This is a genomic window from Sphingobium sp., from assembly GCF_041987595.1.
Taxonomy (GTDB): Bacteria; Pseudomonadota; Alphaproteobacteria; order Sphingomonadales; family Sphingomonadaceae; genus Sphingobium.
Genome location: NZ_JBHIWJ010000013.1, coordinates 1 through 57671 on the forward strand (window position 1 = coordinate 1; position 57671 = coordinate 57671).

Genomic DNA, 57671 nt, shown 5'->3' on the forward strand with positions numbered 1-57671 from the left:
GTGGACGCGGCGGATAGCGGCGCAGCCATTCGCGGCATCGACTTTGTCGGCGTGGACGCGCCCGAGCGGGTCGCGCAGGCCGCGCGCCGGTTTCTGGGCCGCCCCGCATCGCGCCAGACGCTCGCCGAACTCGCCAGGGCGATCTCCGACGCCTATGCCGAGAGCGACATCGCCCTCTACACCGTCGCCGTCCCCCAGCAGGATCTGTCCACGGGACAGGTCAAGGTGATGCTGGCCGAGGGCTTTGTGGAGGACATCGTCTATCCCAAGGGCGCGAGTCCGCTGATCCGTGCCTATGCCGAGCGGATGCGGGCGGAAAAGCCGCTCAGCCGCCGCGCGCTGGAGCGCTATCTTTCGCTGATCCGCGACATTCCCGGAGCGAAGGTGGATGTCGCGCTGGAACGCGGCACGAAGCCCGGTGGCGTCAGGCTGGCGATCACGCCGACGCGCAAGCGCTTCGACGCCAGCGTCGGCGTCGACAACCGCACCCAGAGCGGCCTCGGCAGCGGGCAGCTGCGCGCCACGGCCCAGGCCAACAGCCTGCTGCGCGATGGCGACCGGACCGATCTGGTGCTGCTCGGCGCGACGGACCTCCGACGCTACCAATATGTCGGGCTCAGCCACCAGACGCCGCTGGGATCCGACGGCCTCACGCTGGGCCTGTCGGGATCATGGCTGCGCACCCGGCTCAGGAACTTCCCGGTCAAGGGCGAGGCGAAGACCGTCGGGGTTTTGCTCAGCTACCCCGTCATTCGCGGCTATAAGCGCAATCTGACGGTCAGCGCAGGACTCGACGGCCTGGACAGCGATGCGGCGCTGCTCGGCGCGGTACTCTCTTCCGACCATATCCGCGCAGCGCGGGCAGCGGTCGGCTATTCCATGATCCGCGACAGAGATGTGCTGTCGGCTGGCCTCACCCTCAGCCGGGGCCTCGACATGTTGAATGCGCGCGGGACGCCGGGCTTTACCGATACGGTCTTTACCAAGATCACGGGCCGCGCAGGCTATGACCGGATGCTGGGCAAGCGCTTCGTGGGCCGCCTGCGCATGACGGGGCAATATAGCGCGGATCGGCTCTCGGGCAATGAGCGGCTGGCGGTTGGCGGGCCGGACTATGGCCGCGCCTTCGACACTGCACTGCTCAGCGGCGACCGGGGCGTCGCCGGCTCCTTCGAACTCGCCTTTCGTCCGGAACTGACGCCACGGCTCAAGGGTACGGAAATCTATGGCTTCATCGACGGGGCCAAGGTCCGGATCAACAGCCGCGCCGGTTTCGCGGCCAGCGACTATGGACTCGCTTCGGCCGGCGGCGGAGTGAGGCTCGCCTATGCATCGAAGGCGTCGCTGGGTCTCGAGGGCGCGCGGGTCATCGATTCCCCCTTCGCCCGCGTGGGCGACTGGCGCTTCAACATCAGCTGGCATTGGAAGCTGAACCGGTAGGGCGAAGGGGAAAGCCTTCGCCAAACCAATTTGACAGATGCGCCAGAGGGAGTGGCGACATTCCCCCGACCGTGGTCGTCCGCCTTGCAGCGACCGCTCAGCGCACCACCGGGTCGGGAAGGAGTCTTCAGGAAAGAAGGGCAGGCAATCCCGGCGGGAAAGCGCCCCACATTCGCTCAGGCCTCCAGGGCTTTGTCCAGCACCTCAACAAACAGATCCACATTCTCCCTGCTGAAGATCAATGGCGGCCGGATTTTGAGGATATTGTGATCGACCCCGCAGGCGCTGATGAGAACGCCGTCGTCCCGCATCGCATTCACGATGCGTGTGGTGCGCGCACGGTCCCCCGTCTGACTTTCCCGGTCGCGCAGAATGTCCGCGGCGACGAACAGGCCCGCACCCCGAACATGCCCAAGGCACTGGTGGCGGGAGCGAAGCGCACCGACTTTTTCCAGCAGATAGGCGCCGACTTCGCGGGCATTGTCCATGATGCGATCCCGCTGGATGACCTTGAGGACCGCGACTGCCGCCGCGCATGATACGGTATTGCCGGCAAAGGTGTTGAAATAGCGCGCGCTGTTGCCGAATTTCTCGACCACATCATGCCGCGTCAGCAGGCCTGCGATCGGCTGTCCGTTACCCATCGGCTTCCCCAGCGTGACAATGTCCGGGACGACGCCATGCCGCTGGAAGCCCCACATATGGCTGCCCGTACGGCCGAAGCCGGGTTGCACTTCGTCAGCGACAAAAATGCCGCCCGCGTTGCGGATCGCTTCCACCGCGCCCTTCAGGAAGCCCGGCTCCTCCGGCAGGATGCCGTCGCTGGTGAAAATCGAATCCACGATCAGCATGGCGGGGCGGATGCCGTGGCGCTGAAGATCGGCAATCGCCGCTTCGACGTCGCGCGCGAAACGGTCGGCGACATTGGGACCGCTGCGATAGGCCGCTGGAGCTCGAACGGTGCGCACATGGCTGCCGAGGGGGACTGCCTCACCCAAAGTCGGCGAAAATTGCGATACGCTGTCGGTGATGCCATGATAGGCTGTCTCGGTGATGATGATGCCGGTCCCGCCGGTCCGCACCTTGGCAATGCGATAGGCAAGGTCATTGGCTTCGCTGCCGGAGCAGGTCAGCATCATGTGCGACAACTCACTGCTGACGGTCGATAGCAGACCGTCCGCCAGTTCGAGGATGGTCTCGTGCAGATAACGGGTGTTGGTGCACAGCATCGCGACCTGCTTCGTGATCGCCTCCACCACATCGGGATGGCAATGGCCGAGCGACACGACATTATTGTATGTATCGAGATATTTCCGGCCTTCCGCATCATACAGCCACACCCCCTCGCCTCGCACGAAATGGAGCGGCTTCTGGTACATCAGCCGATAGGCCGGGCCGAGCAGGCGGTCCCGCCGCGCAATCATGCCCGCTTCCTGCGCCCCCAGTTCGACTTTGCCGGGGATGAAGGCATTTACCGATGACAGGTCCACCATGGTCACTTCTCGCTTCCTGAAACACAATATTGCAGCAATTTGCGGGTCGCCTGTTCGCGGGAAAGCTGGCCGATATGCTCCAGTCCTGCCCAAGCGAGGCCGTTGTTCCGCATGATATAGGCGCTGTTTTCGGGGTAGCGCGCAGCGCGCCATTCAGTGATCAGAACAGTGATGACAAGCCGCGCAGAGAGCAGATCGAGCAGCACTGCCCGCTCCTCTTCCCGCAAGGGCAGCACCGCATCATAGGCTCCGATCATTTCGGCCGCGCTTAGCAGCGGATCGTCGCCGTTCGCCATCTGATAGGCGGCGGCAGTCGCGATCTCCCCGACCAGCGGCGCATGGATCACATCGCCAAAGTCGATGATGGCAGCGACCTCGTCGGCACGCTCCGGATCGACCAGCACATTGCCGAGGTTGAAATCGTTGTGAATGACCTGCGCCCGCAACGAGGAAAGACGCGGCAGCACCCTGTCTTCATAATCGAGCATGAACCGCTGCACCAGCGCGCGACGCGGTTCATCGGCGATGCTGTCGATCATGCCGTTCAAGCGATGGGCGGCGGCAACGTTCCAGAGCAGATTGTGCCGCGCGGCCGGATGGGTGAAGCCATCGAGCGCCAGGTCGAGCCGAGCCAGGCATCGCCCCAACGCCCGGCGCTGGGGCGTCGACCGCCTGGACTGAATGAGAGGCATTCCCGGCAGAAAGGTCAACATGCGCAGGATCGATGCCCGCCCGTCATCGAGCATGATCGGTGTTTCATGCGCGCCATCCAAAGCCGGCACAACATGCGGGACGGGCAGGGCGGGATCATTCCCGCGGATATGATTGAGGGCGCAGGTCTGCAGATTGACTATGTCGCGCGCTTCAGCGGGATTGGAGATCTTCAGAAGATATTGGGCGCCGTCCGGCGCCTCCATCCTGAAATTGCGGTCGCGCTCGCCGGAAAGCTCCTGCGCCCGCATATCCCGTCCATAATGGCGCCGGACAAGCGCTTCTGCATCCTGCGCCGCAAGCTGCGGCGGCTGTGTGGTGAGCGTGGGATCGAGTAGCATTGTCCTGCCTGTGATTTCGGTCCGGCGAACGATCCATGCCGCTCCCCAATCTCCCCTGGTTTTTCGCTCGCACAGTGCCGCAAAATGTACCGAATAGGGGGCGATTGCCGATGGGATCGGCTGATAAGCGATGGGTTTTGGAGAATTTTCCTGCTCTATCCACCGCGCGCGCGATCAAGGTGGTCGATATAGGCCCGCTCACCAAGATCGAAGCTGCGCACCACGAAATAGCTGAAATAGCGATCGACGAGCGCGCTTTCGTCAACGATCTTCATGATCGTCTCGCTGTAATGGGCAACCGACCGCGTGACGAATTTGAGGATATAGTCACAATCTCCACTCACCCGCGCGCATTCGCATAGTTCCTCTACGGTCTTGAGCTTCTGCTCGAAGCGCGAGATCGTCGCCATGCGCCGGTCGTGTAGAGTGATTTCGGTGAACACGGTCACCAGCTCGCCGATTGCGGAGATATTGAGCCGCGCCCTGTAGCCGGTAATATAGCCCGCCTGTTCCAGCCGCCCGACGCGAACGAGGCAAGGACTTGGCGACAGGCCGACCCTTTCCGCCAGGAAGGAATTGGTCATGCGGCCGTTCTTTTCCAGCTCGGCCATGATTCTCAGGTCGATCTCGTCCAGCTTCATCGCATTCTCCACCGCTGCAGCATGTGCGGCTCGCCCGGTAAAGGCAAGGCGGGCGCAGTTGCCGCCCGCCTTTCCGGTCAAAGGCCCAGCAAGGCAGGCAATTCACTGAAATCCTTGATCCGGGTCACGCCATAATGGTCTGTGGGCGGCTCATGCCCGCGATCGACAAAGACCTTCGCGCCAAAGCCCAGATCATGTGCGGTCATCAGGTCATAGCGCGGGCTGGACGAGACGTGCATCATGTCTTCCGGGGCGCAACCGAGCCGGTCCAGCATATATTCGAACGGTCGCATCAGCGGCTTGTAGGCGCCCGCCTCCTCCGCCGTCAGGACAGAATGGAACGGCACGCCGATGTTGCGCGCACTGTGCGGGATCAGATCGACCATGCTGTTCGACAGGATAACGAGCGGATAACTTTCGGCTATCCGTGCCAGTGGGCCGGGCACGTCGGCATGGGGCCGCCAGGTGGGCACCGCATCATAAAGCGCCTGAACGTCGCCCGCCTCATAAGTCACGCCATGTCGACGGCAGGCCCGGTCGACCGAATTCGCGATGACATCGTAAAATGGCTTCCAGGCACCCAGCACTTCATCCAGACGATAGGCGCGAAAGGAGTCGATGAACGCCTCCATTTTCGATGGTTCGATGCGGCCCGCGAAGATTTCGCGCGCGGTCGGCCCCATGATGAAGTTGATCATCGTGCCGTAGCAGTCGAAGCTGATATATTTGGGTCTGAACATGGTTGCTCGCACCTTGGTTGCTATTGCTGACGGGGCCAAGGCTAGGCAGTGGATCGCAAGGAATGCTGCTGCGGTCACAATGATCTGAAGAATCTTCTCCTGTCACCGAACCTCAGCACCGAAGATCATCCGTCGATGGGCAGCGGTCGGTTGCGGATCGGCGTGCCGGAGACGATGAAAACCGAATAGCTCTGAATTCCCAGATCCGCCTGCCACATCTCTTCCATGATCCTTGCGGGTCCTTCATACCCTGGGGCCACGATCTTCATCAGATAATCGAACTTGCCGTTGACCATGTGGAATTCGACGACTTCGCCGATGCGCGTGACCGCCTTCTCGAATCTTTGCGCTTCAGCGCGCCGGTGGTTCTTCAGGATGATCTGGACATAGGCGGTGACGAAATTGCCGAGCTTCGCCAGGTCGAACTGCGCTTCATAGCCGACGATGATCCCTGCCGCCTCCAGCCGCTTCACCCGCGTAAGGCAGGGGCTGGCCGACAAACCGACCGCATCAGCAAGTTGCACGTTGCTGATGCGACCGTCCGCCTGAAGCTGGCGAAGGATTTTGAGGTCGATCCGGTCGAGTTTCATGGCTGCTCGCGTCCGACCCTCAAAAATATTTCAGCCAGCCAATGTCACGCCGCCTTTTCTTGAGGTCGGAGAACCAGCGGGTGGGGAAGTAGAGAGCGACGAGCAGAACGACATACCATGCCCATATCCATCCGAGACTGTCGACACCGAAAAACCGGCCATGATTGGCGCCCCAGATCGCCACACCGATCTGGTACATGATCTGCAGGACGTAAAGATGCAGCAGATAGAAGAACATGGGCGCTCCGCCCAAAATGGATAGCCATGCCGATACCCTGCCGCTGCCCATCCGTTCAAACTGCGCCAGCAGGATCGCGCCAAGGCCCAGGGTCGGCAACAGGAACAACAGCGAGGGTGGATATTTGGTGAGCGCGAAATAGGACATGGCTGTGCGCACGGCGCTGCCCGGCACCACGTACCAGGGCGCGTCGCCATAGAGGTTGAGCGTCCGCAGGACAACGAAGGCGGCGAGCAGAGCCAGGCCAAGCCGGATCAGCCTTTGCCGGCGCACCTGCGCATCGACCGATCCGCCGAACCATGGCCCGACAGCATAGCCGAGCGAGATCACCCCGATCCATGGCAGCAGCGGATAGGTCGTCTTGACCGTGATTCCGGCCACGTCGAAGGCTGCGCGCTGGTGCAGCATCGCCCAGGGGATGTAGAAGGCATCGCCGGGCGCGAGCCTGATCGGGTCGAGCAGGTTATGGCCGCAGACGATGGCGGCGCCGACCGCGACAAGGGCGGCGCGCGGCAGGTGAAGCAGCCCCGCAAGGCAGATCATGCACAGGCCCAATATCCATATCACCTGAAGCCAGATGGTATCCGGCGGAATCTTGCCCGACCAGGCGAAGCCGACGAGAGTCAGCTCCAGAAACAACAGGAACAACCCTCTTTTCAGGAGAAAGATCGACGTATCGCCCGCGCTGTGCTTCTGCCCATAGAGCCATGCAGACAGCCCGGTCAGCGCCACGAAGACCGGCGCGCAGATGTTGCTGACCAGCCGGGTGAGAAACAGCGCCGGCATGACCATGCGGGCGTCCATCGGATCGCTCATCTGCATGTGCTGGAAGAAGGTCTCGCGCACATGGTCCAGCACCATGATCACCATCACAAATCCGCGCAACATGTCGATGCTGGCGAGCCTCGCGGCCGCGCCTCTGCCAGCGGTCGGCAAGGGCCCGGCTGTCGCGCGTGGAAAGAGACTGAATTCGGAACGGCTGGCCATGACAATCCACCTTCATCTTTGCATGGCGCTATTGAGGCCCCGGATCGACCCAAGAATCTGCGCTTCATGGATCGGGCGCAAGGTTTTTCTGACATTTTCGCGATCACAGGCGGTAGAAACTGCGGCGGGGCATGGATAGACTGAAGCACCATTGCTCAGGGCAGACGGCGCAAGGGTATAGAAAGTGGAAAAGCTTGATCGGCTGGATTTCCGGATCTTATCCTATCTTCAGGAGCACGGCCGGGTCACCAACGTTGGTCTGGCTACCGCCATCGGCCTTTCGGCAAGCCCCTGCCTCAGTCGCCTCAAGCGGCTGGAGGATTGCGGCTATATCAGATCCTATGGCGCGCGCGTGGCGCTCGAAAAGCTGGGCGACTATCTGATGGTATTTACGGAAGTGACGCTTGAGGATCACCGAATGGCCGATTTCGAACGCTTCCTGACCCGTGCTCGCGAGGTTCGCGAGATCATCGAATGTCATCATGTCAGCGGCGGATATGATTATTTTCTTAAAATCGTGGCGCGCAGCGTAAGCCATTACCAGCAGATCATAGAAGCTTTGCTGGAAAGCGACGCAGGCATAGAGAAATATTTCAGCTACATCGTCCTCGGTTCGCCGATCATGAGAGACGGCTACCCCATCGACCAGCTATTCCAGTCTTGAATGGTCATTCCCCGGGGGCGGTAATGCATGGCACCACGCCATCAAGCCTCGTGACGCATGGATTGCCGCCAGGGAACCGGACACAAACTATCTCTCAGCAATTGCAGGAAGACGTTCGTCCTGCCGCTGCGCCCTTGCCGGGCATGAAGAAGCGCGACGACATCAGCGGAGGGCAGCGACCAGTCAGGCAGGATTTCCGTTAACCGGCCAGCGGCAAGATGTTCGGCGACGTCCCACTCGCTCCGCACGATCACGCCGAGTCCCGCGAGCGCCCAATCACGAATGATTTCCCCGTCATTGCTGGCAAGTCCGGGCTTGATCCGGACGGTCGCCTTGCCTTGTCTGGCGTGACTGAAACGCCAAAGCGTGACATCCTCATTATTCTCCCGCAACGCGAGGCACTTGTGCGCAGCGAGATCTGACGGATTTACGATCGGACCGGCGCTTGCCAGATAAGCCGGAGCCGCGCAAAGGATGCGCCTGTTGGTCGCAAGCGTCGTGACGAGCCGGTCACTTTCCGGCAGGGCGCCGATGTGAACGATGATGTCCCAGCTTTCCGCCATCTGCCGGGCCGGGTTGTCGGACAGTTCCAATGTTGCGGAAACAGCAGGATGGTCCACGGCAAATTGTTGCACGACCGGCGCGACATGGCGCCGGCCAAAGCCATAGGGCGCGGCAACGCGCAAATGGCCGCCTACCTGGCTGGTTCGACTGGCCAGCCGCTCGGAGAGATTATCGATTGCCCCGATGATCGTAGCTCCTTCCGAAGCGACGAGTTCGCCTTCATCCGTGAGGCTGAGGCCGCGCGAGGTGCGGTCGATGAGCTTGACGCCGACCTTTGACTCAAGCGCGCGCAGACGCTGGGTGACGGCTGGTGGCGTCACATTGAGCCTGCGTGCAGCCTCGGCCAGCGACGGCGAGCCTGCGACCATGTGGAAGAAAGCCAGATCGTCGGTCGAGATCATTAGGCCTTGCCTTAATTCAACATGCGGATCAGATTAATTGCGACGTTCATGATTTGGCATATCCTGCGCGTCGGAACAACGGCCATGACGGCAAGCTGTGCATCGTCCGCAAGTCCAGTGAGTTTCGCCCTTCAGCGTCCAATCGATCCGGCCTATTTTAGTTTCACGATGATTGATTTGATCGTGCCGTCGAATTCGGAACCTTTGGGATAGGCAGCAACCTCTTCCCCGGTGTCGCGGCCTGTGTCGAATGTCTCGCTCAGGCCCGCCGAAAAGGTAGCATTCCGCTTGATCTCACCCTGCGCCACCTGTTGGCCGTTGACCGAGATCGTCACCTTGCCCCCGCGTCCAAATCCGGAGCTGGCATAGTCATAGCGGATACGGGCAGGCCCGGCTGCAAGCGGCTGTGTGGCGGCGACTACCCACTGGTCGCCCGCCTGGTGCGATGCCGCGTGGATTATCGCCGGTTTCCCGTCATCAAGGTAGAAGCTCCACCCGCCCAGCAGGCTGCCCGTAGCCGCCAGCACGCCATGGCTGGTGTTTCGCGGCAAGACCACATCCGCCTCGAGCGAGAAAGATCCCCAGCCAAAGCGCGGTGCGACCGCCTGCGGCACGCTGATCCCCCCGCTCCAATATTCATACAGCTTCCGCCCTGCCCCCTCGGGCAAGACGCCGTTCGACCTGTCGCCCTGCCGGTCGTCGAGCGGATAGACCTGGTTGCGGCGCGCCTGCTCGTCCCAGAGCGCCTTCATCTCCTCAAGGCGCTGTGGCTCCTTGGCGGCAAGGTCGCGGGACTGGCTGAAATCGGTGCGAAGGTCGTAAAGCTCCCATTTATAGTCGAGCGGCGACATCCCTGATCCGCCCATCTTCCATGGCAGTCGGCCGGGCGTGGTGTTCGCCAGCCAGCCATCCTTGTAGAGGGCCCGGTTACCGATCAGTTCGAAATATTGGGTGCGCGGCTTTTCGGGAATGCCCTTGTCGAAGCTATAGGCGATGCTCACACCGTCGACCGGCTGTTGCGCGACCCCATCAACACTGGTCGGCTGGGGCAGGCCAACCGCTTCCAGCACCGTCGGCATGATGTCGGTGACATGGGAGAATGCCGTTCGGATGCCGCCCTTGTCTGCGATCCGCGCTGGCCAGGCGACGACCATGCCGTTACGCATGCCGCCCAAGTGAGAGCCGACCTGCTTCATCCACTGAAACGGGCTGTTCGTGGCCCATGACCACCCGACCGGATAGAGCAGCGATTGGCCTGGGCCACCCATCTTGTCCATCGCGGCCGCCTTGGTGGCGGGCGTATCGACCATATTGTTCGCCAGCCGCCCGATTTCGTTCAGCGTGCCCTCGATGCCGCCTTCCGCGCTGCCGCCATTGTCGCCTTCAATGAAGATGATGAGCGTATTGTCGCTCTGCCCCATGCGGTCGAGTTCATCGAGCAGCCGGCCGAATTGCGCATCCTGATAGGCCAGCATGCCCGCGAACACTTCCATCATGCGCGCGTCCGCCGCTCGATCTTCAGGCGTCAGCGACGACCAAGCGGGGATGGAATCCGGGCGCGGTGTCAGCTGCGTCCCCTTGGGCGCAATGCCCGACTTCACCTGACGGTGCAGCGTCTCAGTGCGCAAAGCGTCCCAGCCTGAGTCGAACTTGCCCCGGAATTTGGCGATCCATTCGGCCGGCGCCTGATGTGGCGCATGCGCACTGCCGGGAGCAATGTAGAGGAAAAACGGCTTGTCGGGCGCAGCCGCCTTTTGCGTATGGACCCAGCTTATCGCATCATCGAACAGGATATGATCGAGCGTTTCGCCTGCCGGTGGCCGTTCGTCCGTCAGTTCCACCCCACGATACAGTCGCGGCCGCCACTGATCGGCGTCACCACCAATGAAGCCGAAGAAATGGTCAAAACCAAGGCCGGTGGGCCAGTGCGTAAAAGGACCAGCGGGGGACTGCTCGCTGGTCGGCACATTATGGTGCTTGCCGATCATCGCAGTACTGTAACCGTTGTAACGCAGTATCTGGGCGATGCTGGCTGCGGAACGGGGGATCGCGCCATCATAGCCGGGATAGCCGCTCGCCGTATCGGTCACGATGCCCGCGCCGACCGCATGATGGTTGCGCCCGGTCAGAAGCGAAGCCCGCGTCGGAGAGCACATCGCCGTGGTGTGGAAGCGGGTATAGCGCAGACCTCTTGCCGCAAGCCTGTCCAGGTTAGGCGTGGGGACCGGACCACCAAAGGTACTCGCCGCGCCAAAGCCGACATCGTCAGTCAACACCACGACGACATTGGGAGCGCCCGCCGGAGCTTTGACCTGAGGCGCGTAATATGGGCGCGAATCCTTGTAAGTCTGGCCGATCGTACCACGGAATGCAGGCGGCGGAGGCGGCAGGATCGCTCGATTGAGGGTGGCGCCATCCGCGTTCAAAGGCTGTATCTGGGACACGCCCGGCGCCGTCCACAACAGGCTGAGTAGCGGTAGTCCTGTTAGAAAGCTCCTACGCAGCGACCGCATACACCCCCCATTTCAAAGACCCGCCCACAGTACGATGCTGTATCGTAGTGTCAACGGCTTTTATTTGTATCACTGGGTGGGTAACAAATGTCATGATGCAATCTGCGGCAGTTCCAGTCGAAAATGATGACCTGCTGTCATCCATCCTTTCCGCCGCGACGGAAGAATTTGTCGCGCAGGGATATCGTGACGCCAGCATAGATCGGATCGTGGCTGCCGCTCATGTGAGCAAGACCACCTTTTACAGTCATTTCCGCAATAAGCGGGAGGTGCTGGGGGCGGCGCTCGACCGCGTGGAGGAGCGACTGAACGATCGGTTCCCGTCCCCGCGGGAGTCCAGCGACATTGAGGACACGCTGATCCGCTATGCGCAATGGATCAGGCGCGTAGCATCAAGCCCGGAATATATTGCACTTTACAGGGTCAGCGTTGAACTGGCTCGGGAAGAACCCGAATTTGCCCAGTCTATTCACGAACGCGTTCGCGATCGCCGCGGCGTTTTCTGGAGATATCTTGAGACACTCAGACACTCGGGCATACGGATCGCTTACGACAGCGCTGCGCTGCAGGCGCAGTTCGGGTTTCTTTCCATCGGCGGGCTGACCACCATCATTCAGGGCGCGGATCTTGGCGCCATGGATGAAAGGCGCTGGACAAAGAGCGTGGCGACACTCTTCATGAACGGCTATCGGCGGGAGCAGGCCGATGCCGACGCACCCGCGATCCTGCCCCCTGCCAGGCGCCCGGTGCCGTCGCCTGAGAGCAGCGAAGAGCTTTACGCGCGCCTGCGCAGTTCAGGAATGCGGCTATCTCGCGATCAGTTCGACGCCCTCCTCGACATCAGCGCCGAGCGCTTCCTGGAAAAGGGATATCGCGACACGGCCCTTCCCGATATCTCCGCACGCACCGGCGTATCTCGCATGACGTTGCGCCGGCAGTTCAATGGCAAGGCGGAGCTGTTCGTCGCCGCCATCAGGCACTATGCTTACAATCTCTATTCGCGAACGGAGCCGCTGCCAACCGCCGACAGCATCGATGCAGCCCTGCCACTGATCGCCGCGCACCTGCGCCGCCGGTTTCGCCGTCCCGACAATAGCCGGCTTCTGCGCCTCATGGTGTCTCAATCGGTCGCTTTCCCGCAACTGGCCGCAGCGGTTTATGCAGGGAGCCGGGAGGATGATCTCACAAAGCTGCGCGCGCAATTTGCCGAGTGGATGGCCCGCGGCGAACTGGGCACGGCCTATGCCGAGATGGCCGCTCATCACTTCCATACCCTTGCGATCAATGGCAACGCAGCATTGTTCCGGGGCGAAGCGGCGCAGACCGATGCCTCGCCGGAGCAAGTCAGCGTCCTGTTCCTCGATGGCTGCATGCCCGGCTTTCGGAGCGAGCCTTGATCCCCTGATCCGGACGGTCAGCCATTTTGAGAGGTTAAATAGGGTCGGAGATTCATTTGGCGGGCCGACCGGATGACCTGCGCGGGATCAGTGTTGGCGCCACGAGCATCCTGCCCGGATTGCCACCTTCCGGCGGTGCATCCAGCAGTTCAAGCGCCGCTGAAGCAATCTGATCGAATGGCACCCGCATCGTGGTGAGCGGCGTCGGCAGATGACTGACGATCGGAATATCATTGTAACCAACGAGCGAGATGTCGTCAGGCACCGCGATCCCCATATTGGTGAGCTTCGAAAGCGCACCGATTGCGGTATTGTCATTCACAGCAAAAATCGCGGTTGGCCGATGCTCCAGAGCCATGATCGCCTCGGCCGCCTCGGCGCCCGCTTCGATACTGAAGCTGGATTCCATGATGAGTGACGGATCGACCGCAATCGACGCCTCTTCCAGCGCGTGCTTGTAGCCGGCCAATCGATCGCGGCTGCTCGATGCAAAGGAAGGGCCGGCAATGATCGCGATCCGCCGATGGCCAAGATCGATGAGGTGCCGGGTCGCGAGATAGCCGCCTAGCCGGTCATCTCCGATGGCGGAGAGGCTGTGGCCGTCGGTCCGCAGCGCCAGCACATAGGGCACGCCCCGCTTTTCGAGCTTGTCGGGCAGGTCGTCGCCCGTCCGCGCCGTGGCCAGGATCAGACCATCCACCCCCCGCTGGATCAATGTCTCGGCAGCGCGCTCCTCGGCATCGATATTGTCGTCGGTCGTCGCGACCAGAGCGATCCGTCCGCTCTTGGCGCAAGCCTTCGCAATCGCCTCATACAGCATCGCCATGACCGTGTCGGTCAGGCGCGGCACGATCACGCCGATCGCCATCGTCTTGCCCCGCCGCAGGCTCGACGCGGAAATGTCGCGAATATAGCCCAGCTCTGCGGCCACCTGCCGTACCCTCCGAGCGGTTTCATTATCCGACTGGGGCAGGCGTTCGTCGAGAATGCGCGACACTGTAGATTTCGACACCCCCGCCGCCGCCGCGACGCTGTGCAGCGTGACCCGGCCGCCCCGACCTTCCATATCCCTGCTCATCTGCGCCATTCCCCTGAAAATCCCTCGTCTCTTCGTCGCGCTGATAGCCCGCTTCATACCTTGCCGCAAAATCCGTCTTGACACCAGCGCCGATTCGCAACGATAACGGGAACGTTCCCAGCAACGTTTTCAACCAGGAGAGATTCATGAGCCTTTATGACCCCGCGCCCAACAAGCGCCCTGCCCCCGCCAACGTCATGGACCTGCGCGGCCTGAATCCCGCGCCCGTCACCGTTTTCGATACCGAAGGCAAGGTCGACTGGGCCGCCAACGCCGAACTCGCCAAATGGCTGGCGGGCAAGGAAGGCGTAAAGAGCCTCGTCATCCTGGGCCATGCCGGCGAAGGCACCTTCCTCACCACCGAGGAGCAGGTCCGCCTGATCGAAGTCTATGTCGAGGCGCTCGACGGCAAGATCCCGGTCATTGCCGGCATCACCGGCGAAGGCACCGAAGTCGCCGCCAAGGAAGCCAAGAGGGCCGCGGACGCCGGCGCGATCGGCGCACTGGTCTACCCCTCGCATGGCTGGCTGCGCTTTGGTTATCAGGACGGCGCCCCGCAGGACCGCTACAAGGCAATCTATGAGGAATCGGGTCTTCAGTGCATCCTGTTCCAGTATCCGGACGCGACCAAGGCGACCTACAACCTTAAGACCCAGCTGGAAATCGCGGCGCAGCCGGGCGTCGTCGCCACCAAGAACGGCGTGCGCAACATGAAGCGCTGGGACACGGAAATCCCGGTCCTGCGCAAGGAATTCCCGGACCTTCAGATCCTGACCTGCCATGACGAGTATCTGCTGCACACCATGTTCGACGTCGATGGCGCCCTGGTCGGCTACGGCAATATCGCACCGGAGCTGCTGTTCCAGTTGATCCAGGCCGGCAAGGCCAAGGATTATGCCAAGGCGCGCGCCATCCATGACCAGCTGTTGCCGGTGACGAAGAATGTCTATCATCGTGGTTCGCACATGGAAGGCACCGTGGCGCTCAAGATTGCGCTGCGCGCCCGCGGCGTTCTGAAGAACGCCACCGTCCGCTCGCCGCTGATCGACCTGTCGGCCCAGGCCGAACAGGAAATCGAGGCGGCGATGAAGGAAGCCGGCATCGTCTGAGCCTGTCGCTGGTCCGTTCTTTCGGCCTGGGTCGGGTCTGCTGAAATGGAAGGAAGTTGATTCGCCCCTGGCCGAAAGGCCTCGACCCGGCATATGCGCACCTGGCCGACGCCAGGGCGCATATCGCCATCCACCACCAGAACAGACGCGCGGGCTTTTCAAGACCCGAATAAGCGCGCAGATGGGAGAGGCTCAGATGAATGCTTCTATTGCGTCTCATATGACGGCCGACCGCCCCGGCGCCGCGGCCATAACCAGCGACAGCGGTGCGGCGCTGATCGCCCGGCTGGAACGCCTGCCCGTAACCCGGCCCGTGCTGTGGGCACGCGGCTGCGTCGGCATGGCGACCTTTTTCGACGGATACACCACCATCGCGCTCGCCTATGCGATGCCGATCCTTGCCAAGGAATGGAATCTCGCGCCGTCGATGACCGCTGCGATCATCTCCTCAGGTTATCTTGGGCAATTGATTGGCGCGATCTTCTTCGGCTGGCTGGCTGAACGGATCGGTCGCCTGCCCGTGCTGGCCATAGCCATCGGCATCTTCGCGGCGATGAGCGCGGCGTGCATCTTCGCCTGGGGGCCCCATTCCCTTATCCTGTTCCGCTTTCTGCAGGGGATAGGCACGGGCGGCGAAGTGCCGGTCGCCAGCGCCTATGTCAACGAGCTATCGGGTGCCAAGAAGCGCGGGCGTTTCTTCCTGCTTTACGAATTGCTGTTTCTTGTCGGCCTGACCGCCGCAGGGGCCATCGGCTACACCATGGTACCAAGCCTTGGCTGGCAGTCCATGTTCATCGTCGGCATGGTGCCCGTGGCGCTGGTGATCCCGCTGCGCTTCTTCCTGTCGGAAAGTCCGCGCTGGCTGATCAATCGCGGAAGGTTTACCGAAGCCGACAAGGTGATCCGTCGGCTGGAGGATAGCGCCATCCGCCACGACCAGCCGCTACCCGAACCACGCCCGGTCCCTGCGGTTGTGGTGCAAACCAAGCCGGCCGGTTCGATCCGCGAAATGTTCGGCCCGCTTTATGGCCCGCGCACGCTGCTGCTGTGGGGCATGTGGTTCGGCGCCTATATGATCAACAACGGCCTGCTGACATGGCTGCCGACCCTCTATCGGACGGTCTTCGACCTGCCGATCGATCAAGCCATCGGCTATGGCTTTGCAATGACCGGGATCGCGCTCGTGGCATCGTTCATCTGTGCCATGACGATCGACCGGATCGGTCGCCGTCGCTGGTATACCGGCGCACTGCTGTTCGCAGCGGTACCGCTGACCGCCCTTTACCTGCTGGGCGCATCCACGCCGGTCATGGTCTTTGCCCTGGCCACGCCGGCCTTCGCCGCGCTCCAGACCGTCACCTACTCGCTCTACCTCTATTCGGGCGAATTGTACCCGACCCGGCTGCGGTCGCTGGGCGCGGGCCTGGGTTCGGCATGGCTGCGGGCGGGATCGATCGCCGGTCCCTGGGTGATCGGACTCGTCATGTCGGGTGGTTCGATCGCGCCCGTTTTCCTTGCCTTCGCAGCGGTTGCGGTGCTGACCGGCTTTGCGGTTCTGCGCTGGGCGCCGGAGACGAGCGGCAAGGCGCTGGAGGAACTGTCCCCCTGAAACTTCTTCCTGGCCGCCGATGCGCGCACGCGTCGGCGGCCCATTTTCTGCCACGCACGGGCACGCGCGCGAAGACGGCGGCCCCGAGAGAGGATGATCCATGACCTACAGGTTCCTGGCCTGCGCCCTTGCGGCGGCGCCCTGTGCTCCAATCGCGCCGGCAACCGCACAAGTCGTGACGGCCCTTCCCGACGTCGGCCAGTCGCAGCGCCGGACATCTGACGAAGTCCTGCCGGTTGTCGCGGCAACCACCGGCACCGCCAACTATCCCAAGCCACAGGTCCAGTTCCCGCGACCAGCCATGCCGGAAGACAAGACGCTCACCGGCCCGCTCGCCCCCTTGGGGCGGACCCTGTCGGACAGAGGCATCTATCTCCGCTTTCTGGCCGTCGATGAATTTGCCGCCAGCGTCAGCGGTGGGCAGGAACGCGGCATCGGCAATTCCTATGCCTTGCCCTTCGGCACCGATCTCGACCTGGACCGCATGATCGGCCTCAAAGGGGCGTTCATCCATATCTCGATGAACGTCTCGAAAGGATCATCCTTGTCTGCGGACCATGCAGGCAACGCAATCAGTTTCCAGACCCGCTACAAGGCGTTCCAGAACCTGCGCCTCGCCGCGCTCGCGATCGAGCAGAATCTGTTCGACGGGAAACTGAACCTGTCCGGCGGGCGCGTGTCGCCCCTCACCTATTTCAACCAGTCGAACATCTATTGCACCTTCCAGAACAACTCGGTCTGCTTCAACCCTGCCGTCGTGCCGATCCAGGACCGGGCGCTCGGCTTCTTCCCCTATGGCACATGGGGCGGACGGATAAAGCTGGCGCCGGCCAAGGGCTTCTATGTTCAGGCAGGGCTGTTCGAAGCCAACCCTTCGCTCAATCCGACCAACGGCTTCAACTGGTCGACGCGAGGATCGACCGGGCATCAGGCGGCGGTCGAGTTCGGCTTTCAGTCTTCATCGTCCAGGGCGCGCAACCCGTGGCATATCCGCATCGGCGGTTATCACAACACGTCGGATGTCGCCGATCCCTATCTCAATACCGATCATCGGCCGCGCATCGCAGCAGGCGGAAAGCCGCTCCTGCACGAAGGACAGGCAGGCTGGTATGTGATGGGCGACGCCGTTGCCGCGCACCTTCATGGCGATGTCAAGCGTCCGGTGACGATATTTGGCGGCTTCATCGGCTCGACGGCGAATTATGTGCCGTTCCGGAGCCAGACGATCGCCGGCGTGATCCTGACCGGACCACTGGCTGGGCGTCCGCGCGATACGCTGGGCCTCGTCGGCAGTTATATCCGGATCGGTGATCGACAGGTCGACTATCTCCAGGCCTCGCGCGCCGCAGCGGGCGGCACCGACCGCGTCCGAAACGGGGAAGGCATTTTCGAACTCAACTATGGCATTGCGGCCGGCCGCAATGTGCGGATCAGCCCCAACCTCCAATATGTCATCAACCCCGATAATTTCCTGCTGCCCCGTGCGCGCAGGCAGTCAAAGGACATAATGACTTTTGGACTGCGCATCTCGGTCGATATCGCCGGCCTGCTCGGCATGCCGGCGATGAAATAGCGGTAGGGTGATATGGAGACGCCTCCCCCTGCAGGAGGCTGGGCAGATATTTTTGACCGGATCGCTTGCGACCAGAGCGATCAGATTCGCTTGGCGGCCGCGATTGCTCCTGAAGTCTGCCGCTCACGAGCCAAAAAGCGGCTCCCGATAGCCGCTCCCGGCATCGACGCTCCCGCGCTTGACCTCGCAGGTATCAATGGTCACTGGCGGCGAAAGCTCCTATGCCCGTCTCCGCCCGCACACGTTGCTCTGGATAGGCCGCCTTGTCGATCGCCGCGCGCGGAGAGCGATCGAACAGCGAGATCAGCCAGATCGCGAGAAAGCCCGCCGGAACCGAGAAGATCGCCGCCGAACTGTAGGGGAATGGCGCGGGGCCAAGATTGAAAGTGCCGGTCCAGACCGCGGGTGAGAGCAGGGTTAGACCAAATGCAGTCAACAGCCCGATCATACCGCCCCAGGCAGCGCCGCGAGTGGTGCATCCGCTCCAAAGCAGGGAGAGAATGAGCACCGGGAAATTCCCTGAAGCCGCCAGCGCGAAGGCCAGGCTGACCATGAAGGCCACATTCTGCTTTTCAAAAACCAGGCCCAACAGAACCGCCAATGCGCCAAGCGCCAGCGTGGTCAGACGTGACACGCGGAGTTCGTCTGCCGACGTGGCTTTGCCGTGTTTGAATACCGTCGCATAAAGGTCATGGCTCACGGCCGAAGCGCCGGACAGCGTCAACCCAGCCACGACCGCAAGGATAGTCGCAAAGGCGACAGCTGAAATGAAGCCGAGAAACGCGTTGCCGCCGATCGCGTGCGCGAGATGGATAGCCGCCATATTACCGCCGCCGCGCAGCGCGCCTCGGGCATCCAGATAATCAGGCTCCGTTCCGACAAGCACGATCGCTCCGAAACCGATAATGAAGGTGAGGATATAGAAATAGCCGATCCAGCCGGTAGCCCAGAGTACGGATTTGCGCGCTTCCCTGGCATCCGGCACGGTGAAGAAGCGCATGAGGATGTGAGGCAGTCCGGCAGTGCCGAGCATCAGCGCGAGGCCAAAGGAAATCGCGGACACCGGATCCTTGATGAAATTGCCGGGCGCCATGATCGACCGGCCTTGATCCGCAGCTTCAGAAGCATTCGCCCCCTTGGCCAGCGCCGCTTCCGCTTTCACATCAACGGCATGAGCAAACAGCGCTTCGAATGAGAAGCCCACATGCGCCATGACCATGAACGCCATGAAGCTCGCCCCGCCAAGCAGCAGCACCGCCTTTATGATCTGCACCCAGGTCGTGGCGCGCATGCCTCCAAAGAGGACGTAAAGCATCATGAGAGCGCCGACGATCACCACGGCGACGGCATAGGGAAGGCCGAACAGGAGCTTGATGAGCTGACCGGCCCCCACCATCTGCGCGATCAGGTAGAAGCTGACGACCAGCAACGTGCTGATCGCCGCGAAACTGCGAACCGGCGGTTGAGCGAAGCGATAGGACGCCACGTCAGCAAAAGTGTATCGCCCAAGGTTCCGCAACCGTTCCGCCATCAGGAAGAGCAGAAGCGGCCAACCGACCAGAAAGCCCGTCGAGTAAATGAGGCCGTCATAGCCATCATTGAAGATCTGTGCCGAAATACCAAGGAAGGAGGCTGCCGACATATAGTCGCCAGCCATTGCCAGGCCATTTTGAAAGCCTGTGATCCCGCCGCCCGCAGTGTAGAAATCCGACGCCGTGCGGGTCCGCGCGGCGGCCGCCTTCGTGATCCAGAGCGTCAGCCCGACAAAGGCTACAAACATGGCGATCGCCACGCCATTGACCGGCTGACGCTGCGCCTCGCCCTCAAGAGCGGCAGCAAAAACCGGAGCCGGAAAAAGGATCAATGATGCAGCCAGCGCGACGAATGCCGCCCTCATGCCCCATGGTCCTTCAGGATTTCCGTCAGCGCTGCGTCGAAATGGCGATTGGCATAGGCTACGTAGGCGGCAGTCAGGGCAATGGCGAACAGGATCAGCCCCAGCCCGACGGGAATGCCCAGCGACGTCACCCCACCTGCGATCGGCGTGCCCAGCAGGGCCTTGTCGAATGCGATCAGCAACAGATATCCCACGAAGGCCAGGAAGATTGTCGCCGACAACCCCCAACCGAGGCGAGAACGATGGGTCACCAACATCAGGTATCGCGGATCGGCTGCTACAGCTGCAATCAGCCCCGAATCCTCTCTATCGTTCATTTTCGTCGCCCCGTTTTTCGTCGACTCATGATAGGGTTGGACCATGCGATTGCAAGCCGGCCCCAGCCCGTAACCCAGTGGCATATTGGTGTCTGCGGAACGGACGATCCGGTCTCAAGAGCTTGCACCATCGATGAATGTGCCGCTACATTGGGCCATGCGGCTTAACGACTGCCACAATGTTGACGACCTGCGGCGCTTGGCGAAGCAACGTCTGCCATGGCCGGTCTTCGACTATATTGACGGCGCTGCCGATGATGAAATCACCAAGGCGCGGAACAGTGCCGCTTATGCCGATTGCGATCTGGTGCCAGCTGTTCTGGCGGGCGTTGCTGAGATAGATACCGCCGTCACCATCATGGGCCGCAGGAGCGCCCTGCCGCTCATTCTTTCACCCACCGCCCTGCAACGTGTCTTTCACTGGCAGGGCGAGCGGGCTGTCGCCCAAGCGGCCGCAAAATTCGGCCTGTGGTTCGGCATTTCGAGCCTCGCTACGGTAAGCATCGAGGAAATCGCCGCGCTGGTTCCCACGCCGAAGATGTTTCAATTCTACTATCACAAGGATCGCGGCCTCAATCGCGCGATGATCGCACGGTGCAAGGCCGCAAAGTTTGACGCGATCGCGCTCACCGTCGACACCATCGTCTCGGGAAAGCGTGAGCGTTGCGCGCGCAGCGGCTTCACCTCGCCGCCCCGCTTTACCCCCTCTTCCCTGCTGTCCTACGCGGCCCGGCCGCGCTGGGCGCTCGACTATCTCTTCCGCGAAAAATTCGCCCTCCCCAATCTCGATACCCATGTGCGAGAGGGCACGGGCGAGGCGATCTCGATCGCCGGCTATTTCAACTCGATGCTCGATACCTCGCTGGACTGGAAGATGGCCGAACAGCTCCGCGACGACTGGGCCGGCACATTCTGTCTCAAAGGAGTGATGAGCGCCGCCGACGCCCGGCGCGCCGTGGACATCGGCGCGGATGCGATCATGATCTCCAATCATGGCGGGCGTCAGCTGGACGGGAGCCGGGCGCCCTTCGACCAGCTTCCAGAGATCGTTGATGCCGTAGGCGGCGAGATAGAGATTATTTGCGATGGCGGCATTCGGCGCGGCACGCATATATTGAAGGCGCTGGCGGCAGGCGCAGGTTGCGCGTCCGGCGGAAGGCTCTATCTCTACGCGCTCGCGGCTGCGGGGCAGGCCGGTGTCGAGCGCGCCATCGGCTTGCTCAAGGATGAGATCGAGCGCGGCATGCGGCTTATGGGCGTCACCAGCATCGGACAACTGAACCGCGACCATCTGCGCTACCGATGATCGGGCAGGCGACAGCGTTCCCGCCGGTTCCGCCGCATTTCGGCGCTTTCCATGCCATATGCAGGGTCCGTCGCGAACCTGGAATGAAACTGCCGACCGGCGGCCCGGACGGCATATCGTCCGATCCCGGCCCCATGACATCGGACATGTCAGCCGGAAAGCAGCTCAATATACGGCGAAATGAGCGGGATCAGCCTGCAAGACTCGGGCCGGTCCTCACGCGAACCGGTGCAGCCCTTGCTGCCAGAAGTTGATACGCCGCGCCCGGACTTCAGACGTCATGGCAGCGTCAAAGCGGGTGATGTCGCTACACATGGCGCCCGCATCATTCAGCGAAGCGTAAAGGCCTGCCCCTACAGCCGCCAACATGGCCGCACCAAGCGCAGTCGTTTCCGTATCGGCCGGGCGTTCAACCGGAAGAGCAAGAATATCGGCCAAATCCTGCGCGACCCAGTTATTGCCGCTCATCCCGCCGTCGATCCGCAGCTTTGTCCAGACTGCGTTGTCCGCAGCGAAGGCCGACTGCAGGTCGTGGCACTGGTGCGTGAGCGACTCCATCGCCGCGCGGACGATATGGGCGCGCCTTGTCCCCAGCGTAAGGCCGGTCAGGATGCCCTTCGCATCCGGACGCCAATGCGGCGCGCCAAGCCCGGCGAGGGCGGGAAGGAACAGGACGCCGCCATTATCCTCCACGGATCGGGCGAGTGCTTCGGTCTCGCCAGCTTGCTGAATCAGCCCCATTTCATCGCGGAGCCATTTGATGAGGCTGCCAGCCACGAAGATCGACCCTTCCAGCGCATAGGTTCGCATGCCCCCCTGCTGGTACAGCACCGTGCCGAGCAGGCGGTGAGAGGACGCGGGCAATTCCGTGCCCATATTGGTCAGGATGAAGGCGCCGGTGCCGAAGGTCGCCTTTGTATCGCCCGCCGCCAGACAATGCTGGCCGATGGCGGCTGACTGCTGATCGCCCGCCAGGCCGCAAATCGGAATCGACGCGCCCAGCAGTGCCGGATCGCATTTTCCGAACCGGCCCACATTATCGACGATGGCCGGCAATGCCGACCGCGGCACAGCAAAGAGGGCGAGCAACATGTCATCCCAGTCGGCTCCATCCAGCGCAAGCAACTGCGTGCGGCTGGCGTTGCTGGCATCGGTGATGTGCAGGCCGCCGGTCAGATTCCACACCAGCCAGCTGTCGACAGTGCCGAGCGCAAGCCTGTCACCCAGCGCGCGGGCCTCCGGAACATGGTCCAGAATCCATCGCATCTTTGTTGCGGAAAAATAGGGATCGATGACAAGGCCGGTGCGCTCCTGGAGCAATGCCTCATGGCCCTCCTCCCGCATTTCGGCGCAGCGGGGGGCGGTCCGCCGGTCCTGCCAGACGATGGCTCGGCTGATCGGCCGGCCGGTCTGCCGGTCCCAGGCGACGACCGTTTCGCGCTGGTTGGTGATGCCCAGCGCCGCGATCCTGTCCGCTCCGCCGACTGCGCTGATTGCCCGAAGCGCGCAGTCGAGCGTGCGCGTCCAGATTTCCGCCGCATCATGCTCGACCCAGCCGGATTCGGGATAATATTGCGTCAGTTCCTGCTGGGCAACATGCACTATCGCGCCATTCAGCCGATAGACGATGGCCCGCGTCGAGGTGGTTCCTTCATCCAGAACCAGGATATGATCCGCGCTCACAGCATCTCACCCAGATATGTTTCGAGTTGTTCAGTCTGACGGGCATCGAGCCTCAAGCCCAGCTTCGTCCGGCGCCACAATATGTCCTGTGCACATGTCGCCCATTCCTGCGCGACAAGATAATCCACCTCCGCTCCGGTCAGCCCGCCGCCGAAATGCGGCCCCAGCCCGGCCATGTCCCTTGCCCCGCCCAGCCAGATCCGCGCCCGCGTGCCATAAGCCCGGGCGATGCGATGGACCGTGCCGCGGTCGAGAAAGGGATATTCCCGCCCCAGCGCATCCATCAACGCATCCATTCCATCGAGGGCGAAATCGCCGCCCGGCAGCGGTGCTTCCGCCGTCCACTCATCACCCGCCAGCGAAGAGACATGCGGCTTGAGCTGTTCCACTGCATCTTCGGCCAAATGACGATAGGTGGTGATCTTGCCGCCGAAGATCGACAGCAGGGGTGCGTTGCCCTGCGCATCGCAATCCAGTTCGAAACTGTAGCCCCGTGTCGCCGCCTCCGGCTTACCAGAGCCGTCATCGATCAGCGGCCGCACGCCCGAATAGGTCCACACGACATCGGCCGGCGTGATCGCCCGCGCGAAATAGGCGTTCGCCGCGTCGCACAGATAGGCGATCTCCTCCTCGCTGGCATGGATATCCGACAGCGGCCCCGCATGGTCCCGATCGGTGGTTCCGATGAGCGTGAAATCCTCCTGATAGGGAATGGCGAAGAAGATGCGGCCGTCCGGTATCTGGAAGAAATAGGCATAGGGGTGATCGAACAGGCGCGGCACGACGATGTGCGATCCGCGCACCAGCCGCATCCGGCGATCGGTCTTCTGCCCGGCCCGCCCCAGCAGGTCCAGCACCGACGGACCGGCGGCGTTGACCACGGCGCGGGCGCGATGGACCTTGTCGCCGCTGCGGATCAGCCAGATGCCGTCCGATCGTTCAAGCGATTCCACCGGCGCGTGCGTCAGGATCGTCGCGCCCCGGTCCGCCGCGTCCCGCGCGTTCAGAACGACCAACCGGGCATCATCGACCCATCCGTCGGAATAGACGAAGGCAGGACCGAAGCCGGGTTTGAGCGGAATGCCAGCCGGATGTCGCCGCAGGTCGATCGATTGCGTCGGCAGCAGCCGCTTTCGCCCGCCGATATGGTCATAGAGGAAGAGGCCCAGACGCAACAGCCAGCGCGGTCGCAGCCCCTTCACGTGCGGCAGCACGAAACGCATGGGCCAGATGATATGCGGCGCGATCGCCCAGAGCCGCTCGCGTTCGGACAGCGCCTCACGCACCAGCGCAAATTCATGATGTTCCAGATAGCGCAGGCCGCCATGGATCAATTTGGTTGAAGCGGATGATGTGCCGCTCGCCAGGTCCCCCTTTTCGAGCAGCAATGTTTTCGCGCCGCGACCAGCCGCATCCCGCGCGATGCCGCAACCGTTCACGCCGCCGCCGATCACGGCAATGTCATACAGGCGGTCCATCACGAAGCGCTCAGCAGCGTCAGGGTAAACGCCATCGCGACCAGAAGCGAAGCAAGCGTGGCCGCAGCCACGGGTATGGCCGGACGCCAGCCCATCTGCATGATGAGATCCAGCCGCGACCGCATCGCCGTGGCGGTGACGGCCAGCAACAGCAATGCCTTGGACAGGACCAGATTGGCATGGGCGATCGGCGCAGGCAGGGTCGCCAGCGAATTGACCGTCACGACGGCAAGGAACAGCGTGATGAACCAGGGCAAGGCGAGCTTGCGTATCCATCCCCGGTCTGTCCCGCCCTCATCCGTCACCAGAACCGACACTATGGCGACGACCGGTGCCAGCAGGGCAACGCGAGTCAGCTTGACGATGGTGGCATAACTGCCCGCCGCGTCGGAATAGGCATAGCCCCCGCCAATCGCCTGCGCGACATCGTGTATCGACGCTCCGATCAGAAAACCGGCCTGTCGGTCGTCGATGTGCAGCGTCGCGGCAAGGAGGGGATAGAAGGACATGGCCAGCGCGCTGGCCACCGAAATGACAACCAGCGTCAGTGCGAACTGGCCCTGGCTGATGCGGCGGCTGCCGAGGACGCCGAACAACGCCAATGCCGCTGATGCACCGCAAATGGCCGTGGCGCCCCCGGCCAGAACGCCGACCGCCATTGACTGCCCGGTCAGGTGGGCGATCAGCAGGGCCGCCGCCATGGCCGCGGCCATCACCATCAGCAAGGCCAGAAACGGCACAGGTCCCAACTCGCCGATTTGCGCAAAGGTGACCTGCGTGCCCAGCACGACTATGCCCCAGCGCAGACATGTCTTCGACGCGAAATCGAGGCCGGGATGTGTCCGCGCGTCGCTGGTCACAAAGTTGAGGGCCAATCCGATCAGCAGGCCCATCAGGATGATGGGCGCGCCATAATGTTCGGACAGCCAGGCGGCCGCGATGCTGGCGATACCGCAAATGGCCAGGCCGGGCCACAGCCGGCGCCATATCGCTGTCCTGGACGCTGGCTGTTCCGTCGCCTGCTCGACCAGGAACAATTCGCCATACAGGTCCCCGGCATGATCCGAATTCACGGTCCTCATCCTCGCCAGTCTCTCATTATCAAAAGGCTTGCCGTATGTCCTACGGTGTCATATTCCTTTCTATGGCGATGCGCGCCGCAGGGCAAGAGCCATGCGCACACAGAAGAGATAAGATCGTGGCAGCCGGAGGGTTGAGGATGAGGGAATTGCGTGATCTGACCGGGACGACCACCCGTGGGGAGGCACCCGATACCGGTGCGGTGCGGGCACAGAACATGCTCATCGCACTGATATTTCTGGCGACGGCCCTCAACTATGTCGACCGGCAGGTGTTGGCCTTGCTGAAGCCGATGCTGGAGGCCGAGTTCAAGTGGTCTGACCAGCAATTCGCGCATCTGGGTTCGGTCTTTCAGTTGGCGGCGGCGGCATCGCTGCTGGGCGTCGGCTGGTTCGTGGACCGTTTCGGCGTCCGTTTCGCCTATGGATTCGCGGTCGCCGTCTGGAGCCTTGCGGGCATGGCCCATGCCCTGGCGGCCAGCGTCCAGCAATTTGTGGTCGCACGCGCCGTTCTGGCGACGGCGGAATCGGTCAACACACCGGCTGCGATGAAGACTGCGGCCATCTATCTGCCGACGGATCGGCGCTCGGTGGGCATCGGCATCATCAACACCGCGCCCAACATCGGCGCGATTCTGACGCCGCTTCTGATCCCTCCCTTCGCCATGGCTTTTGGCTGGAAGGCCGCATTTCTGGTGACCGGCGGCCTGGGGTTGATCTGGCTGCTTTTCTGGCGACTGAACACCGCGCGCCTGACGCCCGTGGCGGGCGCATCGGCCCGTACGCAGGGCAAGGTGGAATGGCGCGCCATTTTGGCGGATCGCAGGAGCTGGACCATCATCGGCGCGAAGGCATTGACTGATTTCGTGTGGTGGTTCGTGCTGTTCTGGACCCCCGACTTTTTCGCCCGCCAGTTCGGCATGGCGCAGGCTACTCTGGGCTGGCCCATTGCCATCATCTTTGCGTTGGCCGCGTCGGGCGCGATTTTCAGCGGCGCGCTCTATCCCGCCCTGCTTCATCGCGGCCTCTCGATGAATATGGCGCGCAAATGCGCAATGTTCGCTTTTGCCCTTGTCGTACTGATCATGCCTCTGGCCATGCAGGTTTCCAGCCCCTGGCTGGCGGCGCTGTGCATCGGCATGGGCCTGTTTGCGCATCAGGGCTTTTCGACCAATCTATTCGGCATGGCGACCGAGATCATACCGGCAAGACGGATCGCGACGGTAGTAGCGCTGGGCGCAATTGGGGGCAATCTCAGCGGGACGGGCATCATCGAACTGGCGGGCTGGTCGCTCGACAACGGCATGGGTTATGCGCCGCTATTCGTGCTGTGTGGGGGCGCCTATCTCGCCGCGCTGCTGTTCATCCACCTGATGCAACCGCGCCTCAGCCCCGCCGACGTTGGTGCATGACCGGCTGCCGGCAGCGTCCAGGCGTATATTTGTTGGCTTCCCGCGCTGCCCCGCATCGGTTCGCCAAGCAACAAAAAACCCCCGGACAAGCCGCTGTCCGGGGGCGAAGGGTTAAGGGACGACCGGTGCAGCCGCCGTCCCTGCCCCTTATCGAAAGCGCGCGCGCAGCGTCACGCCAGCATAGCGGTCCGCGTCGCGCGGGATCATCAGGCGCTGCCCGGAACTGGTGTTCAGCAACACATAGCTCGCGTCCAGAATGTTGCGGACCATGAAGGTCAGGCGATAGCGATCCTCCGGATCGGAAAAGCCGACGCTGGCATTCCACAGTCCGTAAGGGTCGATCGGGCCACTTTCGCCCAGGTCGGAGAACTGCTTGCTGACGTGGCGCCAGTCTGTCGACAGATACAGCTTCAGCGGCCCCGCATCCGCATCATAGTCAGCGCCCAGCGTATAGCTGAGCTTGGGCGCGAGCGGCAGGCGCGTGCCATCTCGCGCGTCGGGCGCATTGGTCAGCGGATTGGGATTGAACCGGCGCACCCGCGCGTCGGCATAGGCGGCACTGGCGCGCAGCGTCAGGCCGTCCACAGGCGCGAAGGTCGCATCGACCTCGAACCCCTTGGACCGGACCGTGCCCGCATTGGTCAGGTTGGTGACCACCGCCCCGTTCAACAGCAGGAAGTTATTGGCCTGAAACCCGTCATAATCGACAAGGAAAGCGGCCGCGTTCAGCTGAACCTTACGGTCCCAGAAACGGCTCTTGAAACCGACTTCATAGCTGTTCGACGTTTCCGGATCGATCGGCGTGGAGTTGGTCGGGGCGGTATGGTTGAAAAAGACGTTGAACGCTGGCCCCTTATAGCCGCGCGTATAGCTGGCATAGGCCATGACGTCCGGCGCCACGTCATATTGCAGAACGGCCTTGCCGGAGAAGTTGTCGGCGCTCGTGCCGCCTTCCGACAGGTTGGTGCCGTTGCCGCCGCCGGCTATGCTGCCGCCTGCGCCGACGCCCGACAGGCCGGGGCCGGTGGCCGGAAGTCCGGTCGCAGCATTGATCGCCGGAGCACGATAATGGGTATAGGACAGGCTGTCATGCGTGTAGCGCCCCCCCAGCGTCAGCCGCAGGCCAGGCGTGAATGCATAGGTCGCCTGCCCGAACAGCGCCCAGTTGCGGAAAGCGACGTTGCTGCGCGAGGATGCCGTGGGGAACAGGGTGTTCGCCGTATCGGCTAGGTTGCACGGTTGCCCGCCCGTGGCGGGATCCACCGGCAGGGTGGAACTGGAACAGGTAATGTCCGTCCGGGTAAAATCCTGCGTGTTGTGCGAATACCAGAGGAAGCCGCCGACCTGATAGGTCAGGGCCTGGTTCTGCGGCGATGCAAGGCGGACTTCGGCCGAAACCTGTTCAGTGTTGACGGTGCCATGATCGTGCAGTTCGCCAGTGCCGACAATCGCGCGGGGCAGGAAATCGCCGTCGCGTATCTCGGTATTGCGCCAGTTGCGATAGCCGGTGACGATGCTGAAGGTGTGATCGGCGAACGTGTCGATGTCGGCGTTGAGCGTGATGCTCCACTGGCGGTCGAGCGAACGGGTCACCAGATTCTGGTTCACCGTCCGCGTGTCTTCACCCTGCGGCGTGATCCCCAGTTCCCTGTCGATCACGGTGCCGCGCGACACGCCGGTAACCTCCGCGCAGCAATCGTCATTGGACTTGAAATAGTCAGCGATCAGGCGAAGGCGGCCGCCTTCCCCATCATAATCCAGCAAGCCGCGCGCGCCATAATGTTCATAGCCATTGACGGTCCGGTTCCTGCCGCCGGCGATATTGGTCAGATTGCCGTCGAAATTGCCGTAAAAGCCCGTGATCCGGCCGGTCAAATTCTGCGCGATCGGCCCGGAAACGGTCAGGCGTCCACGATATTCCTCGTCAGTGGTGCCCGAAACGGTCGCTTCCGCCTCAAAATCGCTGGTGCCACCCTTGGAAACGATATTCACCAGACCGGCAGACGCATTTTTGCCGAACAGCGTGCCTTGCGGACCGCGCAGAACTTCCAGACGGTCGAAGTCGACCAGATCGAGGAAGGACTGGCCCGAACGGCTGAGCACGACGCCGTCGACAACGGTGGACACGCTGGGTTCCGCGGCGATCGAGAAACTGATGGTGCCGACGCCGCGCATCACGATGGCGCTGTTGGCGTTTGTCGTGCCCTTGCGGAAGGTCACCGAGGGAACGATCGCGGCGATGTCTTCCAGGCTTTTGGCGCCCGCACGCGCCATGGCTTCTCCCGTCACCGCGCTGATGGCGATCGGGACATCCTGAACATTCTGCTTAACCTTCTGGGCAGTAACGATAATCTCTTCAATCTGCGCATGGGCGGGCATTGCCGCCATCATGGCCAGAAGTGAGGCCGACATGCCAAGCCATTTCCGACCGGCATCATATGACAATAGACGAGCGCTGTCGGTCATAAATCCCCTCCATCCACCACGCTTTGCCCGACAGGAGCGTCGGACCGTCCTCGGGTTGTCCCGTAGGCCGGGATAGTTCTTGATCGAGGTCGGATTTTATGTCAAGCGGTGTCATATCGGACAGGTCGATACCGCCGACCCTGTTTCATAAAAAACACGATCTGGGAGCTGGATTTGTCGCTGAGCTTCGCCATCCATGATGACGGCTTTTCCTGTCGGCTGAACGGGATGGACATAATGCGCCAATGTCCCGGCACGCCCGCCCTATCCATCGCGAAAGGCCGGCCGGACGTCCGGATGACGCGCGGCAATTTCGCCATCAGCGATGCCCCGGTCGATTTTCTCTCCCTTTCGCGTTTCGAATGGGCCGATGGTGCGCTGCTTCTGGGCACGGAAGACGACCACGAACCCTTGCTGCGCCTCTGGATCGAAAACGACTCGCTTTGCGCCGAAATCCTTCGGACGGGCTATGACCGGTTGTGGATCGACCTTCTGGCGCATTCCGGCGAACATGTGTGGGGCGGTGGCGAGCAGATGAGCTACCTCGACCTGTCAGGCCGGCGGTTCCCGATCTGGACCAGCGAGCCGGGAGTCGGCCGGGACAAGTCGACCGAACTGACGCGGCTGATGGACGCTCAGGGGATGGCCGGGGGTGATTATTGGTGGACCAACTATCCGCAGCCGACCTTCCTTTCCTCCCGCCTTTACGCCTGCCATCTGACCAGCAGCGCCTATTCGGTGCTGGATTTCACCGATCCAGCCCATCACCGAATGGAAATATGGGAAAGCAAGGCCCGGCTCGATTTCTTTGCTGCGCCTGACATCGCTGGACTCGTCAGCCAGCTCAGCCTTCATTTCGGACGCCAGCCGGCGCTGCCCGACTGGGCGATCGGCGGCGCGATCGTGGGTCTCAAGGATGGGGACAACAGCTTCGCCCGGCTGGACCGGATCGTCGAGGCAGGCGCAGCCGTCGCCGGATTATGGTGCGAGGACTGGATCGGCATCCGCCAGACCAGCTTTGGCCGGCGACTGTTCTGGAACTGGGCGTGGCAACCGGCGCGCTATGCCGACCTGCCGCACCGGATCACGGAGCTGGCGCAGCGCGGCATTCGGTTCCTGGGCTATGTGAACCCCTATCTGGCGGTCGACGGCGCCCAGTTTGCCGAAGCGCGCGCCGCAGGTCACCTCGCGCTCCGTCAGGACAGCGACGAACCCTATCTGGTCGATTTCGGCGAGTTTGATTGCGGGGTGGTCGATTTCACCAATCCCGCCAGCCTGGAATGGTTTTCGGAACGCATCATCGGGCAGGAAATGCTGGATTTCGGCTTGTCCGGGTGGATGGCCGATTTCGGCGAATATCTGCCCGTCGACCTGCGCCTGCACGATGGCAGCGACCCGATGCTGGCGCATAATCGCTGGCCGGTCCTGTGGGCGCAAGCCAATGCGAAAGCCATCGCTTCACGCGGCAAGACGGGCGAAGCGCTCTTCTTCATGCGCGCGGGCTTCTCCGGCGTCCAGGCCTATTGTCCGCTGCTCTGGGCAGGCGATCAGTCGGTCGACTTCACCCGCCATGACGGGATCAACACCGTTATCACCGCCGCTCTCTCCTCCGGCCTTGTGGGCAATGCCTATTCGCACAGCGATGTCGGCGGCTACACCAGCCTGCACGGCAATGTCCGGACAGAGGATCTGATGCTGCGCTGGTGCGAACTGGGCGCCTTCACCCCCGTCATGCGCAGCCATGAGGGCAACCGTCCCGACGACAACATCCAGCTTGACTCGACGACCCCGTTACTGGCCCATTTCGCAGCCATGTCGCGGGTCCATGCGGCGCTTGCCCCCTATGTCCGGCATCTGAGCGATCAGGCGGTCGAAACGGGACTGCCGGTGCAAAGGCCGATGTTCCTCCATTATTTCGAGGAGGCGCTGTTTTCGGTCCAGGACCAGTATCTCTACGGCAGCGACATGCTGGTCGCGCCGGTAGTGGAGGCCAACGCCACCAGCCGATCCGTCATCCTGCCCGGCGATACGCCCTGGCGTCATCTCTGGACTGGCCAGGACTATGTGCCGGGGCATCACGAAATTGCCGCGCCCTATGGGCACCCCCCCGTTTTCTATCGACCTGACAGTTCCTTCGCCCCATTGTTCGCCACACTCCCGGAGGTAGCGAAGAAATGAGTGAACGAGCCAATATTCGCGATGTATCGGCTCGCGCGGGCGTCTCGGTCAAGACCGTGAGCCGCGTGCTGAACGGCCATCCCTATGTCAGCCAGGAAATGCGCCAGCGCGTCGAAAAAGCGGTACAGGAACTCGATTTCCGCCCGAGCATCGCCGCACGCATCCTGGCCGGGACCAAGTCCGGGCAGATCGCGCTCATCTACGACAATCACAGCCCCTATTATATGAACCAGATTCAGATGGGCTGTTCTGAGGGATGCCAGCCTTCGGGTACGCGCCTGCTGGCCCAGCCGGTCGACGTCACGGACCCCGGTGTCGGAGATCAGGTGCGGGGCCTTGTGACGGAAACCCATGTCGACGGCGTGATCCTCTCCTCACCCGTCACCGATTGCGTTTCCGTGCTTCAGGCGCTGGAACGCATGGACATTCCCTTCGTCCGCATATCGCCCGGCACCAATCATGCGATGACGGCGTCGGTTTTCATGGACGATGCCCAGGCTGCCGACGACATGACGACCTACCTCATCAACAGGGGGCACCGGTCGATCGGCTTCATCAAGGGACATGCCAACCATATGGCGTCCGAAGAGCGGCTGTTCGGCTATCGCCGCGCGCTCGACCGGGCCGGATTGCCGTTCGAACCCGCGCTCGTCGCGCCCGGCGAATTCGATTTCGAAAGCGGCGTGGCCGCCGCCCACCGTTTTCTGGGGCGGGCGCGCAGGCCGACCGCCATCTTCGCCAGCAATGACGATATGGCCGCTGGCGTGCTGTCGGTGGCGCATGACATGGGCATCGCCATTCCCGACAGCCTGTCCGTCGTCGGTTTCGACGATACGACGCTGGCGCGCATGGTGTGGCCGCAACTCACGACGATTCATCAGCCGACGCGGGAACTGGCGCTGGCCGCCACCCGCCTGCTGCTCGACGGTGCGCAATGCCAGCATCAGCGGCTGCCCCACCAGCTGGTCGAACGCGCCTCCGTCGCGACGATAGCTTCCGATTTCCCAGACCGACAGGATTAGAGAATGACCCTTCTGCCCGCCATTGATGCCCGACGCCCGCTGGGGAAGAGCGGCATAACCGTATCATCGCTTGCCTGGGGCAACTGGCGCCTGTGCGGTGACGATGTCGACGCCGTGCTGGAACTGCTGCATGCGGCGCTCGACGCGGGGATCGATTTCATCGACACCGCCGATATCTACGGTCCCGACAATGGCGAGCCGTTCGGCGCATCCGAAGCGCTGCTGGGCCGCGCGCTGGCGAAGGAGCCGGGCCTGCGCGACCGCCTGGTCCTGGCGACCAAGGGCGGGATTTCGATGGGAGTGCCCTATGATTCCAGCGCCACCTATCTGGCCGGGGCGATCGACGCCTCGCTGACTCGATTGGGCGTCGATCATGTCGATCTGTGGCAGATTCACCGGCCCGACATCTTGACCCACCCGGCCGAAATCGCCCGCGCGGTCGACGATGCGCATCGCGCGGGGAAGATCCGGGCCTTTGGCGTTTCGAACTTCACCCGCAGCCAGATCGACATGCTCCAGCACTATCTGCCGTTGCCCATCGTGTCGACGCAGCCGGAACTTTCCCCGCTCAAACTGGCCCCCATCGAAAATGGCGAAATGGATCAGGCGATCGCGATGGACATGGCGGTGATGGCCTGGTCGCCGCTGGGCGGGGGGCGGATCGCCGCGCCGTCGAGCCCGCGGGAGGACGTCGTGGCCGCGGCGCTGGATGCGGTTGCCGCCGAATATGGCGTGTCGCGCACGGCCGTCGCCTACAGCTGGGTCATGGCGCATCCCGCACGCCCCATTCCCATTGTCGGAACGCAAAAAACCGGCCGCATCGCCGAAGCCGCCGACGCGCTCAAGGTCCGCTGGACCCGGGCCAGTTGGTACGGCGTGATGGTCGCATCGAAAGGAGAGCCCCTGCCATGACCGATCAGAGCATCACCAAATCCTGCGAAGTGAGCTGGTTTTCAGCGCTGTGCGACGATGATTATGAATTTCTGGGTCAGCCCGATCCGGCTCTGGCATCCAGCTGGGAGCATTGCCGCAACATCGTCATGCAGGCGGAAAAGGGCGGCTTCGATAATATCCTGCTGCCGTCGGGCTATAATCTGGGGATCGATACCACGATTTTCGCAGGCGCCATTGCGCCGCTCGTTCAGCGCATGCGCCTGCTCTGGGCGGTCCGCATGGGCGAGGACTGGCCCCCTCAGCTCGCCCGTCGCATCGCCACGCTCGACCGCATCCTTGGGGGACGCCTGACCGTCAACATCATCTCATCCGATTTGCCCGGCGAGAAGATGGAGAGCAGGCCGCGCTATCAGCGGACGCTGGAAGTCATGCAGATCCTCAAGATCATGCTGTCGGGCGAACATCTGTCCTACAAGGGCGAATTCTACGATCTGGACCTTGCTCCGCCACGGATCGGCACGGTGTCAGGCAAATGCCCGCCGCTCTATTTTGGCGGCCTGAGCGAAGACGCCCGCGAAGCGGCCGCGCAAGGTTGCGATGTCTATCTGATGTGGCCCGACACGATGGACAATGTGAAAGCGATCATCGCGGACATGACGGCCCGCGCCGCCAAATATGGCAGGACGCTGAAATTCGGCTATCGCGCCCATGTCATCGTGCGCGAAACGGAGGAGGAGGCGCGCGTCTATGCCGACCGGCTGCTCTCCAAACTGGATGCCGATGCGGGCGAGGCCATCCGGCAAAAGTCGCTCGACAGCGCAAGCGTCGGCGTCACCCGACAGGCGGAACTGCGCGCGGCCGCCAGCGGCGACGGCTTTGTGGAGGATAATCTCTGGACCGGCATCGGGCGGGCGCGGTCGGGTTGTGGTGCGGCGATTGTCGGCAATCCCGATCAGGTTCTGGCCAAGTTGCGCTCCTATCAGGATGCGGGCATCGACGCCTTCATCCTGTCGGGCTATCCCCATGCGGCGGAAGCGGACCTTTTTTCCCGCCATGTGTTGCCGCATATCAACCATGGGCCGCTAATGATCTGACGCTTTCGTGCCTGGTGGAGACCGGGTTCGCTTCGCTGATCACGCGCCTGCCGGGTTTCGCTCCGGGCATCCGTAATTGTTGGCCTGAAGCGGCCCGCTCATGACGCTCTGCCGACGTATTTCTGTTTTCCCGGTGCGACGGAGCGCGGCTCATCGACAGGCATGAAGGCAGGCCCGGCCGCGCGACGATCCTCACCGGCCAGACCGCGCGCAATCTCGACTTCGCGCCCACCTTCCTGGATGTAGCGGGCGGGCCGAAACCCCCGCATTTCGAAGGCAAGAGCGCATGAGAATTGCGGAAAGGCAAGCAGGCGGCCAAGGACTGGAATCAGCCGCCCTTTCCGGAACAGAATGATGCGCTGATCCTGATCTTCACCAAATCGCAACTCCGCAGCTGATGTCGACCGCTGCATCGAGCCCCGATTGACCCATGACGCTTCTCGCAGGGCCATGACAGCAGACATGGCGCTTCGGGAGAGTCCCATCCGACGGGATCGCACCGGCGTCCCGTTCACCTTTTCGGGAACGCTCTGCCTGCTCCCTGCGGAAGTCGGCATCTCACGCTTCGAACAGGGAGCGCTCGCGGTCGAACAGGCTTACGAGATGGTCGGCCACGGTACGGATCGCCAGGTCCTTGCGATCCCGTTGCCGTACCAGGAGCCATGCCTCGCGCGTGGGCGGCGCGGCTTCGATCCGGCATGGGCGCAGCGCGCTTTCGGCACGACCGATATAATGGGGCAAAAGGACGATCCCCGCGCCGGAGCGGGCGGCAATGGCCTGCGCGAACTGATTGCTTGCGCGAACGGCGAGACGTGCACGCGGAAATTGCCGCGCCAGCCAGCCTGCTTCCGGCACATGGGCGTCCGCCTCGTCAAAGCCGATGAAGACGGGATCGCCACCCGCCTCCGTCCGCTCGCATGCAGCAGGGGTGCCGTAAAAGCCGTAGCCAATCTTGACCAGTGGCCGGGCGATGACGTCGCCATCCTCCGGCCGACCGAACCTGATCGCAATATCCGCTTCATGCCGCTCCAGGCTGATCGAACGAATGTCGGTAGCCAGATCGATATCCAACCCCGGATACAGCAGGGGCAGCGCCGCCACCCGTTCGGCCAGAAAGCCATGCCCCAGAGCCGGAGGAGCGTTGAGCCGGACCACCCCCTTGGGCGCATTGTCCGAACTGCCGCGTCCGATGGCCTGGGCGGCCACTTCCATGTCGCTGGCGGCCGTCAGCACCCTGCTGCCCTCCGGCGTGAGGACATAGCCGTGGGGACGGCGTTCCACCAGCCTGTCGCCCAGACTCTTTTCCAGCGCACTGATCCGGCGCGCGACGGTTGCGTGGTTGACGCCCAGCGTCCGCGCGGCTGCCGACAGGCTGCCTTGCCGGCCCAGGGCCAGAAAGACCCGCAGATCCTGCCAGTCCATTTCTGTGCGTTTTCTATCAGTCATTGTGCGATGATAGAGAATTTTTGCTCGGACGGAATGGTCCTATCTACCTTTCACCATCAACCCGAAAGGAAGACCATCATGTTCACAGGCAACAAAGTCGCCGTCGTCACCGGCGCCTCGCAAGGATTGGGCGCGGGCATCGTTCAGGCCTATCGAAACCGCGGCTACCGCGTGGTCGCCACTTCGCGCTCCATCAAGCCATCGCACGACCCCGACCTGTTGACGGTCGCAGGGGACATCGGTGACCCCGCTACCGGCAGGACGGTCATCGACACTGCACTCAAGGCATTCGGGCGCGTCGATACGCTTATCAACAATGCCGGCATCTTCATGGCGAGCGCCTTCACCGACTATTCGGAGGATCAGTATCGGGCAAAACTGTCCACCAATCTCGATGGCTTCTTCTTCATTACCCAGCATGCCATCGCCGCAATGGAAAGGCAGGGCAGCGGACATGTCGTGCAAATCACGACGGCACTGGCGGAACAGGCCGATGCGCGTGTTTCCTCGGTACTCGCGTCACTGACCAAGGGTGGCCTCAATGCGGCCACACGCAGCCTGGCGATCGAATATGCCAGCCGGGGCATCCGCGTGAATGCCGTTGCTCCCGGTATCATCAAGACGCCGATGCATGCTCCCGAAAATCATGATTTCCTGGCATCCCTCCATCCCGTAAATCGGTTGGGCGAGGTCGAGGACATTGTGCGGGCTATCCTCTATCTGGAGGATTCAGGGTTCGTGACGGGCGAAATCCTGCATGTCGACGGCGGCCAATCTGCGGGACATTGAAACGCAAGCGAGAGGATTTCAGCCATGCCAATCGTAACCATTCAGGTAACGCGGGAGGGAACCGCGCCCGGCGCCGATCGCACGACTCCTCAGCAGAAGGATGCTCTGTTCAAGGGTGTCTCGAATCTCCTTCATGACGTTTTGGGCAAGGACCCCGCCGACACGTTCGTCATTTTCCAGGAAGTGGAAGTGGAGGACTGGGGGCGCAACGGCCTCTCCGTCCCCGCCTATCGCCGCGCGATCGCCGATGGTGGTGGCTGATCCTTCAGCGACAGGCAGAGTGAAGTTTGACGCGCCGCCATGCTCAGGCGTGGTGGCGCGCAAGTCCTGCCGCCATCGGCGGTCAGGCGCAGCAGCGGAAACCCGCCCTTGGTCCGCTGGATAGGGGGGCCGCCACAGTCAGCGTCGGACCAGTCGTCGCCAGCCGATCACGATACCACTGACCGAAATCAGCAGACCCGCCCCCGACAGGAGCCAGACCAGAATATGCCGCAGCGGCGGCCACGTCAGCAGCCACGGAAAATCCATGCTGTGCAATGCGTTGAACAGCCAGCGATAGCTCCGTCCGCCGGCTCCTGTTTGCCCCAGCAGCGCACCCGTCGCCGGGTCGATGTGCAGCCAGGTCCGCGCCGGATCGCTGAATTCCAGCCGCCACACGGGTAACGGGCGGCTATCGTCACGCGGATCGCCGGTGGAATACCAATAACGGTCGGGGCGGTCCAGACGATCAGCCGCCACCAGCGCAAAGTCAGGCATGGCATGTCGGGCCATGGCAAAGATGCGCTGCCGGTCGAGCGTCCTGGGCTGCGCGGTAACCCCGTCCAGCAACCGCGCACGCCCGCTTCCCCACCACAGGGTCATGACCGGATCGCCTCCGAGCCAGGAAAAGCGGACCTCCCGGACGCCGGTTGCCGCCTTGGCCAACACGGAAAGGTCAGTGGCAGGAAAATCGGGCTGCGCGCCGGCATAGAGGCTGGCGGCGTCGCGATGACCCTGATCGCGCAGCCCGCCCCACGGACTCATCGACAACCATCCGCTGAAAACCCAGCTGATCAGGAACAGGCCCCCGACCATGCCGATGATATGATGCCATTTCATCCAGCCGCCATAGGGACTGACCGATCCCGACCTGTAGCGGCGCTTCAGCCGAACCCGCAGGATGCCGATCCAGAATCCCGCGATCGCCCCCAACATGCCGATGCCCGACGTCCACAGGACCGTTTGCCGCCACGGCCCCTGAAACGCGCGCAGCGCTTCGAAATATATCCAGTGCGGTATCGCCCCCAGCCAGTTCCAGAAACGTTCATGTGCGGTGGTGTTCTGCACCACCTCCCCGGTGCGCTGGCTGACATAGAGGTCGGTCGCCGCCGCGTCGGCCAGGCGCACGCGCCAGAACGGCGCCATCATCTTGTAGCTGCGGGTGATGACCCACTGGTCATGATCGACCGGATCGATCGACACGACCGGCGCGTCGATCATGGCCGATGCAATCGCTCCGGCGCGCGGTGCATCGACCGACATAAGCTCGACCCCGGTTCGGGCGGACACGGCGCGCCGTCCTTCCGGTGTCGCGAAGATGTAGAGCGGTTCCCTGCCAACCATGCCAAGGCGCATCTCGGCGGGAAAGTCGCGCTGGCCGAGACGCGCCAACGCTCGGCCGGGGCTGGCATGCACCTGTCGCCAGTCGATCGGCGGGGCCATGGCCAACCGTTCCTGCGCACGAAAGGAAGGGAAGGACACATAGAGCATCACCAGTCCCGACAGGAACCAGAGGACGAAGAACAGGCACAGGATAATGCCGGTCCAGCGATGGAAGAGGTAAAGCCAGCGCTTCGCCCCCTTCCACAGGGCGGATGCGGCGAAGGGATATGCCCGCCGCTGCCCCGCCGTTCCTTCAGAAAGCGACATGGAGCGCCGCCTCCATCGTCCGGGGATCACCCAGCACCCATTGGGCCTGGCCATAGGTTGCACGGGCATAGGTCTCGTTGAAGATGTTGCGCACGCGCAGTGCCGCGCTGGCCCCTTCGACGAACTGCCAGCGCATGCCGGCATCCGTCAGCGTATAGGCGGGCACGATCCGGCTGTTCGCGGCATCCTGATAGCGCTTGCCGACATAGCTGAAGCCGCCGTCGACGACCCAACCCTTGGTGAATTCCCAGCTGACAAAGGCGTTTGCCGTCTTCGTGGCGACATTGCTCGGCCGGTTGCCCGCTCGCTGGAACAGAACGCCACCCACGGATTCGGAGAAATCATCATAGCGCGCCCGCAACAGCGCCCCGTTCAGGGTAATGTTGACGCGATCGATGGGCTCCAGGAATAAGGAGGCCTCCACCCCGCGAGAACTTTGCTGGCCGACCTGCACCTGAATGGTCGGGATCAGCGGGTCGGACGTCAGCAGCTTGCGTTTGACGATGTCATAGACGGCCAGCGTCCATTGCCCCCGCGCGCCCCAGAAAATATGCTTGATGCCGGCCTCATACTGACGCCCGGTCGACAGGTCGAAATCGCTCTGCGCGACACTGGTCGAGACCAGCGCCCCCACCGGGTCGGCCGCGGTCGCATATTGGCCGTAGAGCGACAGGCTGGGTGCGGGATTATAGACCGCACCCATGCGCCAGGTCACGGCATCGGGCGTGGAGGTGAAGTTGTTGGCCGCATTCACATAATCGGTCTTGGTGATCTCCGGCCGGTCGTACCGTATTCCGCCGACCAGTGAGAAGCGGTCGCTGAATTTCAGCCGGTCTTCCGCGAAAACCGAATATTGGCGGATGCGGTTGGTGTAGCGCGCCTTCGTCGTCGCGGTCGACTGATGAATGAACAGGCCCGGATCAGGATCGACCGCATCGACCAACCGGGTGGCGTTGTTGCCGCTGTTGCTGACGTTCCTGTAACTGATGCGGTTGATGTCAAAGCCGACAACCAGTTGGTTTTCCAGCCCGCCCAGTTCGTGATTCAGGTTGGCGGTGGTACGGTTCCCCGTCTGCTTCTGAATATGGTAGAGTTCCAGGAAGCTGCCCTGTCGCACCTGCGCCGCCGTGTCCGCGGTGGCCGGAATATAGGTCAGATTTTCCGCATTCTTCCAGTATTTATTGGCCCACAGATGATAGAAGGTGCTGCGCAGGGTCAGTGCGTCGGATGCCGTCCATTCGATCTTCGCCTGGCTCCAGTTATCGCGGAAACGCAGGCGGGCGTCCGTTACATTATAATTGTTTTTCCGTAACGAGCGGTCGAGCCTGCCGTTGACCAGCGGCACGCCGAACCAGCTGCGCGGGTTCTGCTCGCTGAAGTCGTGCGAAAGGGTGACGCTGACATCGCTGGAGGGCTTCAGCCGGATTGCTCCGGCCAGCGCCAACGCGTCGCTATCGCCCCGATCCATCCAGCCCTCCGACCGGCGGAAGCTGGCGTCGGCGCGATAGGTTATGCCTTGGCGGATCGGCCCACCGGCCCCCGCTGCAACATTGAAACTGTCGAAGGATGCGACGCCGAACCGGCCGCTCACCTGCGTCTCGTCGCCCGGCTGCTTGCGCACGACGTTCACCGCACCGCCGATCGCGCCTTCGCCGTACAGAACTGACGCCGGGCCGCGCAATATCTCCACGCTCTGCGCCATCCATGGGTCTGCCGGGAAGGTCAGCGTGTTGTTATACATGCGCATCCCGTCATAGAGGGTCATGACCGAATTCTGGCCGGTGAAGCCGCGCGCAGACAGGCCGAAACCGAACACGCCGGACGTGTTGACGATGCCGGTCGCGCGCGCTGCGGCATCCTGAATGGTAAGGTCACCGCGCAGGCGGATAGCGTCGCCATCCAGCGTCTCGACACTGGCCGGCATTTCCAGCGCAGTGAGGCCAAGGCGGCTCGCACCCTCGTTTGTCTGGTTCAAGCGCAGCGGATCGACAACGCCCGTCACGATGATGGCCGCCTGGCTAAGATCATCTTCGGAAGGCTCGGCAAACGCGCACGGCGCCGCGAACGAAAAGGCTGCGATCGCAACCGTTGTGAACTTCAGCATTTTTTGTCCCCCGTTCATGAATGCCGACGCCTTGTTGGGCGACAGGCATCGCTTCAAGTTAAGAACGGTAAGGGCGAAGCCGGTAACGTACCGACACAACTGTAACGCCGGCAAGCGGGCGCGCGAACGCGCCCGCCGGTTCGCCCGGCGCTAAGGCCCCAGCCGCTCGTTCGTCGCTCAGACGGAGTTCACCGTGCCGCGGCCATCCCCTGGACCAGGGCAAGAGCGACCAGACGCCGGCAGGTCTCCTGGCTCGTGGGTCATTGCTTGATATACGGCCTTCCCAGGCCTCGCATGTTTTAGCGTCCGGCCCAGTGGCTGGCGGATCGGTCACAAAGCCGTCCGCGCCTGTATATCGCGCTCGCCACTTACAGTTGCAGGGACAGCCGCGGATTTGGATGGCTTACGCTATCCTCACCGCGTTCCCATTTTAATCCCCGTCTCCGGGGAACCGACGCGATCCTCGTCCTTGTCCTGCCGAAGCAGGACAAGGACGAGGCCTCTTATGCTGACGCACGCGTCTCCGCAAGAGACCCTCATCATTCATCAGCGCCTGACCCTTAGCGGACTTGGGGTGTCGAACGGGTCGGGCTGCCCTGGATGGCAAGGGTGGCGCGGATATCGATCCGGTTTGCGTCCGTTCGAAAAGCATATCCCCTGCTCAGAACAGGCGAAAAATTGCTATTGAGAATTTGTCGCATTCTCTATATCGCGCCGCCAGAACAGCAGCGAAGGGGTTCATAATGAAGGATTTGGCTATTGCGAGCATGGCAGGATTGCTGTCGATCCCGGCCGCCCTGGCCAGTGAAGGTGCCGTAGACGCTACGTCCGATCAAAGTGATGCCATCGTCGTCACGGCTTCCCAATATGCAGGCACAAAGACCGAAACCCCGCTGACCGAAACGCCCCAGCCAATCACGGTCATCTCGTCCGACCGATATCTTTCGCAGGGCGCGATCAGCATCAGCGACACGGTCAAATATGGCGCCAGCGTGCTTGCCAATCCCTATGGTCGCGATACGCGCGTGGACGGCTTCAACATTCGCGGCATCGACGCGTTGCAGTTCCGCGACGGGATGCGGGACATCTTCAGCTATTATGCCAGCATCACATCCGATCCGTACAATTTTTCTCGCGTGGAAATCGTGCGCGGCCCTGCCTCCGTACTCTATGGCCAAGGCTCGATCGGCGGCCTCGTCAATCTTGTCTCCAAGACCCCGGAGTTCAGGACCGGCGGCGAACTGAACCTCGTCTATGGCAGCTACGACCGGAAAGAAGCGATGGGCGACGTCAACATCGCGCTGGCGGACAATCTGGCGATCCGCGCCGTGGCCCGCGTCCGCGATTCGGGCACCTTTGTCGATCATGTCCCGGACGACCGCGTGATGTTCGCGCCATCCATCCGATGGCAGCCTACGCCCGATACCGACATCGTGCTGACAGGCCTCTATCAGGAGGACGACACCGGTTCGACATCGCAGTTCCTGCCGATCGTCGGCACCTTCCGGCCCAATCCGGTCGCGGGCAAGCAGCTTGATCGCTACACTTTCGTCGGCAAGCCGGGCTGGGATCGTTATGCCGGCCGCTCGCTCCAGGGCGGCGGCTCCCTTACCCACCAGTTTTCGGATAATATCAAGCTGAGCGTGAAGGCACGCTATATCGATAGCGACCTGGAATATAATACCCACTATGCCGACAGCTACAGCAATCCCGCCGATCCTTTCTCGGTCTACGGCACCGATGGGCGCACCATCGGCCTGATCGCCGATGCCAGCGACGCCCGGATGAACGTCTTCTCGACCGACAACAATCTTCAGTTCATTTTCAACACCGGCGCGAATGTCGAGCACAAGTTGCTGGTAGGCATCGACTATAGCTGGAACAGGGTGAGCAAGCGCTACGCTCGAGGTTTTGATTTGGTGGACCTGTACGACATCGACTATGATGCGCTTCCGACCTACGATCCGAGCGGCCCCTTCCTCGCTGAATCGCAGAAGCAGCTGGGCTTCTACATCCAGGACCAGATCCGCTTTTACGACCGCATTTCCGTCGTGCTGGGCGCCCGTCGCGACCGCGTCACCGGCTCATCGGGCCAGAAGGACCATGCCACCACTTTCCGCGCCGGCATCATCGGCGAAATCGGCGCGGGCATTTCGCCCTTCTTCAGCTATACGGAAAGCTTCCTGCCGGTGGCTGGCAATATCCAGGGCCCGGGCGGCGTTCCCGGCGATCCCTATCGTCCGCAGACGGGCACACAGTTCGAGGCCGGCGTGAAGTGGCAGCCCGCGCAGAGCACGCTGGTCACCGTCACGGCCTTTCACATCAAGGAACGTAACCGCGTCCTGTATCTGGCCGACAATGCAACGACGCAGTCTGGCGAATTGACGACCAAGGGCTTCGAGATCGAGGCAAGCCACACCCTGCCCGGCAATTTCGAACTGCTGGCCAACTATGGCTACAGCAAGCTCAAGTCGGAAGTGAACACCAGCCTCGACTATATGCCGCGCCACACCGCATCGATCTGGTCGACCAAGACCTTCGGCCTCCCCGAAGCGGCCCAACTGCGCCTGGGTGCCGGCGCCGTCTATAGCGGCAAAAGCGTATCGACCAGCGCGCTCTGGTCGATCGTCACACCGTCGCGCACCACCGTCGACGCATTGGCGGAGATCAACTGGCAAAGCTGGCGCTTCGCGATCAACGCCACCAACCTGCTCAACAACAAGTTCTACGCTTCCTGCCTGGCACGGGGCGATTGTTTCATGGGGGCGCCCCGCAATGTCATGGGCACCGTCGGGTTCCGCTTCTGAGCGGCGGCCTTTCACAGCAGATTTCCAAAGGAAATGCATGACGGCCGGTTCGTTTCGTCCGGCCTTCCCGGTGGCTGTCCATGGCAGGCAGCTTTCTGTCCGTCCCCGCCTTCGCGCAGAACGGGGATCGCGGGAAAGGCGAAGCGGAGGGCGATGACAGCATCGTTGTCCACGGCAGCGGCGCGGACCGGAATGCCGTGGACAAGGAGCTGGATTTCAGCGGTGTGGACATTGGCTGCGAAGTCGTAGCGGCGCGCGCATCGCTGATGGCGAGCGTCCTTCCGAACAATCTGGAAGGCATCCGCTCAGCCATCGCGCAGACGGCACAGTGCCATCTGGCCCATCGAACGGGCACCGCCGGCATCTGCTGCTGCCATTGCAGGCCTCCTCTCGTTCAGGGACGGATGCACGCCGGGTCAGGGCTTGATCAGGACCTTGCACTGCGTCGTCGGCCTGCGCAGGGCCTCGAACGCGTCAGGCAACTCGTCCAGGCTGACGGTCGACGTATGCAAGGGGCGGGTCTCGATCTCCCGCCGCGCCAGCGCGTCAATGACGGCTGCGAAGTCGGCTTCGGTATAGGCCTGGCTGAAGCGGATCGTCACTTCCTTGCCCAGCGCAACGATAGGCGCAAAGGCATCCTCCTGCAGCACGACGCCGGCGACGATCACGCGGCCGCGTACAGCCGCCAGCTCTACCGCCTGCCGCATCATGCCGGGCACGCCCACGCATTCGAATATGAAGGCGGGGCGGTTTTCGCCGGTGGCCCTGCGATACGCCTCCAAAACATCCTCTTTTGCCGGGTCGACGACGGCCGTCGCTCCGACTTCGGCCGCACGCGCACGGCGAGTCTCGGACATCTCGCTGACGACCACGTTGCGAGCGCCAGCATAACGCGCAAACAGGGCCACCGCCGCACCGATCGGCCCGCCGCCAAGGACCAGCACCGACGCGCCGCGGGGCATTTCGGCCATGCCGACGATGTGATGGCCAACCGCCAGGGGCTCTACCATCGCGCCTTCTTCGAAACTGACTCCATCGGGCAGACGCTGCAACATGGATCCGCGGGCGCCGACATATTGGGCATAAGCACCCTGCGCATTGAGATAACAGCCGGTGAACAGATTCTCGCTGCACAAAGCGGGCAGGCCCTGATCGCAGGCATCGCAGCTGTTGCAGGCGTTGAGCGGCAGTGCAGTCACGCGGTCACCGGCTTTCCAGCCCGTGACGGCTGATCCGACCGCGGCGATCGTGCCTGCAAATTCATGGCCCAGGATCAGGCCGGCGGGCGTATGCGCGCCTTCCGTCACATGCAGGTCGGAACCGCAGATACCCGCATTTTCAACCGTCAGGATCACCTGGTCCGGGGCGGGCGTGGGATCGGCCACGGTCCGGATGGACAGGGGTTTGCCTACCCCTTCGAAAACTGCAGCGCGCATTGTGGACTGTCCTTTCTCGTGATCTTCAGCTGTAAGCCGGAGTGCCGGCCCGGATGGCTTCGGCGGCGCGCCGGCCCATCGTCATGGCGGACGCGTTTATATTGCCCGACGGGAGGCTGGACATGATGGCACAACCGGTCACACGCGGCCCATCGACGCCGCGCATCCGTCACTTCGGAGCGGCATCGACGACCATCCGGCAAGTCCCGACAAGGTGCCAGCTGGAACCGCCATCGCATCGGCAAGCGGTTATGCCGTGGCGCGATCCACCGTCCATTCATCGAAAGCGCAGCCTGGCGGCAAACATGGATCGGCCCGTCAGGCGAACCCGTTCCGTCCGGCATCTTGCCGCCACGCCGAAATTCCGGCTGGCGTCTTCCGGCGGAGCGCTTTGCACCATTATGCCACATGCGGTTGGGATTGCCGAGCAGCGGCGCATTCCCGCGGGGCATTGGACAACCAGCCCTTGTCTTCCACCCCGGCCTCGACCAGCAGATGGCGGGATCGGCCGTTATCCGGTTGGCAACAGCACAGCCGGCCGATCCTGCCTTCACTATGAAATAGTCGTGCATCGCTTCCCGCCACCTCACCGGCCGCCAGTCCCACAGGCCGAAGGATCGTTCCTGGCCGGACTTGTGCTGACGCTGGAATCCGGTGCGGCGCATATTTGCTCCTGGTTCCACCATTGCAACAGTCGCATAGTTTGCAACGGTCGGTTACGCCCAATGCAACATAGCCATGGGACGTTCTTGCAACCCGGATCACTCCGTCCCGGCGAACACCCCTGGCAGAAAGGCGAGAAAGCTCCGCAGCTTGCCCGGCTGATAGTGGGATTTCTGATAGACAGCGAAAATGCCTTCGCCACCGATGACAGGATGGACGATCTTCAGTTCGGGCAAAATTTCCACGAGTTTCCCGGCGGCGATCTCGTCATCGACCTCATGATAGGGCATCATCGCGACCCCCAACCCAGTCAGGATTGCGCTGCGCAACGCTTGCCCATCATTGACGCGCAGCCGCCCGCTAGGTTCAAAGCTTTGAATCTGCCCCTCCGCGTCCATAAACTTCCACTGGCCACCGGCCATTTCCGGATCGTACAGGATCGCCTCGAAAGCGGCCAGATCTTCGGCCTTCGCTGGTAGCCGGCGTGTTTCGAACAAGGCTGGCGAAGCGACAAGGGCAAGGCGGCTCGGCGCAAGCAATCGGGCCACGAGATCGGTGCGATCCGGCCGGGTATAGCGGATATCCACATCGATATTCTCGCCGATCAGGTCCGCCTCTTCATCGTTCGATACCCGCAAATTGATGTTCACTTCGGGATGGGACGCCAAAAATCGGGGCAGAGCGGGTACAAGCCGCCGGGATGCTGCGAGGCCCCTGATGTTCACGCGCAACAATCCGCGCGGCCTGGACTCCAGCAGCGATACGGCGTCAACCATCTCGTCAATTTCGTCGAGCAGGGGTCGGGCCCTGCGCAACAGCATCTCGCCCGCCTCAGTGGGCGTCAGGGTGCGCACCGCCCGATTGAACAGGCGGACTTTCAGATGCGTCTCCAGAGCACCGACCTGGCGCGACACCGAGGCAGTGGACATCCCCAGCTGTCGCGCCGCCCCCGCGAGACTGCCGTGTTGCATCGCCAGAACGAACATTCGAATGGCGGTGATCATTTGCATCTGTCTGCTCCAGTGGCGCGCCCCGCCTCAGGCCATTATAAACTGTTTGGCCTGCCTCCCTTCAGAATTTCCTGGGATGCGTCCAGCCTGCGAAAGCCGATGCGCTAACCCGTCCCGCGGAAAGATCGCAAGAGGATGAAAAGCGGTAAATGCAGGCCTCCGGCGGGAGATGATGCCGCCCGATCAGCGCAATCCCCCGCCTCAGGCATCAGGCTGAATACGTATGTGCATTTCTGTGCAGGCCATGGGGTGCGCGTCTATCATCAGCCCGTCAACAAGAAGCGCCCGAGAGGCGTCTTGGGGAGGGTCTCGCGATAATGCAAAATTTCTATCATTCCGTCCTGCGCGCAACGTTGCTGAGCGGCGCTTCGCTTTCCGTAGCGGCGGCCGCCTCCGCGCAGGCGACGGCGGACAATTCTGCCGTGGCCGAGCCGTCCGGCGACGCGATCGTCGTCACCGGCATCCGCGCATCGCTGGCCTCCGCCGCGAAGATGAAGCGCGATTCGGTGCTGATCGTCGACTCGATCTCAGCAGAAGATGTCGGGAAGCTGCCCGATGTGTCGATCGCGGATTCGCTGGCGCGCCTGCCGGGCGTAACGGCGCAGAGGCTGGAGGGGCGCGACCAGCGCCTGTCGATCCGCGGCCTTGGCCCGGACTTCTCCACCACTCTCCTCAATGGCCGCGAACAGGTCACGGTGGGCGACAATCGCGGCGTCGAATATGACCAGTATCCTTCGGAATTCTTTCAGAACGTCAATGTCTACAAGAGCGCCGACGCGGCGCTGATTGCAGCGGGCATTTCCGGCACGGTCGACCTGCGCATGCTGCGGCCGCTGGACAAGAATGACCGGATCATAGCCGTATCGATGCGCGGCCAGATGAACGGGATGAAGAAACTCAATCCTGATGGCGAGCGCTACGGCTATCGCGCCTCCGCCACCTATGTCGATCAGTTTGCAGACGACAGGCTAGGGCTGGCGCTGGGCTTATCCGCCTCGCAAACGCCTTCGCAGAATGAGCGGTTCAACGCATGGGGCTATCCGACCGATGCCAGCGGCAATCTGATCATCGGCGGCGCCAAGCCTTATGTGCAGTCGAACCTGCTGAAACGCTATGGCGCGGTCGCGACGCTGGAATGGCAGGCCAGCGACAATTTTCACTCGACCTTCGATGTACTCGCCTCCCATTTCGAGGAAGAGCAGCGTCTGCGCGGCATCGAATTCCCGCTGGTCTGGGGCAGCAATGTCGGGGTCAGCAATGTGACGGTCGAAAACGGCTTCGTCACTGGCGCGACCTTCAGCAATGTCTATGGCGTCCAGCGCAACGACTATAACAAGCGCAAGGCGGATACGATTTCGCTGGGCTGGAACAATGATATCCGCCTGAACGATGCGCTGAAACTCAATGTCGATGCCAGCTGGTCGCGGGCCAAGCGCACGGATTTCCTGCTGGAGACCTATTCGGGCACCGGCTATCTGCGTTCGGGCGTGGCGGACACGGTGCAGGTGGAGCGACAGTCCAATGGGCTGTTCAGGATCCTGCCTGCGCTGGACTATACCGACACCAATATCATAAGCCTGACCGATCCCAACGGCTGGGGCTATAACGGAACCACGGCGGTGGTGCAGGCGGGCTTCCTCAACCGGCCGAAATTCATTGACGACATGAAATCGTTCCGTGCAAATCTGATCGGGGATATTTCGGGTAGCATCTTCAGCAAGTGGGAGATCGGCGGAAACTATAGCCGCCGCAAGAAGACCAGTGCCTACACCTCCTATTTCCTCTGCCCGCCGGGCGGTACGGACTGCACCATCGCCGGGGGAACCCCAGGATCGGTGGCGGTGCCGAGCGAAGCGCTGCTGGGATCGAACGTCTCGCTCGACTATCTGGGCGTGCCGGCGATGCTCACGCTGAACCCGCTCTATCTGTACGACAACGTGCTGAGCGCGGTCTATGACAACCGGCCCGGTTCGCTGGTGCGCGACAATGTCGTGAAGGAGGATGTGTTCACGGGCTATGCCAGGTTGACCATGGATGGCGATCTGGGCGGCAAGCCGCTGAAGGGAGCCATCGGCGTGCAGCTGATCCATTCGCGGCAGGCGTCGACCGGCACCATTTCCAACTTCGCCAATGGCGTCGTCACCGTGCTGCCGGTGTCGGGCAGGGACAGCTATACCAATCTTCTGCCGAGCGCGCAGATTTCGGTCGAGCTGGAGTCGAGCTTCTTCGTGAAGCTGGGCGCGGCGCAGACGATGGTGCGCCCACGTCTGGACCAGGAGCGGATAAATCAGGAATTCAAATATAATCTGGCCTATGTCGGGATCGGGTCTTCCGATCCGCAGTTCAGCCCATTCAGTTCGGAAGGCGGCAACATCTTCCTCCGCCCCTATCAGTCGACCAATATCGACCTGTCGCTGGAGAAATATTTCCGCGGCGGCGGCTATGTCTCGGTTTCCGGCTTCTTCAAAAACCTGACCGACTTTGTCGATCCCAACAACAATATCGCTTACGACTTTTCGGCCGTTCTGCCGACATTGCCGGCGGATCAGCGCGACGCCATTCTCGCTGACGGAAGCTATATCGGCCTGGTGAAGTCGCCCGCCAATACCGGCAAGGGCACGATCATGGGCGTAGAGGCCACCGCGTCCCTTCCCTTCAAGCTGTTCAGCGCCGCACTTGACGGGTTCGGTATCTTCGCCAGCGGGTCCTACACCCATAGCGAGATCGAATATGGCAGCAATCCGACCGACAGCGTGACGCTTCCGGGCCTGTCAAAATGGGTCGCCAGCGGCACCGCCTATTTCGAGAAGCACGGCTTTCAGGCGCGGGTGAGCTATCGCTATCGCTCGTCCTTCCTGGGCGAAGTGGCGGGGCTTTCGGCGGCGCCGACCTTCCGCACGGCCAAGGCTGAAGGCATTCTGGATGCCCAGATCGGCTATGAGTTCCAGTCCGGACCGCTTCAGGGGCTATCGATTCTGCTCCAGGGCAAGAATCTGACCGACCAGCCCTTCGTTACCTATCAGAATGATGATCCGCGGCAGGTGATCGACTATCAGCGCTATGGCCGGGATTATTATCTGGGCCTGACCTACAAATTCTGAAAAGCCCCCGAACTGCCTGACTGCACGCAGGCAGTTCTCCCCCGGACCGCCGCTCCTTTCAGGGGTCGGCGGTCCTTTTCATCTTCGGGAGAGGAGTTTCAGGCCGTCATCCGCGTCACCAGCCTCGGCGACAGCAGCGAAGGCGTCACCGGCTTGCGGTCGATCTGCCCGATCAGCGCATCCACCAGCACCTCGCCCGCATGGAGATAATCCTGCGCGATGGTCGTCAGCGGCGGGCGCGTCAGGCTGGCGGCGGGTATGTCGTCGAACCCGACCAGCGCGACATCGCCCGGCACGCTGAGACCCGCCTCATCCAGCGCCCGCATCGCGCCGATCGCGATCAGGTCCGACCCCGCAAAGATCGCATCGAAGGGCACGTCCCGCGCCATCAGCCTGCTCGCCGCCTCGTGCCCCGACTGTTCGGACGACAGCGCATCGACATGCAGACCAAGATCGACCGGCAAGCCCGCCTCCTTCATCGCCTCTGCCAGCCCGGCATAACGGTCACGGAATTCGGGATAACGGCTCGACGCATCGCCAAGGAAGGCAATATTGCGACAGCCCCGTCCGATCAGATGCCGCCCCGCGTCGCGCCCGCCCTGCCGGTTGTCGCAGCCGATGGTCATGCCCAGCGCATGCTCGTCCATCGACCCCCAGCGCACGAAATTCGTCCCCTGCGCCACCAACTGCTCCAGCCGGGCACGATAGGTTTCATAATCGCCATAGCCCAGCAGGATGATGCCATCCGCCTTGCGGCTGTCCTCATAATCGACGTGCCAGTCGGTCGAGAGCTGCTGAAAGGAAGTCAGCAGATCATAGCCCCGCTTGGCGCAGGTTTGCAGAATCGGCCCCAGCATCGAAAGGAAGAAAGGGTTGATATAGCTCTCGCCGGGCAGCAGATCCTCGAAGAACAGCAGCGCCAGCGTGTTACTCTTGCCCCGACGCAGCGAAGAGGCGTTCTTGTCCACCGTATAGTTGAGCTGCCGGGCGATGGCCTCGATCCGCTTGCGGGTGGCTTCGCTCACCGTGCGGTCGCCCCGCAACGCCCGGGACACGGTCGGCTGGGAAACCCCTGCGAGCATGGCGATGTCGAAGGAAGTGGGTTTTTCGTTGACGGCCATCGCCCGATCTTACGCCCAGGCATGGACAATGGGAAGATGGACGCACCGAACGGGGCGTCAATTGCTGGTGGGGAGAACTGTTCAACGGGTTCGTGCCCATTTGATGTTGGCTGCCAAACGCGTCCGTATGGCATTTACCCATAATGGCTTTTGGGCATTAAGCCTGACCTGAGGCCGCTTTCCGCTTTGGAAGTCTTGCGGACCCTGTCGACGGCGGAGCATACGCCCGATTCAGCGGCTGCCCGGGCCGTTCAGCGACAGCACTGACAGAATGAGCGCCGCCGCGCCGTTGCGGATTGCGGGCCCGGCAGCAGGCGCGAAAAGTGGAGAGTGATTGGTTGGCGGCGCGACGCCCCTCGCCTTGTAACCGGCGAGCGTTTCAGGAAGATCGCCGCCAATCATGAGATAGGCGGACGGTATGCCGCTGGCGGCGAGTTCGGAAAAATCCTCGCTGCCTGAAAAGCCGGGCACGCTGGCGGGGATCAAGACGGCACCCGCGCCGAAGGCGGATTTCAGAACGGGGCCAAGCCGTTCGGTGAGCCGGGGATCGTTCTGCGTCGCCGCCGATCCGTTCAGGCGTTTGACCGTTGGGTCTGGCGCCCCGGCCATGAGCGCGACGCCTTGCGCTGTCTTTTCCACGCCGTTGAGGAGGAGCGAGCGCACCTCCGGCGTGAAGGAGCGCAGGCTGAGACGGAGCGTGGCGGTATCGGGAATGATGTTGCCGACGCTGCCTGCCTGAAAGGCGCCGACGGTGATGACGCCAAATGTCGCCGCCTCTTTCTGCCTGCTGATGACGCTTTGCACGTCGCTGACGAAATGCGCGCCCATCACGATGGGATCGATGGAGGAGCTGGGTGCCGAGCCATGGGCGCCGCGCCCATGGAAGACGATCTCCAGCGCGTCGGACGCGGACAGGACCACGCCTTCCTTCATCACCACGGTACCAACGGGCATGCCCCCCCCGACATGCGCCGCCAATGCATAGTCAGGCCGGGGAAATCGCGTCAACAGGCCGTCGTCCAGCATGGCCTGCGCGCCCCCCAGCGGCTCCTCGGCCGGTTGCGCGATGAACAGCAACGTTCCGCTCCACCGCGACTTGAGCGAAACCAGCGCCTCCGCAGCACCGGCCCACCAAGCCATGTGCACGTCATGGCCGCAACTGTGCGCCACAAATGTCTGCTTCCCGTCCAGCGTGGCCTGCGCGCGGCTGGCATAGGACAGGCCGGTTTTCTCCTCCATGGGCAGCGCATCCATTTCGGTCCGCACCAGCGTTACGGGACCAGGTCCGTTCCGGTAGAGCGCGACCAGACCCGTCTTGCCGACATTTTCCGTTACCTCAAATCCCAGAGCGCGCATCCGCCCGGCAAGCAGCTTCGCCGTCCGATGTTCCTGGAATCCCATTTCGGGATGCTGGTGGAGGTCCCTGTAGAGCGCTTCAAGACCGGCAAGGCGGTCATCGAGAAGCCGGTCCACCGCCGCTCTGTCGACCGGCCCGTCGGCGGCATCGGCCCCATGCCGGGCAGGCGCGGTTGCGGTCTGCTGCGCGAACGCTCCGGTCGCCGGGAGCAGCAACAGGGCTGCGGCAGTCAATACACCCTTCACGGAACCTCCAGAAATATTCTTATGGCGTCCAATGGAACATAGCCCCGAAAATGGCTGACCGCCTGCAATCTCTTGTCATGGATATAAGCGCAGGTAATAGGCCTGTAGCGGTTACGATCTGATTGCATCGGTTCCCCCGCTCTGTCCTTGACTTCTTGACCAGCGACCGGCCCCGGCGGCCTGAAGGTCGCTTTATCGCAGAGAGGAGCGAATGATCTTCGCCAGCAGGACGCCCCCCGGCGTCAGCAGTTCCTCATCCTTGTAGACGAGGGCGATGTGCATGTCCGGCAGGTCGATGTCCAGTTCCACTCTGGTCAGGGTTCCGTTGCGGAATTTGTGATCCAGATGAGGATTGATGTTGTCGGCCCAATGGCTGATGAGTTGCGGCTGCTCCGACAGGTCGAAATAGACGGAAATCGATGTGCAGCGGGAAATCCGCCGGGGAAGGTCGCGGCCGAGCCGATCGGCCACCATGGGGATATAGCCATGCTCATAGTCGGCCAGGTCACCAGTGATCCATTCCTGCGACCATAGTTGATCGACCGTTTCGGGAAGCACCGGATCACGGCCGCCCACCGCCAGCACCGTCCGATAGGTCTTGAGCGTGGCGCACTGAAGACCCGCCGGCTGCATGGCGCCATGATGGTGGACAATGGCGAGATCGAGCGTGCCGCTGCGCAAGGCATCGAAAATCTGCGCGGGGCGCAGTTCCAGCAGGCTCAGTTCCACAGATGGCTGACGCGCGCGGAAGCTGGCGAAGACACTGGCGATGCTTGTGCCTGCGACGGGCGGGGAAATGCCCACCAGCAGTCGACCGCCCAACGTGCCCTTCAGCCATTCGACCTCCTCCCAGGCCTTCTCCATCTCCTTCCGGATGCCGTCATATCGCTTCGACAGGATCGCGCCAAACGGGGTCAGGGTGGCGCCGGTCGCGCCCCGGATGAGCAGTTGAACGCCCAGTTGCCTTTCCAGTTCGCGGATCGATTTGCTGAGCGCGGGCTGCGAGACGTGCATGGCCTTGGCTGCGCGCTGGATGCTGCCCGCCTTCGCCACCTCCGCGAGCGCCCGCAACTGATGGAGTTTCATATTCGCCCCCACGCCCTCTTGCTCACGAAAACGGCATCCTGCAGCAGATCCGCCGAATCCGCGAGCTAGAGCGGGAAGATCAATAGTTCAAACGGATATTGATGCCGGTGGTCCTTGGGGGAATGCTGAAGGACAGGTTGGTCGACCCGAAAGTGGAAACCCGGCTTGCCACGCCATTTACATTGCCGACATTCTGGACGAACAGAAACGCGCCCACGCGCCTGTTCTGGACGCCGGCCCTGAGATTGAGCGTCGCAAAGTCGCCCTGTGTCGTGAAATAGGGGTCAGCAGGATTGAAGCCGGTGCGGCCTTTGCCGGTATAGGTCAGATCCGCGCGCACCATGGCGTCCATTCTGGACGTCAGCTTCCAGTCATAGGATGCGCTTGCGGCGGCCGACCAAGGCGCCATGCCCAGCCGATCGCCCTTTCTGCCGCCGGCGCTGGCATTCTGAAAATTGGCGATCACCTGATCAGATGTCAGTTCTCCTCTGACGTAGCCAAGCGCGGCCGTCAGGTTCAGGCCCCGGACCGGTTCCGCGGAGAGTTCCAGTTCCGCGCCGCGGATGCGGGCGCCCCCGGCATTGGCCAGGAATGTGAAGAGCCCGTCGGCAGTGCGCGCCGCCACCTGTATGTTTTGCCAGTCGATCTGGAACAGGGCGGCATTGACGGTCAACGCGTTGCCGAACCAGCGCGACTTCACCCCGACCTCATAGTTCCAGAGGCTGTCAGGCGCATAAGTGACGAGATTGTCCTGCAAGGAGGGGATATTGTTTGCGCCGCCCGGGCGATAGCCCTGGCTCGCATTGGCATAAGCCATGATGCGGGACGAAACGTCGTAGCTTGCGTTGAATTTGACGAGCCAGCCATTGGTCCTGGCCTTATGTTCCGAATAGGGAGAAACGATGCTGCTGGAGAGCACGCTGCCCAACAGCGCCTCTCCGCCCGTCACCTTCTCATAATCATAATAGCGTAGCCCGCCGGTCAGCGTCAGCGCCGTCACCGGCTTGACCGACATTTCGGCAAAGCCCGCAAGCTGGCGCAGACGGTTGGCGATATAGCGGTAGCTGATATCCTGCAATGGATCGGGAGCCGCTCCATCCGGCCCGGCCCTGGTGACATGGCTGTCGATATAATCCCGGCGCCGTTCATAAAAGGCGCCAGCCGTCCACTGCATCCAGCCGGTGCCGTCCGATGCCAGACGCAGTTCGGCCGTTTCGGTGCGCAGATATCCTGGCTGATATCCCAGCGCGGGCGTCTGTCCCAGGCCATAGGCGTTGTAGGCCGCAAATTGCGCACCGCTGCACGGCGTGGCCTGCGCATAATAGCCCTGGCACGCGGCGGGCGAATAAGAGAGCGCTGTTACGCTGGGCGTGAAGTCCAGCGTCCGCAGCACGTCGTACCGATAGATTGCGCCGGAAGCCGTCAGGGTGACACCGCCAAAATCATGTGTCCCGGTCAGATTATAAAGCCTGAACCGGTTATTGAACGGCAGGACCACTGGCGCATTCGTCTTGAACTTCCCAATGGAAGGAAACCATCCCTGCGCGTCGTCGGCGTCGCTGCGCTGATAGATGAAAGTGCCGGTCACGCTGGTATCCGGATCCGGCTCGAAATCGACCAGAACGCGGATGCCCTGCGCAGTGCTGTCGTTGATATTGTTCCGCCCGAGCCGAATATTGTCGATATAACCGGGGCGCTTCTCATAATAGCCGGACACGCGGACCGCCAGAACGTCATTGATTACGGGGACGTTTAGCATGGCCTTGGCGAAATAGCTGTCGCTGCCCCCCGCAGTCGTTGCATATTGTCCTTCCGCACCCGCTTCGAATCGCGACAATTGCGGCCTCTTGAAGAGGACGCGCAAGGTGCCGGCCATGGAACTGGCGCCATAGAGCGTGCCCTGAGGGCCACGCAGCACTTCCACCCGTTCAATGTCGTAGAGATTGAGATCGGGCGCGTTGTTGCCCGGATCTCCAACCGTCCCGCTGGGTCCGGTCACCGGGACTTCCCCGAAATACAAGCCCGTGGTGGCTTCGCCAATACCGCCAATGCCCCGGACACTGACCCGGTTCTGCCCCAGAACACCTTGCGCGACGTTCACATTCGGCACTTGCCGGAAATAATCCTGCAACTGGGTGGCGCCCATCGCCGCCAGGCTGTCGCCAGTCATTGCAGTGATGCTGATGGGCGTCGACTGAACGGTGCCTTGACGCTTGAGCGCGGTTACGACAATGTCGCCGCCGCCCTCCTGCGGCAAATCTTCATCAGTAACCGTCGATGAAATTGTCGGATCTTTCGGCGATTCGTCATAGCTGCTATTGGCGTAAGCGGGATGGAGGTTGGAAAGCGCCAGTACGGAAACAGATAAATACAGTACCCTGTTGAAAAGCATCATCTGCATACCCCCATTTGGATGATTTCCCGGCGACGCTTTTAAAGCGATGATTTGTCTGTCGCCTGGATTGGCATTGTTGTTGTTCCGGTCAGCAGGCGGCAAGTATAAAGGGGTTATCCATATAACCAGAATTCATATCGTGGCACGAGAGATTGGGACGGGGGATTCAGAAGTGTATCCAGGGAGGCTCGGTCGCCATTGCAGGTCCTCCGTTCAGGAAGGACATATGCGACGTCGATTACCGCCCATACCCCGAGAGAGGGCGGCCGGGCAGACAACTGATGCAGCAAGGCAGGCCAAAGCGGCGCATCAGGCAAGCTCTTAATGCAATGCATCACCTAAATAATGATGGGTGAAACAGTCATATCCATATCCTCTGCCCCGTCCGGATCTTGCCCGGGGCAGCTGCCCTTCGCCATGCGGAATGACCGATCCGGCGGGAATTCCCGACTTTGCCTTTGTCGACCGCAAGAGGATGGGCCGCCGCCGGCTGGTCATTCGGGGCCACTGTGCGAAAGCCTATCCATATCCGCGCAAGCGGACCCCGTTGCGATTGTCGCGAAGGCAAATAGTCAGATCCTGGATTTCCCGTGAGCGTGCAGCATTTACAATCCCCATCGATTTGCGCAAATAGCCCGGACTTTCTTCCAATAACGGGTTCGCTCACATGGCCGATGAAAACCAGAACGACATCACTGCCCTGACTGTCCAGCTGCTTAGCGCCTATGTCTCCAGAAACAGCGTTTCGAGCGAAAGCCTTGCCGATCTGATCAAGACGACCCGCAGGGCGCTGACGGAAGATGCCGATCCGGCATCGCAGGCCCCTGCACCAGAAACCTTCACGCCGGCCGTTTCGGTGCGCAAGAGCCTTGCCTCGCCCAATCATATCCTCAGCCTGATTGACGGCACGCCCTACAAGACGTTGAAGCGCCATCTGGCCGCTCACGGCCTGACGCCGGACCAATATCGCGAACGCTATAATCTTCCTCCCAGCTATCCGCTGGTTGCCTTGAGCTATTCGCAGACCCGCCGCGCCGTCGCGGAAAGAGTTGGGCTCGGCAAGAAGCCCGCGGCCGCACCGGCAAAGCCCCCGAAAAGGGCGGCCGCGCCGGCGCCGACGGCCATAAAGGCCGATGCGGCCACGGCGCCCGCCATTGCCGATGACGCGAAGAAGCCCGCCAAGGCGAAAGGCCAGGGCGCAGCGGCCGCCAAGTCCGCGCCGGTCATATCGAACCGCGCCAATCGCCCCACGACCAACGCAAAGGCAGCCAGGACCGCTCCCTCCAGG

The 57671-nt window shown here is 62.3% G+C and carries 41 protein-coding genes and 1 riboswitch (1 of these 42 running past the window's edge); of the genes, 17 read left to right on the forward strand and 24 right to left on the reverse strand.

The window, feature by feature from the left end; translation table 11 throughout:
- On the forward strand, positions 1-1440 hold a 1440-nt coding region (locus ACFC3J_RS05430; RefSeq protein WP_375195185.1), incomplete at its 5' end, for a ShlB/FhaC/HecB family hemolysin secretion/activation protein.
- Positions 1441-1616: 176 nt separating this feature from the next.
- Here the strand turns inward: ACFC3J_RS05430 and ACFC3J_RS05435 are convergent.
- The 6 genes from ACFC3J_RS05435 to ACFC3J_RS05460 form a co-directional block, all read right to left on the reverse strand.
- A complete protein-coding gene (locus ACFC3J_RS05435) occupies positions 1617-2933 on the reverse strand; it encodes an aspartate aminotransferase family protein (RefSeq protein ID WP_375195227.1) in 1317 nt (438 codons plus the stop codon).
- Between the two features lie 2 nt (positions 2934-2935).
- On the reverse strand, positions 2936-3985 hold the full coding sequence (locus ACFC3J_RS05440) for a phosphotransferase (RefSeq protein ID WP_375195186.1): 1050 nt from the start codon (positions 3983-3985) through the stop codon (positions 2936-2938).
- 155 nt (positions 3986-4140) lie between these two features.
- Positions 4141-4638 (reverse strand): Lrp/AsnC family transcriptional regulator, encoded by a 498-nt coding sequence (locus ACFC3J_RS05445; RefSeq protein WP_375195228.1) that lies wholly within the window; start codon positions 4636-4638, stop codon positions 4141-4143.
- A gap of 65 nt (positions 4639-4703) precedes the next feature.
- Positions 4704-5366, reverse strand: a complete 663-nt coding sequence (locus ACFC3J_RS05450) for a haloacid dehalogenase type II (protein ID WP_375195187.1) — start codon at positions 5364-5366, stop codon at positions 4704-4706.
- Between the two features lie 125 nt (positions 5367-5491).
- Positions 5492-5956, reverse strand: a complete 465-nt coding sequence (locus ACFC3J_RS05455) for an Lrp/AsnC family transcriptional regulator (protein WP_375195188.1) — start codon at positions 5954-5956, stop codon at positions 5492-5494.
- A 19-nt stretch (positions 5957-5975) separates the two neighbouring features.
- Positions 5976-7181 (reverse strand): DUF1624 domain-containing protein, encoded by a 1206-nt coding sequence (locus tag ACFC3J_RS05460; RefSeq protein WP_375195189.1) that lies wholly within the window; start codon positions 7179-7181, stop codon positions 5976-5978.
- Positions 7182-7365: 184 nt separating this feature from the next.
- Here ACFC3J_RS05460 and ACFC3J_RS05465 point away from each other — a divergent pair, with 184 nt between their 5' ends.
- Complete coding sequence (locus tag ACFC3J_RS05465) at positions 7366-7845, forward strand: Lrp/AsnC family transcriptional regulator (protein ID WP_375195190.1); 480 nt, start codon at positions 7366-7368, stop codon at positions 7843-7845.
- A 41-nt stretch (positions 7846-7886) separates the two neighbouring features.
- Here ACFC3J_RS05465 and ACFC3J_RS05470 read toward each other — a convergent pair whose 3' ends face one another.
- Positions 7887-8810 (reverse strand): LysR family transcriptional regulator, encoded by a 924-nt coding sequence (locus ACFC3J_RS05470; protein WP_375195191.1) that lies wholly within the window; start codon positions 8808-8810, stop codon positions 7887-7889.
- Between the two features lie 152 nt (positions 8811-8962).
- Positions 8963-11254: an arylsulfatase gene (locus ACFC3J_RS05475; RefSeq protein ID WP_375195192.1), complete on the reverse strand. Its 2292-nt coding sequence runs from the start codon at positions 11252-11254 to the stop codon at positions 8963-8965.
- 161 nt (positions 11255-11415) lie between these two features.
- Here ACFC3J_RS05475 and ACFC3J_RS05480 point away from each other — a divergent pair, with 161 nt between their 5' ends.
- On the forward strand, positions 11416-12720 hold the full coding sequence (locus tag ACFC3J_RS05480) for a TetR/AcrR family transcriptional regulator (protein ID WP_375195193.1): 1305 nt from the start codon (positions 11416-11418) through the stop codon (positions 12718-12720).
- Between the two features lie 52 nt (positions 12721-12772).
- On the opposite strand, the gene ACFC3J_RS05485 is transcribed toward ACFC3J_RS05480, so the two are convergent.
- Positions 12773-13798 carry a LacI family DNA-binding transcriptional regulator gene (locus ACFC3J_RS05485; RefSeq protein WP_375195194.1) on the reverse strand — a complete coding sequence of 342 codons (1026 nt, stop codon included), beginning with the start codon at positions 13796-13798 and terminating at the stop codon, positions 12773-12775.
- Between the two features lie 146 nt (positions 13799-13944).
- Here ACFC3J_RS05485 and ACFC3J_RS05490 point away from each other — a divergent pair, with 146 nt between their 5' ends.
- The 3 genes from ACFC3J_RS05490 (at position 13945) to ACFC3J_RS05500 (ending at position 18089) form a co-directional block, all read left to right on the forward strand.
- On the forward strand, positions 13945-14907 hold the full coding sequence (locus ACFC3J_RS05490) for a dihydrodipicolinate synthase family protein (protein WP_375195195.1): 963 nt from the start codon (positions 13945-13947) through the stop codon (positions 14905-14907).
- Between the two features lie 220 nt (positions 14908-15127).
- Positions 15128-16516, forward strand: coding sequence for an MFS transporter (locus ACFC3J_RS05495; RefSeq protein WP_375195196.1), 1389 nt, complete (start codon positions 15128-15130; stop codon positions 16514-16516).
- A 100-nt stretch (positions 16517-16616) separates the two neighbouring features.
- On the forward strand, positions 16617-18089 hold the full coding sequence (locus ACFC3J_RS05500; RefSeq protein WP_375195197.1) for a carbohydrate porin: 1473 nt from the start codon (positions 16617-16619) through the stop codon (positions 18087-18089).
- Positions 18090-18282: 193 nt separating this feature from the next.
- Here the strand turns inward: ACFC3J_RS05500 and ACFC3J_RS05505 are convergent, their stop codons facing one another.
- Together ACFC3J_RS05505 and ACFC3J_RS05510 are read right to left on the reverse strand one after the other, a co-directional pair.
- Complete coding sequence (locus tag ACFC3J_RS05505; protein WP_375195198.1) at positions 18283-19986, reverse strand: cation acetate symporter; 1704 nt, start codon at positions 19984-19986, stop codon at positions 18283-18285.
- Entirely contained in the window at positions 19983-20303 is a 321-nt protein-coding gene (locus tag ACFC3J_RS05510; protein WP_375195199.1) for a DUF485 domain-containing protein, read from the reverse strand. The genes ACFC3J_RS05505 and ACFC3J_RS05510 overlap by 4 nt, the downstream gene beginning before the upstream one ends.
- 157 nt (positions 20304-20460) lie before the next feature.
- Between ACFC3J_RS05510 and ACFC3J_RS05515 the strand changes: the two genes are divergently transcribed.
- Positions 20461-21609: an alpha-hydroxy acid oxidase gene (locus ACFC3J_RS05515; RefSeq protein ID WP_375195200.1), complete on the forward strand. Its 1149-nt coding sequence runs from the start codon at positions 20461-20463 to the stop codon at positions 21607-21609.
- 216 nt (positions 21610-21825) lie between these two features.
- Here ACFC3J_RS05515 and ACFC3J_RS05520 read toward each other — a convergent pair whose 3' ends face one another.
- From ACFC3J_RS05520 to ACFC3J_RS05530, 3 genes are read right to left on the reverse strand one after another with little or no spacing between them, the layout of a single operon-like run.
- Positions 21826-23292: an FGGY family carbohydrate kinase gene (locus ACFC3J_RS05520; RefSeq protein ID WP_375195201.1), complete on the reverse strand. Its 1467-nt coding sequence runs from the start codon at positions 23290-23292 to the stop codon at positions 21826-21828.
- Complete coding sequence (locus tag ACFC3J_RS05525; RefSeq protein WP_375195229.1) at positions 23289-24770, reverse strand: glycerol-3-phosphate dehydrogenase; 1482 nt, start codon at positions 24768-24770, stop codon at positions 23289-23291. Before ACFC3J_RS05525 ends, ACFC3J_RS05520 begins: the two co-directional genes overlap by 4 nt.
- Positions 24770-25852 (reverse strand): YeiH family protein, encoded by a 1083-nt coding sequence (locus ACFC3J_RS05530; protein ID WP_375195202.1) that lies wholly within the window; start codon positions 25850-25852, stop codon positions 24770-24772. Before ACFC3J_RS05530 ends, ACFC3J_RS05525 begins: the two co-directional genes overlap by 1 nt.
- Before the next feature lie 215 nt (positions 25853-26067).
- On the opposite strand from ACFC3J_RS05530, the gene ACFC3J_RS05535 reads away from it, so the two are divergent.
- Entirely contained in the window at positions 26068-27261 is a 1194-nt protein-coding gene (locus ACFC3J_RS05535; protein ID WP_375195230.1) for an MFS transporter, read from the forward strand.
- A 147-nt stretch (positions 27262-27408) separates the two neighbouring features.
- Here ACFC3J_RS05535 and ACFC3J_RS05540 read toward each other — a convergent pair whose 3' ends face one another.
- Positions 27409-29673: a TonB-dependent receptor gene (locus tag ACFC3J_RS05540; protein ID WP_375195203.1), complete on the reverse strand. Its 2265-nt coding sequence runs from the start codon at positions 29671-29673 to the stop codon at positions 27409-27411.
- 228 nt (positions 29674-29901) lie between these two features.
- On the opposite strand from ACFC3J_RS05540, the gene ACFC3J_RS05545 reads away from it, so the two are divergent.
- Genes ACFC3J_RS05545 through ACFC3J_RS05560 form a run of 4 tightly spaced genes read left to right on the forward strand, consistent with a single transcriptional unit; the run spans position 29902 to position 34915 of the window.
- On the forward strand, positions 29902-31905 hold the full coding sequence (locus ACFC3J_RS05545) for an alpha-glucosidase (RefSeq protein WP_375195204.1): 2004 nt from the start codon (positions 29902-29904) through the stop codon (positions 31903-31905).
- Complete coding sequence (locus ACFC3J_RS05550; protein ID WP_375195205.1) at positions 31902-32927, forward strand: LacI family DNA-binding transcriptional regulator; 1026 nt, start codon at positions 31902-31904, stop codon at positions 32925-32927. Before ACFC3J_RS05545 ends, ACFC3J_RS05550 begins: the two co-directional genes overlap by 4 nt.
- A 3-nt stretch (positions 32928-32930) precedes the next feature.
- The gene (locus ACFC3J_RS05555) at positions 32931-33839 is read left to right on the forward strand and encodes an aldo/keto reductase family oxidoreductase (RefSeq protein ID WP_375195206.1); all 909 of its coding nucleotides are present in this window, start codon (positions 32931-32933) and stop codon (positions 33837-33839) included.
- The gene (locus ACFC3J_RS05560; protein ID WP_375195207.1) at positions 33836-34915 is read left to right on the forward strand and encodes an LLM class flavin-dependent oxidoreductase; all 1080 of its coding nucleotides are present in this window, start codon (positions 33836-33838) and stop codon (positions 34913-34915) included. The genes ACFC3J_RS05555 and ACFC3J_RS05560 overlap by 4 nt, the downstream gene beginning before the upstream one ends.
- A gap of 558 nt (positions 34916-35473) precedes the next feature.
- Here the strand turns inward: ACFC3J_RS05560 and ACFC3J_RS05565 are convergent.
- Positions 35474-36361 carry a LysR family transcriptional regulator gene (locus ACFC3J_RS05565; protein WP_375195208.1) on the reverse strand — a complete coding sequence of 296 codons (888 nt, stop codon included), beginning with the start codon at positions 36359-36361 and terminating at the stop codon, positions 35474-35476.
- A 78-nt stretch (positions 36362-36439) separates the two neighbouring features.
- Here ACFC3J_RS05565 and ACFC3J_RS05570 point away from each other — a divergent pair, with 78 nt between their 5' ends.
- Together ACFC3J_RS05570 and ACFC3J_RS05575 are read left to right on the forward strand one after the other, a co-directional pair.
- A complete protein-coding gene (locus tag ACFC3J_RS05570) occupies positions 36440-37150 on the forward strand; it encodes an SDR family NAD(P)-dependent oxidoreductase (protein WP_375195209.1) in 711 nt (236 codons plus the stop codon).
- Positions 37151-37174: 24 nt separating this feature from the next.
- The gene (locus ACFC3J_RS05575; protein WP_375195210.1) at positions 37175-37411 is read left to right on the forward strand and encodes a 4-oxalocrotonate tautomerase family protein; all 237 of its coding nucleotides are present in this window, start codon (positions 37175-37177) and stop codon (positions 37409-37411) included.
- 138 nt (positions 37412-37549) lie between these two features.
- Here ACFC3J_RS05575 and ACFC3J_RS05580 read toward each other — a convergent pair whose 3' ends face one another.
- Entirely contained in the window at positions 37550-39058 is a 1509-nt protein-coding gene (locus ACFC3J_RS05580) for a PepSY domain-containing protein (protein ID WP_375195211.1), read from the reverse strand.
- A complete protein-coding gene (locus ACFC3J_RS05585) occupies positions 39045-41162 on the reverse strand; it encodes a TonB-dependent receptor (RefSeq protein ID WP_375195212.1) in 2118 nt (705 codons plus the stop codon). Before ACFC3J_RS05585 ends, ACFC3J_RS05580 begins: the two co-directional genes overlap by 14 nt.
- Positions 41163-41382: 220 nt before the next feature.
- Positions 41383-41633, reverse strand: a riboswitch (cobalamin riboswitch).
- A gap of 272 nt (positions 41634-41905) precedes the next feature.
- On the opposite strand from ACFC3J_RS05585, the gene ACFC3J_RS05590 reads away from it, so the two are divergent.
- Complete coding sequence (locus ACFC3J_RS05590; protein WP_375195213.1) at positions 41906-43969, forward strand: TonB-dependent siderophore receptor; 2064 nt, start codon at positions 41906-41908, stop codon at positions 43967-43969.
- 416 nt (positions 43970-44385) lie between these two features.
- Here the strand turns inward: ACFC3J_RS05590 and ACFC3J_RS05595 are convergent, their stop codons facing one another.
- Positions 44386-45405, reverse strand: coding sequence for a zinc-binding dehydrogenase (locus ACFC3J_RS05595; protein ID WP_375195214.1), 1020 nt, complete (start codon positions 45403-45405; stop codon positions 44386-44388).
- A 761-nt stretch (positions 45406-46166) separates the two neighbouring features.
- Entirely contained in the window at positions 46167-47078 is a 912-nt protein-coding gene (locus ACFC3J_RS05600) for a LysR family transcriptional regulator (protein WP_375195215.1), read from the reverse strand.
- A gap of 317 nt (positions 47079-47395) precedes the next feature.
- On the opposite strand from ACFC3J_RS05600, the gene ACFC3J_RS05605 reads away from it, so the two are divergent.
- Complete coding sequence (locus ACFC3J_RS05605; RefSeq protein WP_375195216.1) at positions 47396-50179, forward strand: TonB-dependent receptor; 2784 nt, start codon at positions 47396-47398, stop codon at positions 50177-50179.
- Positions 50180-50277: 98 nt separating this feature from the next.
- On the opposite strand, the gene ACFC3J_RS05610 is transcribed toward ACFC3J_RS05605, so the two are convergent.
- From ACFC3J_RS05610 to ACFC3J_RS05625, 4 genes are all read right to left on the reverse strand, one after another.
- Positions 50278-51300, reverse strand: coding sequence for a LacI family DNA-binding transcriptional regulator (locus tag ACFC3J_RS05610; RefSeq protein WP_375195217.1), 1023 nt, complete (start codon positions 51298-51300; stop codon positions 50278-50280).
- A gap of 231 nt (positions 51301-51531) precedes the next feature.
- Positions 51532-52902 carry an amidohydrolase gene (locus ACFC3J_RS05615; RefSeq protein WP_375195218.1) on the reverse strand — a complete coding sequence of 457 codons (1371 nt, stop codon included), beginning with the start codon at positions 52900-52902 and terminating at the stop codon, positions 51532-51534.
- 192 nt (positions 52903-53094) lie between these two features.
- Positions 53095-53988 (reverse strand): LysR family transcriptional regulator, encoded by an 894-nt coding sequence (locus ACFC3J_RS05620; RefSeq protein ID WP_375195219.1) that lies wholly within the window; start codon positions 53986-53988, stop codon positions 53095-53097.
- Positions 53989-54067: 79 nt separating this feature from the next.
- Positions 54068-56383, reverse strand: coding sequence for a TonB-dependent receptor (locus ACFC3J_RS05625; protein WP_375195220.1), 2316 nt, complete (start codon positions 56381-56383; stop codon positions 54068-54070).
- A gap of 667 nt (positions 56384-57050) precedes the next feature.
- Here ACFC3J_RS05625 and ACFC3J_RS05630 point away from each other — a divergent pair.
- A protein-coding gene (locus ACFC3J_RS05630) for a MucR family transcriptional regulator (protein ID WP_375195221.1) crosses the window boundary here: on the forward strand, positions 57051-57671 show its 5' portion. The gene runs 108 nt beyond the window's last position; the window shows 621 of its 729 coding nt (coding positions 1-621); its start codon is at positions 57051-57053; its stop codon lies off the right edge, out of view.

Excerpts from the sequence above, each read along its gene's own strand:
- ACFC3J_RS05435 (WP_375195227.1), bottom strand. The coding sequence starts at position 2,933 with ATGGTGGACCTGTCATCGGTAAATGCCTTCATCCCCGGCAAAGTCGAA.
- ACFC3J_RS05440 (WP_375195186.1), bottom strand. The coding sequence starts at position 3,985 with ATGCTACTCGATCCCACGCTCACCACACAGCCGCCGCAGCTTGCGGCG.
- ACFC3J_RS05450 (WP_375195187.1), bottom strand. The coding sequence starts at position 5,366 with ATGTTCAGACCCAAATATATCAGCTTCGACTGCTACGGCACGATGATC.
- ACFC3J_RS05455 (WP_375195188.1), bottom strand. The coding sequence starts at position 5,956 with ATGAAACTCGACCGGATCGACCTCAAAATCCTTCGCCAGCTTCAGGCG.
- ACFC3J_RS05460 (WP_375195189.1), bottom strand. The coding sequence starts at position 7,181 with ATGGCCAGCCGTTCCGAATTCAGTCTCTTTCCACGCGCGACAGCCGGG.
- ACFC3J_RS05470 (WP_375195191.1), bottom strand. The coding sequence starts at position 8,810 with ATGATCTCGACCGACGATCTGGCTTTCTTCCACATGGTCGCAGGCTCG.
- ACFC3J_RS05480 (WP_375195193.1), top strand. The coding sequence starts at position 11,416 with ATGATGCAATCTGCGGCAGTTCCAGTCGAAAATGATGACCTGCTGTCA.
- ACFC3J_RS05485 (WP_375195194.1), bottom strand. The coding sequence starts at position 13,798 with ATGAGCAGGGATATGGAAGGTCGGGGCGGCCGGGTCACGCTGCACAGC.
- ACFC3J_RS05490 (WP_375195195.1), top strand. The coding sequence starts at position 13,945 with ATGAGCCTTTATGACCCCGCGCCCAACAAGCGCCCTGCCCCCGCCAAC.
- ACFC3J_RS05495 (WP_375195196.1), top strand. The coding sequence starts at position 15,128 with ATGACGGCCGACCGCCCCGGCGCCGCGGCCATAACCAGCGACAGCGGT.
- ACFC3J_RS05500 (WP_375195197.1), top strand. The coding sequence starts at position 16,617 with ATGACCTACAGGTTCCTGGCCTGCGCCCTTGCGGCGGCGCCCTGTGCT.
- ACFC3J_RS05505 (WP_375195198.1), bottom strand. The coding sequence starts at position 19,986 with ATGAGGGCGGCATTCGTCGCGCTGGCTGCATCATTGATCCTTTTTCCG.
- ACFC3J_RS05510 (WP_375195199.1), bottom strand. The coding sequence starts at position 20,303 with ATGAACGATAGAGAGGATTCGGGGCTGATTGCAGCTGTAGCAGCCGAT.
- ACFC3J_RS05515 (WP_375195200.1), top strand. The coding sequence starts at position 20,461 with ATGCGGCTTAACGACTGCCACAATGTTGACGACCTGCGGCGCTTGGCG.
- ACFC3J_RS05525 (WP_375195229.1), bottom strand. The coding sequence starts at position 24,770 with ATGGACCGCCTGTATGACATTGCCGTGATCGGCGGCGGCGTGAACGGT.
- ACFC3J_RS05530 (WP_375195202.1), bottom strand. The coding sequence starts at position 25,852 with ATGAGGACCGTGAATTCGGATCATGCCGGGGACCTGTATGGCGAATTG.
- ACFC3J_RS05535 (WP_375195230.1), top strand. The coding sequence starts at position 26,068 with ATGCTCATCGCACTGATATTTCTGGCGACGGCCCTCAACTATGTCGAC.
- ACFC3J_RS05540 (WP_375195203.1), bottom strand. The coding sequence starts at position 29,673 with ATGTCGGCCTCACTTCTGGCCATGATGGCGGCAATGCCCGCCCATGCG.
- ACFC3J_RS05550 (WP_375195205.1), top strand. The coding sequence starts at position 31,902 with ATGAGTGAACGAGCCAATATTCGCGATGTATCGGCTCGCGCGGGCGTC.
- ACFC3J_RS05555 (WP_375195206.1), top strand. The coding sequence starts at position 32,931 with ATGACCCTTCTGCCCGCCATTGATGCCCGACGCCCGCTGGGGAAGAGC.
- ACFC3J_RS05560 (WP_375195207.1), top strand. The coding sequence starts at position 33,836 with ATGACCGATCAGAGCATCACCAAATCCTGCGAAGTGAGCTGGTTTTCA.
- ACFC3J_RS05565 (WP_375195208.1), bottom strand. The coding sequence starts at position 36,361 with ATGACTGATAGAAAACGCACAGAAATGGACTGGCAGGATCTGCGGGTC.
- ACFC3J_RS05570 (WP_375195209.1), top strand. The coding sequence starts at position 36,440 with ATGTTCACAGGCAACAAAGTCGCCGTCGTCACCGGCGCCTCGCAAGGA.
- ACFC3J_RS05575 (WP_375195210.1), top strand. The coding sequence starts at position 37,175 with ATGCCAATCGTAACCATTCAGGTAACGCGGGAGGGAACCGCGCCCGGC.
- ACFC3J_RS05580 (WP_375195211.1), bottom strand. The coding sequence starts at position 39,058 with ATGTCGCTTTCTGAAGGAACGGCGGGGCAGCGGCGGGCATATCCCTTC.
- ACFC3J_RS05585 (WP_375195212.1), bottom strand. The coding sequence starts at position 41,162 with ATGCTGAAGTTCACAACGGTTGCGATCGCAGCCTTTTCGTTCGCGGCG.
- ACFC3J_RS05590 (WP_375195213.1), top strand. The coding sequence starts at position 41,906 with ATGAAGGATTTGGCTATTGCGAGCATGGCAGGATTGCTGTCGATCCCG.
- ACFC3J_RS05595 (WP_375195214.1), bottom strand. The coding sequence starts at position 45,405 with ATGCGCGCTGCAGTTTTCGAAGGGGTAGGCAAACCCCTGTCCATCCGG.
- ACFC3J_RS05600 (WP_375195215.1), bottom strand. The coding sequence starts at position 47,078 with ATGCAAATGATCACCGCCATTCGAATGTTCGTTCTGGCGATGCAACAC.
- ACFC3J_RS05605 (WP_375195216.1), top strand. The coding sequence starts at position 47,396 with ATGCAAAATTTCTATCATTCCGTCCTGCGCGCAACGTTGCTGAGCGGC.
- ACFC3J_RS05610 (WP_375195217.1), bottom strand. The coding sequence starts at position 51,300 with ATGGCCGTCAACGAAAAACCCACTTCCTTCGACATCGCCATGCTCGCA.
- ACFC3J_RS05620 (WP_375195219.1), bottom strand. The coding sequence starts at position 53,988 with ATGAAACTCCATCAGTTGCGGGCGCTCGCGGAGGTGGCGAAGGCGGGC.
- ACFC3J_RS05625 (WP_375195220.1), bottom strand. The coding sequence starts at position 56,383 with ATGATGCTTTTCAACAGGGTACTGTATTTATCTGTTTCCGTACTGGCG.